Origin of the sequence: Vibrio sp. 10N.247.310.17, from assembly GCF_041466605.1 — a bacterium.
Taxonomy (GTDB): Bacteria; Pseudomonadota; Gammaproteobacteria; order Enterobacterales; family Vibrionaceae; genus Vibrio; species Vibrio tasmaniensis_A.
Genome location: NZ_JBFSTC010000039.1, coordinates 1 through 42387 on the forward strand (window position 1 = coordinate 1; position 42387 = coordinate 42387).

Genomic DNA, 42387 nt, shown 5'->3' on the forward strand with positions numbered 1-42387 from the left:
AGCTCGGAAGGATCCTTCAACCGATCACTTTGGCTTTAACTGATCGGCATTAGGCCTTGGGTCGCTTTATTTTTATCGGCAGCTTCTTGGCTCCCATCAGCTTACTTAGCGAAAGCGGTCAATTCGCTTCAAAATTCATTTTAGTTCATTCAAAACGTCACCTAACTGTCATTTCAGGGGCATACCTTGAGCCTTAACTGAATAAGGATTGTTAAGGAGATCGTATGCGTACTATCGAACCGATTGTCCGCTGGGATGTGGCATTTTCTGTTTTCTGTTTGAAGAACCGTTATAGCGGGCAACATGCAACACTGAGTAAAGCGGTGTCTCATACCGGGGATGGTCACTTATATGTGTTGATCGCTCTGATTGCGCTGTTAGCTGATGGCTATACAGGTCGTGAATTTTTAATGGTTGGTCTAGCCGCTTTTGCGATAGAGCTGCCGATTTATTGGTTAGCCAAGAACACTCTTAAGCGCCGTAGACCCGCTGAATTCTCTTCATTGCTTCACTCTCACATTGTGCCATCAGATAAATACAGCCTGCCTTCTGGGCATTCCGCTGCTGCATTTGTTATGGCGACTCTAATCGGACATTTTTATCCAAGTCTCTATCTCTTTAGCTTGATTTGGGCGACAGCGATTGCTGGCTCTCGAATCCTACTCGGTGTGCACTTTTTAACGGATGTCTTAATTGGTGCAGCGTTAGGTATAGCGTGCACAAGCCTAGCCATTTACTTCATTTTATAGCGCTTAGTCGTATGGTTGTTTGTTCTGTTGTTCATATTAAAAAGACACAGGCAAAGACAGCAGCGCTCGAATTGTTAATCTTCAAGGAACCTGAATGAAAATTTTATATGGCGTACAAGGTACAGGGAATGGTCACATCGCTCGTGCGAGAGCAATGGCCGTCGCTTTTCGTCAGAAAAATATCGATGTCGACTTTCTGTTCTCTGGGCGTGACGAGAGTAAATTCTTTTCGATGGAAGCATTTGGCAATTATCAGACCCGCAGCGGCTTAACTTTTTACAGCGAGCAGGGGAAGGTTAAATACGGCAAGACATTCATCGAGAACAACATCTGGCGATTTCTCCGCGAGGTTAACCAGCTCGATCTTACGCCTTATGATTTAGTGATTAATGATTTTGAACCTGTGACTGCATGGGCGGCTAAGAGACAAGGTGTGCCGTGTATTGGTATAAGCCACCAGAATGCGTTCCGCTATGATGTACCTAAAGAAGGGGGCAACTGGATTGAACATTCCGTTATTCAACATTTCGCCCCAACTGAGCACTCTATTGGTTTGCACTGGTATCACTTTGAACAGCCAATATTGCCACCTATCGTTCACACGCCTGCGTGTGATGAGCGAGCTAAAGCAACACAAGACTTCACCTTGGTTTATCTACCATTTGAGGATCTTGATGCTATCTCTGAGTTGTTGATGAAGTTTGTTTCTCATCACTTTGTCTGTTATCACCCGAATGTGATTGAGCATAGCCGAGTCGAAAATATAGAGTTCAAACCACTCAGTCATGCCGGCTTCCAATTCGATCTCAATCAGTGCTCTGGTGTGGTGGCCAACGGCGGTTTTGAATTGCCATCTGAAGCCTTAACTTTAGGTAAGAAGTTGCTTCTTAAGCCTCTTGAGGGACAGTTCGAACAACAAAGTAATGTGGCGACGCTTGAAGCGCTCGGGTTGGCTCAAACCATGAGCTTTTTAGACGCGGCTACCTTGCGTGGTTGGCTCGGTGAAAAGCAGGCAGAAGTGGTCACTTATCCCGACGTGGCAAGTGTGCTTGTTGAGTGGGTGTTAGCGGGCAATTGGTCCAACCAAGATGACTTAAGAAAGCAACTTTGGGACAAGGTAGATTTTCCTAGTTATGCATCGCTCACGTAACTCATAAGTGTTATTTCTGAATTGGCTGGTTGAACGATTCATGAGTTCAATAATTTGTAACAAATGTAACCAAAACGATAGAACAGCTAAATAAGTCGAAATGAAACTCATAAGTGACGCATTTTATGTTTTTTTATAACTCCATAAGCAACTGATTTTTAGGTGTTGTTTAATCATTAAGGTAAAATTAAATTATTCTTTATCAATCTTGTTGGTAGCTCGAGATTTATTGGTTAATAGTAATGGCAATCCGAAAAACATCGGTCTGATAAATATAAGAATTAGTGGTTATCTATTCCCACACCATTACCAATTTAACCCTGTCGAACCGACAAGAGGCAACTTGAATGTTAGAGAAAAAAGACGCAATGAGTGCAATTGCAAGCTACAGAATGGAAAGCACACTTCGTGGAGTCGACTTAAATCTTTTGACTGTATTTGATGCAGTTATGCAAGAGCAAAATATTACACGTGCAGCTCATAATCTAGGCATGTCTCAACCAGCTGTAAGTAATGCTGTTGCTCGTTTGAAAGTAATGTTCAACGACGAGCTATTCATGCGTCAAGGTCGTGGTATTCAACCGACTCAACGTGCTCGTCAGTTGTTTGGCCCAATCCGCCAAGCGCTGCAGTTAGTACGCAACGAATTACCAAGTTCTGTATTCTCTCCAGAGTCGTCTTCTCGTCTGTTCAAACTTGCAATTTGTAGCCCTTGCGACATGCGTTTTGCACCTAAGATTATGTCGACAATCAACGACCAAGCACCTAGCGTTAATCTGCACATGGATGCGGAATTTGACCGTCAACTTTCTGAGCGCATGCGTTACCAAGAAATTGACTTCGTTATTGATTACTCGCGTTTTGATGAGCAAGGTTTCTCAAGCACTGAAATCTTCCAAGATGAATTGGTTGTGGTCGCTTCTGCTTCTCACCCACGCATCAACGGTGAAGTTTCAGCGGCAGAGTTACTTAACGAAAAGCACGCTAAACTGTCTCGCATCCATGGTCAACGTAGCTTCTCTGAGCAAGCTTACCGTGACCTCGATTGCACACCTTTCTACGAAGGTACGAGCTTAAGCAACGTACTTTACGTTGTTGGTCAATCTGAACTTGTGACGATAGCTCCTCGTTGGATGGTAGAACATGCAGCAAACAAAGATCAGCTTCAGATTCTAGATTTCCCATTCGATAATGCGGCGATTTCTGGCTTCCTTAGCTGGCACGAATCAAGTGAAAAGGACAAAGGACACATCTGGTTACGAGATCAGTTAATGATGATCTGTGGCGAAGTAGTGGCGCTTAACTAGACACTAATTTCTATGATTTATAAGCCCTAAGCTAGGAGTCTAGCTTAGGGTTTTTTTGTACCTGCTATTTTTGTTGATAGAAAACTTAGCGTGAGACGTACTATTACTTATAACTTTGAGCTTCATCAGTTGCCTTTTCCATGATCAGAGGTACACTTGTGCGCTCAAAAAAGCTTACAGGTGTAAGCCAAAGGTAAAGAGATGGCCAATTTAGATTTTCATATCGTAAAAAGACTTCGTGACCAAATTGCCCAAGGTGGCAACCGTACAGCTTTGAAGCACAAAGTAGGCAATGTATGGCAAGGTATTAGCTGGGAACAATTTGGACAACAAATCGATACGCTTTCATTAGCGCTATTGGCTCAAGGATTGAGAGTTCAGGATAAGATCGGTATCTTCTCGAACAATATGCCTCAGTGGACTGTGGCTGACTTCGCATCCTTACAAGCGCGTCTTGTAACGGTACCAATCTACCCAACCAACACAGCGGCGCAGTCTTCTTACATTATCCAAAATGCAGATGTGAAGATCTTATTCGTTGGCGAGCAAGCTCAGTTCGATGCGGCGGTTAGCCTTTTTGAAGAGTGTGAACAGCTAGAAGTTGTTGTGGCGATGTCTGATGATATCGATCTGCAAGGACATCGCTTTGCCGTCTCTTGGAAAGAGTTCATGGCTCGTGGTGTTGAAGAGCAGCGAGCTGAGCTTGATGTTCGTCTTGCGGATGCCAGCATGGATGACTTACTGACGCTTATCTATACCTCTGGTACAACGGGCCAGCCTAAAGGTGTAATGCTTGATTACACTAATGTTGGCTATCAACTAAAAGGCCATGATGAGCGTCTCAGCTTAAGCAAAGACGACGTCTCATTGTGTTTCTTACCTCTATCACATGTATTTGAACGCGCTTGGACTTTCTATGTCCTTTATAAAGGCGCAACCAACTGCTATTTGCAAGACACCATGCAAGTTCGTGACGCACTGAGTGATGTTAAACCAACGGTTATGTCTGCTGTTCCTCGCTTCTACGAGAAGATTTTCTCAGCGATTCACGAGAAAGTATCTAAAGCACCGTTTATTCGTAAAGTACTCTTTACTTGGGCGGTGAACATGGGCGCGAAGCTTTCTGTTTGTCATCAAGAAGGTCGTACACCATCATTCATGCTGAAGAAGAGCCATGCGCTTGCTGACAAGCTTGTGTTATCTAAACTGCGAGCTCTGTTAGGTGGTAACATCAACTTCATGCCATGTGGTGGCGCGAAGCTTGATGAAACCATTGGTCGCTTCTTCCACGCGATTGGTATCAATGTAAAACTTGGCTACGGCATGACAGAAACCACGGCAACAGTATCGTGCTGGGATGACCGTTGTTTTAACCCTGATTCGATCGGTATGTCGATGCCGGGCGCTGAAGTGAAAATTGGCGCTAAGGATGAGATCCTTGTTCGTGGCCCAATGGTGATGCGTGGCTACTACAAGATGCCAGAAGAGACAGCTAAGACATTTGACGAGCATGGTTTCCTAAAAACGGGTGATGCGGGTCATTTTGATGAAAATGGTAATCTATTCATTACTGATCGCATCAAAGAATTAATGAAGACTTCTGGCGGTAAGTACATTGCACCGCAAGTGGTTGAAGGCGCAATTGGTAAAGATCACTTTATCGAGCAGATTGCTGTTATCGCTGATACGCGCAAATTCGTTTCTGCACTGATTGTTCCTTGTTATGACTCGCTAGAAGAGTATGCCAAAGAGCTTAATATCAAATATCATGACCGTGTGGAACTTGTTAAAAATCACCAAATAGTAGAAATGCTAGAGAAACGTGTGAATGACTTACAACAAGAGCTAGCGAAGTTTGAGCAAGTGAAGAAGTTCAAGTTGCTGCCAAAAGCATTTTCTATGGATGATGGTGAGCTAACACCGACCCAGAAACTGCGTCGTAAGGTTATTAACGATAAGTATCAAGACGAAATCGAAGAAATGTACAACGAAAAGCCTAAAGATAAGTAGTTTTCTGTTTAGATAAATTTTCAGTTGTTTAAAAATCCCTCTACGAATGTGATTGCATTTTTAGGGGGATTTTTTGTTCTAATGACACAACACAATGTGCGAAAGCGCACACCAACAAGCTCGCTGTTTATCGATAAATAGCGATCTGTTGAAATATTAAGTGCTTTTTTTTATCAAGTAGGCAGTGTTTAAACCTAGTGTGAAAGCCTGTATTGGGTTTTATTTGATGCTTTGAGCTAATAGTTGGTTTTTTGGCACAGTTGCCGAATAACAGGCGTTAGACCAGATGATAATAAAGCGTTAAAGTTGTTTCGTATTACTGTTTGTTGTTATCACAACAGACAGCCATAGCCGAAAAAGTGGAAGTATTTCGAATTAGGCTACGAATAAGCCCTAGACTATGAAAAACCAGCCCAACATGTTCACCAAATGTGATTGGAAACTGGTGAGGAGAGCAATATGACAACAAAACCTGAAACAGCCATGTCATCCGGCGCTGAAATGTTATCCGGCGCTGAGATGGTGGTGCAGTCTCTAATTGAAGAGGGTGTAGAACAAATCTTTGGTTATCCAGGTGGTTCTGTACTTGATATCTACGATGCGCTGCATGCTAAAACTGCTGAAATTAAACACGTATTAGTACGACACGAACAAGCCGCTACCCACATGGCAGATGGCTATACTCGTTCTACCGGTAAGCCGGGTGTAGTACTTGTGTGTTCTGGGCCAGGTGCGACCAATACCGTTACTGGTATTGCAACAGCCTACATGGACTCAATCCCAATGATTGTTATTTCTGGTAACGTACCAAATAACCTTATTGGTAACGACGCCTTCCAAGAGTGTGACATCGTTGGTGTATCACGCCCGATCGTTAAACACAGCTTCCTCGTTAAGAAAGCGGAAGATATCCCTGAAGTCGTTAAAAAAGCATTCTATATTTCAACGACAGGACGTCCAGGTCCTGTGGTTATTGACCTGCCAAAAGACATTTTAAACCCACAAATTAAGCTTCCTTATGAATACCCAGAAACGATCAAAATGCGTTCATATAACCCAACGGTTACGGGTCATAAAGGTCAGATCAAAAAGGCGCTAAAAGCCCTTCTTGAAGCGAAGAAACCGGTACTTTATGTCGGTGGTGGTGCGGTTATTTCTGAGGCAGATAAGCCGCTGTTAAAATTAGCAGAGGCACTGAATTTACCCGTGGTAAGTACCCTAATGGGGCTTGGCGCTTTCCCTGGTACTCATAAGAACTCTTTGGGTATGCTGGGCATGCATGGTTTGTATGAAGCCAATATGGCGATGCACAATGCGGACTTGATCTTTGGTATTGGCGTACGTTTCGATGATCGAACGACCAATAATCTAGATAAATACTGTCCTGATGCGAAGATCATGCACATTGATATCGATCCATCTTCTATCTCTAAGAACGTTAAAGTGGATCTTCCGATTGTAGGTTCAGCGGAAAAAGTACTAGAAAGCATGGTTAACCTGCTTATTGAGCAAGGTGGAACTAACGATGCAGAAGCGATGGAAAGCTGGTGGAGTGAAATTAAACAGTGGCAAGAACGTGACTGCTTAGCGTATGACAAAACGTCGGGTCGAATTAAGCCACAACAAGTTATTGAAACACTGCATAAAGTAACCAATGGCGATGCCTATGTTGCTTCTGATGTAGGTCAACACCAAATGTTTGCTGCTTTGTACTACCCGTTTGACAAGCCGCGCCGCTGGATTAACTCTGGTGGTCTAGGCACGATGGGCTTTGGCTTACCTGCTGGTATGGGCGTTAAGTTTGCGAAACCTGATGAAGAAGTTGTGATTGTTACTGGTGACGGCAGTATTCAAATGAATATCCAAGAGCTGTCGACTGCGCTGCAATACAATATTCCGGTTAAGATTATTAATCTTAACAACCGTTTCTTAGGCATGGTGAAACAGTGGCAAGACATTGTTTATCAAGGTCGTTACTCTAATTCATATATGGACTCTGTTCCTGATTTTGCTGCTATCGCTGAGGCTTATGGCCACGTTGGCATGCGTATTTCATCTCCGGATGAATTGGAATCAGGTTTGGAAAAAGCACTGGCGATGAAAGACCGTTTGGTATTTGTCGATATTAGTGTGGATGACACCGAGCACGTATACCCAATGCAGATCAAAGGCGAGGGTATGGATAACATGTGGCTAAGCAAAACGGAGAGAACATAATATGAGACACATCCTTTCACTATTAATGGAAAACCAACCAGGTGCACTATCTCGTGTGGTTGGCTTGTTTTCTCAGCGTGGCTACAACATCGAGTCTTTGAATGTATCCCCTACGGATGATCCAACGCTTTCTCGTCTGAATGTCACCACTAACTCGAGCGAAATGCAGCTTGAGCAGATCCAAAAACAGCTACACAAGTTAATCGACGTACTTAAGGTACAAGAAGTGTCTGAGCTTGAGCATATCGAGCGTGAACTTCTGATGGTAAAAGTACGCGCTAGCGGCTTTGCTCGCGCTGAAGTGAAACGCACAGCGGATATATTCCGTGGTCAGATTGTTGATGTGACGGCTTCTCAATATACGGTTCAAATGGCGGGTACGAGCGAGAAACTGGATGCTTTCATTCAGGCATTGTCTGAAGTAACGGAAGTACTTGAAGTGGCTCGAAGTGGGGTTGTTGGCATCGCACGTGGTGAACGAGCGTTGAAAGCCTAACGAAGAAAGATTTAAAGCTGCTTTTAAGCTAAAATTGATCATTTAATCGTTTGAAAAAGATAGCGATTTTACTGATACGAACGGCCCTTAATTTGGGCCGTTTTTGCTTTCTGGAAGTCGCTATCGTTTATCCACAAAGTTTATATGATTAGACTAAAGTCTAATGCTCTCGATGATTTGAACTAAACTGAACGATAACCATACAGTCTGATTGAAAGAGGCGTGGTATGTTTGTCGATTTTTTAGTGAGGTTAACCATAGGTACATTAGCCGTTCTTGGCTTTCAACTGAGTGCATTGTATTTTTTACCTATGGTTGTGCTACTCAATACTCATCACAAAGAATTTTTTGGGTGGTAGTTCAGCCGTAATGCTGGAAATAAAAAACGGAGCTATTAGGCTCCGTTTTTATGTGGTTAGAATCTATCTTGACATTATGCGGCTTCGATAACTTCTTCAATTCGCTTCATTGAACTTAACAGGTGTTGATCCAATAGTTCTGTCGCTTGATCGACATTTTTAGCAAGTACCAGCTTCATGATCATTTCATGCTCATCAATATTGAACAGATCATCAGATGCGCTTTTCGCTGACATCGCTAGGAAGCGGTAGCGTTTTACTTGATTGATAAGATCATCAAAGAACTTAAACATGTTCTCTGAGTCTGCGCCTTCAAGTAACGCTGCATGAAACTGCTGGTGACGTTCTTCCCACTCAACACAATCAAACTCTTCTGAGACATATTGTATGCGTGATAGCTTGTGGTAGGAGGTTAATACTTCCAGTTCCCAGCTTTCATCGCCTGCTGAAATTGCCTTTTTAAGCAGAACAGAAGAGACAACACGAAGGCTTTCATATAGGTCATTGAGTTCTTTCTTTGATACCGGTGATACCCAGCAGCCTTTTTGTGGCTCTAGCTTTACGTATTTACTCCAAGATAGCTGCACTAAGGCTTCGCGAATTGGAGATGCGCCGACGTTGTATCGTGCTTTGAGATCAGCGACAACGAGTTTTTTACCTGGGGTTAATTCACCATTGAGAATATCTTGGCGAATCATCTTTGATACTTTGTCAGTAAGCGTAGGACTAGACATTACAAACCTCACGTATATTTGATTTCTAGTCTGCTAATCCGTTTCTTAGGAAGAGTTTATTGGAGTTTAACAGTACGTAGTTCTAATGTGATTGATAATACAGCGTACTGAAAAGTTAGGCAAGATTTTGTTTCATAAAAAAAGAGGGCCGAAGCCCTCTTTTATATTTTATGCGAATCGGTTCATTCTTATAGAACGTGAACAGATGCTGTGTTTGTAGTACCAGAAGCGACTAGAGCACCAGAAACCATAACTACGATGTCGCCTTTGTTACCTAGGCCAGATTGTAGAGCGATTTCTTTACCGTTGATGTAGAACGCGTCTGTGTTCTCGATAGAGTCAACAAGAACTGGCTTAACACCTTTAGTAAGAACTAGCTGTGCAGCTGTCTTTTCGTTAGTTGTTAAAGCAAGGATGTTTGCAGTTGGGAAGTACTTACGTACTGAACGTGCAGACTTACCGCCTTCAGTTGCAACAACGATTAGAGGAGCAGCTAGCTTCTCTGCTGTGTCTACAGCGCCTTTACATACTGCTTCAGTGATGCGTAGACGTGGGCTGTCTAGACGAGAACCTAGCTCAGCTTTAAGAGCTGAATCAGTACGGTTCGCGATTTGAGCCATGATAGTAACAGCTTCAACTGGGTACTTACCTTTAGCAGTTTCACCAGAAAGCATTACTGCATCAGTACCATCCATGATTGCGTTCGCAACGTCACCCGCTTCTGCACGAGTTGGACGTGGGTTGCTGATCATAGAGTCAAGCATTTGAGTTGCAGTGATAACCATCTTACGTGCGCGGTTACACTTCTCGATCATCATCTTCTGAGCGAAGATTACTTCTTCAGCTGGGATTTCAACACCTAGGTCACCACGAGCAACCATGATGCCGTCAGAAGCTTCAAGGATTGAATCGAAGTTATCTACACCTTCTTGGTTTTCAATCTTAGAAATGATGTGGATGTTCTCGCCGCCGTTAGCGTTTAGAAGCTCACGGATTTCTTTAACGTCTTCTTCTTTACGAATGAAAGAAGCAGCTACGAAATCAACGCCTTGCTCGCAACCAAACTTAAGGTCAGCTTTGTCTTTCTCAGAAAGAGCTGGAAGTTGAACAGAAACGCCAGGAAGGTTAACACCTTTGTTTTCGCCTAGAGCACCGTTGTTAAGAACTTTACACTTAACTTCAGTTTCTGTTGTTGCGATAACTTCCATTTCGATTAGGCCATCATCAACAAGGATAGTGTTACCTGCTGTTAGGTCCTTAGCGAAACCTAGGTAAGTTACTGCTACTACATCTTTGTTACCAACAACTGTTGCGTCAGTTGTGAAAGTGAACTCTTGACCAGCTACTAGATCTACGTCGTTACCATCTTCAAGTTTGATAGTACGGATTTCTGGACCTTTAGTATCTAGAAGGATCGCAAGTTGCTCACCATTGTTTTCCATTACTTTACGGAAGTTCGCGATACGAGTGCCGTGCTCTGCGAAATCACCGTGAGAGAAGTTAAGACGCATAACGTTCATGCCAGCATCTACTAGTTCAGTTAGCTTCTCTACAGATTCAGTTTTAGGGCCAATCGTACATACGATTTTGGTCTTTTTCATGGAAGGTACTCTCCGGTAAGTATTGTTACAATTTGAAATTTATTTAAGTTCTGAAGATTGGTCCGCTACATCAACATTTTGTGCCTGTTGTGTAAAAGCGCGGGACTTCCAATATGTCCTTCAGAGTTGTAAGTCTTTCATCAATTTTAGTCATTTTATGACCAAAAGATTTTGATTCAATATCGGTTTTCTGTGACTTACCCCACTATATAGGCGGTAAGTTGCAAAAAAATAACAGTCAGTTTTGTAATTTTTTTTCTTTTCGGGTGCGGATTCTACCACCTAATGAGTTCAATATCACTGCTTAACAATTGTCTTAGGACAAGGTTTTATCGCTATTTATTAATTTTTTGGATCAAAATAAATGGACTAAATAGTTTCGTTGTAACTATAATATGTTTCACATCGAAACTTAATGGCCTTTTTTAAATGTCGAAACGAAACACCCAGCTCAGAAGACATGCAATTTCTAACCTAGTGAATGAAAAAGGGGAGGTTAGTGTTGATGAATTATCCGCTAAGTTCGAAACCTCAGAGGTCACGATTAGAAAGGACTTGGCGTCTTTAGAGAAAAACGGTCAGCTTTTGCGCCGTTATGGTGGTGCGATTTCATTACCGAAAGAGGTTGTGAACGAAGAGCTGGGTCCACAAGTTTCGACTCGAAAGATTTCATTAGCGAAAGCCGCGGCAGATTTAATTCGCGACCATAATCGCATTGTGATCGATAGCGGTAGCACGACAGGGGCGCTAATTCAGCAGCTCAATAGCAAGCGTGGTTTGGTTGTGATGACCAACTCGTTGCACGTTGCTAATGCACTTAATGAGTTGGAAAGCGAACCAACACTGCTAATGACCGGCGGCACTTGGGATACCCATTCGGATTCTTTCCAAGGCAAAGTCGCAGAGTCAGTACTTCGTGCTTACGATTTTGATCAACTATTTATTGGGGCTGATGGTATCGACCTTGATAGAGGCACGACCACGTTCAATGAATTGGTTGGTCTAAGTAAAGTAATGGCTGAAGTGTCACGAGAAGTGATCGTGATGGTTGAGTCGGAAAAGGTGGGACGAAAGATCCCGAACTTAGAGCTGGCATGGGAGCACATTGACATCTTAATTACCGATACAGACTTAGGCGAAGAATCCAAAGCAAGTATCGAATCACATGATGTTCGTGTGATCTTGACTGATCCAGCGTAAAAACAAATTTAAGTATTATGCATTTACCTTCCTATAATTGATCTTGATAAAGATCTGGCCTTTGCTTGCTGCCAATAGGAATAAAACGAAATTGATGGAGTGAAACTATGTGTGGAATTGTTGGTGCAGTAGCACAGCGTGATGTAGCCGAAATTTTAGTAGAAGGCCTTCGCCGCCTAGAATACCGAGGCTACGATTCAGCGGGTGTCGCTGTAGTTGATAGCGAATCTAACCTAACTCGTGTACGCCGCCTTGGTAAAGTACAAGAGCTAGCAGACGCAGTCGATCAACAACATGTTATTGGCGGTACTGGTATAGCTCATACACGTTGGGCGACACACGGTGAGCCTTCTGAAGCAAACGCACACCCACACATGTCTGGTGATATTGCTGTTGTACACAATGGTATTATCGAAAACCACGAAGCACTGCGTGCTCTTCTTCAAGAGCGTGGTTATGTGTTTACTTCACAAACGGATACTGAAGTTATCGCTCATCTTGTTGAGTGGGAACTTCGCACGTCAGCTTCTTTGGTTGAAGCTCTGCAAAAAACAGCAAAACAATTAGACGGTGCATACGGCACAGTGGCGGTTGATCGTAAAGATCCTAGCCGTATCGTTGTTGCTCGTTCTGGTAGCCCAATCGTTATCGGTTTTGGTGTGGGCGAGAACTTCCTTGCTTCTGACCAACTAGCGCTATTAAGCGTAACTCGTCGCTTCATGTACTTAGAAGAGGGTGATGTTGCTGAGGTGACTCGTCGTGATGTAACAGTATTTGATGTAGCGGGCGAGCGTGTAGAGCGTGAAATCGTTGAATCAAACGCAGAACACGATGCAGGTGATAAAGGTCAATACCGTCACTTCATGCAGAAAGAGATCTTTGAGCAGCCAACAGCGCTGATCAACACAATGGAAGGTCGTATCTCTGACACTTCTGTAATCACTAATGCAATCGGTGTTAAAGCGGAAGAGATCCTAAGCAAGGTAGAACACGTGCAGATCATCGCATGTGGTACGTCTTACAACTCAGGCATGGCAGCTCGTTACTGGTTTGAGTCTCTAGCAGGCGTAAGCTGTGACGTAGAGATTGCCTCTGAATTCCGTTACCGTGATTTCGTTGTTCGCCCGAACAGCCTATTGGTGACTCTGTCTCAGTCTGGTGAAACGGCGGATACGCTTGCTGCACTTCGTCTTGCAAAAGAAAAAGGTTACATGTCGGCAATGACTATCTGTAACGTTGCGGGTTCTTCGCTAGTTCGTGAATCTGATTTTGCCTTCATGACTCGCGCAGGAACTGAGATCGGCGTTGCTTCAACTAAAGCCTTCACGACACAGCTAGCGGCTATGCTGATGATGGTAACGTCAATTGGTCGTCTACAAGGTCGCATCAATGAAGAGAAAGAAGCTGAGATCGTTCAAGCACTGCATCAACTGCCTGCTGATATTGAAAAAGCATTAGCGTTTGATAAAGAGATCGAAGCGCTAGCACCTGATTTTGCAGATAAGCACCACACACTATTCTTGGGTCGTGGTGAGTTCTACCCAATCGCGATGGAAGCGTCTCTTAAACTGAAAGAGATCTCTTACATCCACGCAGAAGCATACGCGGCTGGTGAGCTTAAGCACGGTCCTTTGGCTCTTATCGATGCAGATATGCCAGTCGTCGTTATTGCACCAAGCAACGACTTGCTAGAGAAACTGAAATCAAACGTTGAAGAAGTACGTGCTCGTGGCGGTCTACTTTACGTATTCGCAGATGAAGATGCAGGCTTTGAAAGCGATGAGAACATGAAGATCATCAAGATGCCTCACGTAAGTGAAGTAACAGCACCTATCTACTACACAGTACCGATGCAGTTGTTGTCTTACCACGTAGCGCTAATCAAAGGTACTGACGTTGACCAACCGCGTAACTTAGCGAAAGCGGTTACGGTTGAGTAATCGCCATCCTATCTAAGAAAATTAGTGTCGCTGGACAATAAAGATTGAAACTAAACAATAAAGTTTGAAACTGAGACATTAAAGTTGAAAACATTTAAGGCCCGGTTAAACTGATTAAAAGTTAACCGGGTTTTTGTTATGGCAAAATCAAAGTACGTTTTAACTGAAAAGCAAATCATCAAGCGGGTTAAAGAAGGTCGAGGTGCAGGAAGGCTCTCTAGCTATAAACCGTGGTTGTATGTTCATGAGGTTCCTTCGGAAGGTCGATCTCAGCGAGTCTACTCTCATCTAACTAGCCGTATTCACCATGTACTATCAGACCTTGAATTCGCAGTATTTCTCATTCTTGACCATAACCCTGCCGTAACAGACATTCGTGAGCAATTTCCACTAAATAGGGATGACACTCTAAACTTATCCAAGGTAGGCCAGCTTTGGCACCCTTCGCAAGGCGGGGTAAACCTTGTCATGTCTTCAGACTTTTTGGTCAATACTTCTTCTAAAGTTCAGCCTAAATTTGTTATTCAAGCCAAGTACAAAAATGCCTTAAAAGACCCAAGAACCATTGAAAAGCTTGAAATTGAACGTCGTTATTGGCAGCTAAAAAATGTCCCGTGGTTCCTAGTCACGGAGAAGGAGATAAATAAAGTCGTTGTAGACAATATTGAGTGGCTATACGGAGTTAAAGGGTATTTCGATGAATTAATAACCGATGAGCTTTTGCTAACCTTTAAACACATGAAAGCGTATTTTTCTCGCACTCCTGACAGAAAAGTAGTTGAAATAGCGAAAGAATATGAGTTGTCCTACGGACAGAAGTTAGGGGACTCTATGTTCGATCTTCGATTGATGTGCGCGGCTAGGCTTATCACGTTTGATATTCGTTATCCCTTTCATAGTTTGAGAGCAAGAGAACTTGCATTTAGAGGTGTGGCTTCAGATGAGGGGCACAGCTATGTGGCGAGTTAATGAAACCCTATCATTTGATGGCAAGCCTTATCGCATACTCTATACAGAGACAGGTTATTTCTATTGGATTGCTATTGATGAGAATAAAGGTTTACCCGAAAGAGTCTATTTCGATGAATATAGTAACTGGGCTGATGAGGGGCGCGTAGAAACAATCCCTGACCCTTACTCATACCTCCAAGGTGAGTCTTGGGACCAAGAGTCTAGTGTTTACTTGGAAAGCCAACGCAACTATGAACTGCTCAAGCCTATTGTTGAAGGCGAAGGAGCGTTTGACAGGCGAGTTCGAGCAAGCAGGCTTAATCAGGCTATCGCAGAGTCGGGTAAGGGCAAACCGACAATCTATCGACTATTGAGGCGCTATTGGCAGCGAGGACAGATAAAAAATGCTCTTTTGCCTGATTACAAAAACTCTGGCGCAGGTGGAAAAAGAAGAAACTTCACGACTACTAAAGCTGGTAGGCGGAGGATATATGGTATTGGCAGTGGAGAACCAGTAACCGAAAGCGTTAGAAAGCAATTTCGAATCATTTGCGATAAGTACTTGATGAACGATAAGGGCTTTTCTGTTCGTTATGCACATATCAAGTTTACTAAGGCTTACAAGCTCAAACACCCTAATGCTGAAGAGCATGAAATTCCTACACTTCGCCAACTTCAATATTTTTACAAAACCGAGTATACCAAGGCTACTCAGCTCACGGTGCAGACACCTCAAGGTAATTACAATAAAGATGTAAGGCCACTTCATGGGACAGCAACCGAACAAGCCTTGGGTCCCGGCAGTCGATACGAAATTGATGCCACCATCGCAGATATTTATTTAGTCGATGATGACGATTCAGACAAGGTTATCGGTCGGCCGACGATTTATATGGTCATTGATGTTTTTAGTCGAATGGTTGCTGGTTTTTATATTGGTTTTGATAACCCATCGTTCCCAGTTGCAATGAAAGCACTAATATGCAGTTTTAGTAGCAAAGTAGAAATCTGCGCAAAATATGGTATCGATATTTCAGAAGAACAGTGGCCATGCATAGGTATTCCCGATGTGTTGCTGGCTGATCGCGGTGAATTGATGAGCCACCAAGCAAATTATTTAGTTGATGCTATTGGTGTTCGGCTTGAAAGTGCTCCACCTCGAAGAGGCGATGCTAAGGGGATTGTTGAGAGATCATTTGGTACGTTACAGGCTAAGTTCAAGCCCTATATGCCAGGTGTCGTAACTGGTAACAAGATTAAAAAGCACGGTGAAAGAGATTATAGAGTTGAAGCTGCCGTGTCGAGATCTGACTTTGTGGAGATACTGCTCTATTCAATACTTGCTCACAACTTAAATAAGCCTTTAGAAAAGTATGATCGTGCTCCTGATATGCCAGAAAGCCTTCCCTCGATCCCAATTGAGCTTTGGAAGTGGGGGCTTCAACATCGTACTGGGCGTTTACGAGCCATTGATACGGATATTGCAAAAATACTGCTGTTACCCCGTCAAAAAGTCACTGTATCCGAGTTAGGCGTAAAGTTATGGGGATTAACCTACACAGGAAAAGAAATTATCCAGACAGGTTGGATGCACCGTTCTTCGGAAGTCTCTAGACCTAAAAAACTATTTGCAGCTTATGAGCTTGGTTCTGCTAATCACATATATCTTTTTCCTGAAGAAGGAAAAAATACATTTTGGGTTTGTGATCTTTCTAGTCGAAGTAGAGAGTTCCGTGATCTAACTTGGTATCAAGTATGGGAACGTCAAGCGGCTCAAAAACAGTCTTTGGCTGAAGCTAACTATCAATTTGCACCAGTAGAACGAGATTTTGATGATCTTCTTGAAAAGAAACTGAAGAAAGCTAAAAAGAATCGTAAAACCAGTACATTGAGCAACGCGCAAAAGATAAATGGCATTAAAGACAATAAACGGAATGCGCGAGAGCAAGAGAGAAAGGAATTAGCAATACAGCCCGCTAGGGCTAAACGAGAAGAAGTCGCGCCGGTGATACCTATAAAGGGAGAGGGGGAAAGTTATCAACTGCCTGACTTCATACCGGAGCTATTTGATGATGAGGATGATAACTGATGAAGAAAAGCCAAGATCATCGTGTAGTTGCCGTCTATCAGAGTGCAACACTCTCAGCTTATCGAGATAACCCGCTGATAGAGGCACTACCACCAATAAATAACTTCTTAGACGACTCTAGTGCTCTAAAAGGCTCGTTAAGGTGTACCGTAGAAGATATCCATCGAAATGGCATTGAAAGAGCGCATAGTATCTGTCGTGTTATTGATGATTTTTTCCAGCCTCTTAGTCAGCATATACAGCTACATGAACGACTTTCATTGATGATACGGCGTGGCTATGTTGGAAGAAATCCCGAGACAGGGGATTGGGCAAGACATATACAAAATGGTTACGAGCGTGTTTTATCTGGTGATTTGAAGGCGATAAGGTTCACGGAGGTTAGTTCTACAGCCCAAAGTATGACATTGATTGGATGTAGCGGAAATGGCAAAACAACAGCAATCAAGCAGCTTTTATCTTTATATCCTCAAGTTATTTACCACCCTGATAGAAATCTTGAGCAGGTTGTTTATCTGAAAATTGATTGTTCCCATGATGGCTCACTTAAAGAGCTGTGCTTGAACTTTTTTCGTGCGATGGACAGAGCATTAGAAACATCCAACTACGAAAAACAATACTCGATGAGCAAAAGGCCCAGTATTGAAACACTTTTGGCGGCTATGGCTCAAGTAGCAAATGCTCATGCAGTAGGTGTTCTTATTATTGATGAAATACAGCACCTTAGTCGTTCTCGCTCTGGTGGTTCTGAGAAAATGCTCAATTTCTTTGTGACATTAGTAAATACCATTGGTCTTCCTGTGATTTTGGTCGGAACACCACGAGCTCGCGAGATATTTGAGGCTGATATGAGATCTGCAAGGCGAGGCTCTGGCCTTGGCGCGATTTTTTGGGATCCAATGGAAGAAGGAAGAGAGTGGAAAGCACTTACAGATAAGTTATGGACTCTCCAATGGCTACAAAAGCGTGATGAGGTATTGTCAGATGAAATTCGTTCTTTGTGGTATGACTTAAGCCAAGGTGTTCTAGATATTGTGGTTAAGCTATATGTCTTATGTCAGTTGAGAGCAATCGCGACAAAAGTGGAAAGGATCACGCCTAAATTAATGCAAAAGGTTTACGAGGATGAATTAAAACCCGTCCATCCAATGCTAGCAGCTTTAAGGTCAGGTGATCCTGAAGAAATTATAAAGTTTTCAGATCTTAAATTAAGTGATACCGATAAACGGTTATTAGAGCTCCAGCAGCAAGTTGCTGCGAATGCTCAACAGACACCAGAGGCATTTGCATATCAACAGCTCAGAACTGATGAAGAACGGCGTGTATATATGGCCCTAAAAGATGAGTTTGACTCAACGCTTTTAGCTCCTGTAATACAACAGCTATTTGATCAACATCCTGATTTGACGTGGATCAGCTTACTGCCACTGGTTCATGAGCAACTCGCTAACCCTGAACTATTACAAACTAAAAAAGAGGCTAAGCCAAGTAAAGGTATAAGAGCATCCGCAATCAAACAGACACAGTGGCATACACTTGATAATGAAGACTTGAGGTTTGTTCATTCTCAGTCTGATTCTGATAACGAAGTGTACACCGCAATGTCAAAGTCGGGTTTGATTTTAGACATTCAATCATTGCTAGAAAAGGCGGTTTAATATTGCGCTGCTTCCCTGTCCCATACCCAGATGAATTAATCTATAGCTTGGTAGCTAGAGCTGGAATTCGCAGTGCGATAACAAGCTCTAAACAGCTACTAGATGAAGTGTTTGGTGACAGAAAAGTGATTGCGACAATTGACCTGCCTAGTCATTTGTCTTCGATATCAGGGCTGCTAATTAGCACGGAACGATTTGACGTCCATCAGCTTATCTATGAGCATACAATGTTCCCAATTTATGCTCCTTTTGTTGATGAAAGTATCAGGGTTAGAGCGATGCAGCGAATGGAGCATTGCGCTAAGGGCTCTGTTCATCTAATGCTAGGAGCCCCAGCTTCTATTGTAAAAGCCACGGATAACTTTCGAGTTTGCCCAGCTTGTGTTGCGGAACAAAAGCAAAAATATGGGGAAAGTTATTGGTCTAGATTGTGGTTCTTGCCATCTTTACCTTACTGCAATAAGCACGGGCTTCTGAGCCAATCGACAACCTCTTACCATGATAGTAGGCACACGTACCATGCATGTGACCGAATACAATGTCAGCCCTTTTTATGTAACGACCAGAATAAAATAGCGCAGCAGTTTGCTTACTTAGCTAGCAAAGCTCAAGAGATAATGACCTTACCAGCCCAAGACTCTCCGACTCAGCATCAATGGAGTGTTTTTTACAATCATCTAGCGCACGACTTTGGGTGTGGAAAAGGCACTAAACAGATCGCACACGATAAGATTGCAGACTTAATTGTAAGTAAGATCGTTACCCCTGAGTTAACTATCAATTTTGATAGAGAGACTAACTGGCTTCGCACGATATTTCGCCGTCATCGTAAAGCTTTTAGCTATCTACAGCACTCAACGGTTTGGTCTGCTTTTATTCCTGAAATGTCGGCTAGTGAAATCATAAAAGAAGTAAAATCAAAAGAGAAAGTGACGGTATCGATTCCGAAGGACAATGTTCATCTTGTGCCAAATTCAAATGAAGAAAAACGTAAACAGTGGCGCTACTTAATAGGTAAGACACCGATTAAGAAAGCACGCAAACTTCCTGGTGGTGGTGCACTGTATACTTGGCTGTACCGAAATGATAGAGATTGGTTATTGGCTTTTAATCGAGGCCATCAATCGCCATCGGTTGTAAGACAGAAAAAAGTAGACTGGAGAGCAAGAGACCGAACACTAACCAAGCAGCTTGTTAGGATTGTTGAACGATTAGATGCTGTTATTGACGGCCCTCGAAGAAGCAAAAACTTCTTACTCAAGCAGTTAGATGACTACGGTTCGGTGAGTAAAAAACTGAACTTATTACCCTTGCTATCTTTTGCTTTGAACCGGTATCAAGAAAGTGTCTTTGAGTTTCAAGCTCGTCGGCTGACCATGGCTGTAATAGCAAAGTCACAAACAGGGGCAGGAATGAGTCGCTGGCAATTGATGCGTTCAGCAAGCCTTCCCAAAGAAAGAATAATGCCAGTTATCGCCGATTTACTTGGCTGGGTAACTACAGGGTCAGATTACAAATAAGGAAATTTTATGGGAGCTAGGTTTTACAAGTGTGATGATGATGTGCGTATAGTTCATACAGGTAAAATATTAGTACGAACAAGTGATTCATCTTACCGACCGTCAATTGAAGTTTGGTGCTACCCCCCTCAGAAGAAAAATAATTTTCATGCGACTGCATTTTCTAACGTACCTGCTTTGTACCGAGGAAAAATAATTAATCAAAGAGCGCTATCAGAAAGTTACGCTAAACGAGGGCGTCATACATTTAGACGTAATGAGTTCCTTCGTCACAGTACCTTAAATGAGTTCCCCGACTCAGTCTCAGTAGAGACTTTAAGAAAGAAAGAATCAGAGCAACATGCATTTGTACTAGACCGAGGCGCTGCACCCAAACTGGTTATTCCTCAGCTTGAGCTAGCAAGGGTTTTATTCTATGCCAGCTCTTACTTATCGCGAGCGTCATTAATGTCTTCTCGTTTGCTCACGGACTTTAAAGTCGAAGTTAACACCAAGAAGGATTATGCCAATATCGAAGTTTTGCAAACGTCAAATTTCCCTCCATCGGCATTCAATGATTCTGCAACAAGAGCAATGTTGAGCTGGTTACTCATTGATAGCAATGCAAAGCGTTCATTTGAGTCGATTTTTAGATATTTCAACGTTGAAAAGGACCGTGATGTATATGCGGGGTTTAAGCGTTGGCTATTTCACTTTGATCCTCCTCAAATGGTTGGGTGGTCTTTTGAATACCAAGGTAGGCTTGATGCAAGTGGCAGCCACTTTCTGGTTGAAAAGATCACTGATATTGAAATTAACGCTCAAATGCCATCTAGAGTCTACTTCCATAACCCTTCCTTTACGCATCCAGATGAAGGCCAAGAGCCAACTATTGGTGGAAAAGGCCCTGAACCGTATGAGCGCCCAGAAGATCATGTTATCGATGATGATCGCGAGGCTTCCGATGCCAACCAAGCATTCTTGCTGGGAGAAAATTCCTGCTCGGTAAGGTTTAAAAATCGTTTTTCAACGTCGAAAGCAACAACGCCCAAAAGGAGCCATCGGCCGGATAGAAGCAAAGATGCAGCTAAGAAAGCTGGTGATAAGGTCAGTACTAATGAGCCTGGCAGTAATGGTGAGATACCTTCGGCAGATATGGGCGGAGGTATGCTAGATTGTACTGATCGATCAGAGGAGTATGCCTCTCGTTTTACGGCCTTTAACATGATGGTGCAAATGCTAGAGGAAAAATACGCCTGCACAATCATTGACTCTTACACTCATGAACTGGATCAGGTTGGGCGTAGTAAATGCCACTTGATTGACTCTGGCGCAAAGAGAACGATTCGTTGTGTTGTCGTGGAGCTAAATGACCATGTGAATTACTTACTCGAAGTTGATGTAACAGGACTGAGTAAATGGATCTCCACAAAATGTATACGGCAGATTGATACTCGCAATTGGAAAGAACAGTTTTCTCGAATCAAAAAAGGCGTAGTAACAAAGTCTCTGGGATGGCCAACACAAGAGATGGATGTCATGTTTGGTTTCAAAAAGCATATTGGTATATCTCACCCTAAGTCAGTAGAGGGGCACCCGACAGGTATTGCAACTGAATCAATCTTAGATTGGGCCGGAAGAGTTGCTGAGAAGCTCTAAATTAGATTCATGCTCCTACTAAAGTAATCAAATTAGAAGGAATACGAGTTCCAATGCTAACTCAGGGGCTAACGGACTCTTTTGAAGGAAAACGCATCGTATCTTCGATACTATTCTGTACCTTAACAATCGAAAAAAACCGAAAAACAACATGATATGATGTTGAAAAAATTTATCTTAGGGCAATGGAACTATGAGTAATGATTATGTAGGAAGCCGCTGGTACAAGTTTGATTTTCATACTCATACGCCAGCATCGTCAGATTACAAGAAACCAGAAGAGACTGAAGCTGATTGGTTAAAAGCCTTAATGGCTGAAGAAGTTGACTGCGTGGCTATTACCGATCATGTATCGGGTGACTGGATAGACCGGCTAAAAGCAACATACGCTGAACTTGATAAGAATACGGAATGGTATCGACCGCTTCATTTATTTCCTGGGTGCGAAATCACAGTGAGTACAGGTCAATCCCGTGTACATATTTTAGCTATTTTTGACACTTCTTGTAACTCTGCAAAGATTGCAGCTGTTCTAGGTCAGTGCGGTATTACTGAGGGGCATGGTGACGCTGAAGAGACCTGTGCAACAGAGTCTGTGGATAAGGTTATCTCTATTGTAAAGCAAGCTGGTGGAGCAGCGATACCTGCGCATATTGATGGGACTAAAGGACTATTAAACGGAATAACAAATACCAACCAGGAGATTGAGTCATGGCTCAATCAGATTGAAGGCGCTGAGTTTGTCAATTTATCCTATCTCGATACGGTTAACCCAGAGCTGTTAAAGGCGGCATCGCACTTAGCAAAACTTCAGGGGTCAGATGCCCACGAATGTAGTCGATTAGGTAAGAGGTATTCGTGGATAAAAATGAGCCAGCTATCAATAGATGGACTGAAGTTGGCTCTGCATGATAGCGATTTTTGTGTCGACAACGGTGCTGATAATCCTAATGCAACTCCAGATTTATTCTTAAAAAGTTTGCATATCTCTCAGATGCGCCATTGTGGTCGTATTCCGGGTAACCCCGCGATATTTGAATTACACCCGCTTTTTAACGCCGTTATTGGTGGGCGAGGTTCTGGTAAATCTACATTCATTGAGTCTGTTCGGTTGGCATTAGGTCGTGAAAATGAAGTAGCAGAACTTGAGCAAATCCAGGAAGAAGTTCACTCTTTTAGAGAGGGGGTAACAAAAGCTGATACTGAAATATGCGTTGAGCTACAACGAAGAGATGAGGCATACCAATCGATTTGGAAACACAGTACAGCACCCTACATTAACAAATTACAAGCAGGTGATTGGACGCTTGATAATGGGAAGCCAGAAGAGCGTTTTCATGTAAGTTTGTACAGCCAAAAACAAATCAATGCTCTGGCAAGCAATACGAATAGCTTATTAGAAATTATTGATCGCTCAAACGAAGTTAATCTTTCGGCTTGGAAGTATCAGTTTGATGCTGAGAACAACAAGTTTTTAGGGTTTTGTCGAGAGGTACGTCAACTACAGGAGCGGCTTGACAATAAAGGCACCTTAGAATCACAAAAAGACGACCTGAATAGTGATATCGAGAGCTTCGAGAAAGGTGGCCACAAAGATATCTTTAATGGCTACCAAACTTTTACACTTGAGAAACAGAAAGTTGACAAGGCAGCCGGTATCTCTGGGTTAGTTGATTCTATAGACAGCATGTTATCTGAGGAGTTTGCGGAGCTTAGCCTCATAGAAGGAAGTGAAGACAAGCCTGATTACGTCGCAGAATTAGAAGAAATACAGGCTGCATTCAAAGGGAATTTAGTTTCTGTTCAGACAGAACTGGAAAAGCTAAAGGAGCTCATTACAAAAGCTGAACAGAATCGAGCAGATGCAATCAGCAAATCAACTTGGTACTTAAGAGGTGTAGAAGCTACACAGCAGTATGAACAGGTTGTTCAAGAGTATGCTGAAAAAGGGGAAGAACTGAACCCAGAGCAGTATGAGTCTTGGCTTAAGCAACGCAATGAGATCAACATTCAGTTGGAAGAACTAGAAACAGTCCAAACGAATCTAGACTTAAAAAAAGCCCAGTGCGATAAGTCACTTAGAAAGCTGTATGTGTTAAGAAGAAGGCTTCAGGTAAAACGCCAAAAATTTATTAAGAAAGTTATTGGTGGAAATCGTTATGTGAAAATGAAGCTTTTGCCCTTTGCGAACACAACTACTATCGAGAAAAAGTTTAGAGAGCATATTGGGATAGAGGCTAGTTTTGCCACTTCCATCTATCAGGATGACCAAACCAATAGCTTGTTATATGAGTTACTTTCCAAGGAGTTAAGCCTCAAGAGCATTGCAAAAGAGGTCAGCAAGTTAAAAGACGCAACTCTATCCTTAGCTTCTGGCGACAATGTACTGCCGTATCGAATCGATAGTCGCTTAAAGACGTCGCTCACGCAAAAACTTTCACAACAACCTGAAATGTTTGATCGATTAATAACCTGGTGGCCTGATGATCAACTTGTCGTTGAATATGCTAAGGACCTAGAAAAAGGCAAGTTTGAGAACATTGAAAAAGGTTCAGCTGGTCAGAAAGCGGCAGCCATTTTAGCCTTTTTGCTTAGTCATGGTGATAACCCAATCATTGTCGATCAGCCTGAAGATGACTTAGACAACGCCCTCATTTACCAGCTGATTGTGTCTCAGATACATGAGAATAAGAAGCGCAGGCAAATTATCATGGTGACGCATAACCCTAATATCGTTGTTAATGGTGATGCTGAGTTTGTAAATGTGCTGCATTTCCATGCTGGGCAAGTTCAGGTAATGGAGTCAGGCGGTTTATGTGAACAAACAGTGAGGGATCATGTTTGTAATATCATGGAAGGCGGAGCAACTGCTTTTGATAAGCGTTACAATAGATTAAGAGTAATATAGGGGATTATAAGGTATGTGCAGGCGGAACTTGAGTCATTTTTAGGTGAAATCTATTCTTACGTTGTTTCATGTCATTGAATGAATATGAATATGAATATGAAAAAGTAAACGAGCTGGTTAGTGCTACATTGACGTTGGCGAAAAAACATTTAAAACGAGGTAAACCTTGGAAATTAAACTGTGGGAAGGTGGGCTACAAGCTCAGGAAATTAGAGCTATTGATAAAATTAAGGCCGCTTTCGCTAAGCCTAAATTAACAAATAAAAAGCCAACGCGTGGTGGTTCTATGCAAGATCAATTGCGTAGTATTGGTGGTTCATCAATGTTCCCATGGAAAGGGTATGCCGGTTTTAGGTATGTAGATAGTTCAGGTAAAGAAGGTGAATTTGACCTTGTTATTGTTACGCATTGTAACGTTCTCATTATTGAGCTGAAAGATTGGAATAATGGAGATATCAAAGCCCATGGTGATAAATGGTTCAAAAATAATAAAGATATGGGACGTTCACCAGTAAGTGTTACTCAGAATAAAGTTTATTTATTGAAAAATAAACTTAATAAAATAAAGCACAACTTAACGAGTAAAAGATTACCTTGGATAGATTTCTTTGTTGTTATGTGCGGTGATTCGAAGTTCAAAGATATTTCTGAAAGAGATAAAAAGCACACGATTAGCTTACAAGACTTTCTGAAATTTGCTGATGAAGACAAATTTAACCAACATTTTAATCCATTTGAAAATACAAAAACATTGAATCAAGATTTTTCAGTACTGGATAAAATTTTTAGTGATGCTTCTACCGCTCCAAAGCAAATTAGTGTTAATGGCTATAAAGCTGAATCTCTGATTTTTGATGATCATCCAACTAAGTTATATAAAGAATTTTTGGCTAAGTCAGAGTCCTCTAAACAGGATGAAGCGTTGTTGCGTGTCTGGAATTTCAATAATTTTGATGGGATAAAAGGCGGTACACCCGAAGGCCGTTATAGCATAGTATCTCGTGAACGAGAGGTACTAAGCCACATTAAACATCAGAACCTAGACTTATATAAACATTGTTTACGCTCTTTAACTAACGTGCAACCTGACGATGTCACAACTGAATTTAATGAAGTATTTGAGCTTCCTCCAAACCATAGTCGTTTTAACGAGTTTATTGGGAGATTTGGTAAGAATTTCTCCGATATAGATCGTTCAAACTTAGTTAAGTTGCTCGTCGCAAAATTTGCAGATTTGCATAAGATGAAAGTTGCTCACCGTGACTTAGGAGATCATAGTTTATGGATTTCTCCGGGTAAAGAGATTGCCTTATCTAGTTTCATTTCAGCCTATCATCAGCCTATCGGCACTGTTGGTGATTACCGCTCTCAACTATCTATTTCGGGTAAAAATGCAGATGAGGGGCTCTCTCCTTTTCAAAGTGATGTAAAAACACTTGGCATTTTGTGTTGGCATATTTTAACTGATGAGCGTATTTCACCGGTTAGTCTAGAAAACTTAGGTGAAAAGCTGGCTTCTTGCTGCGAGTGGTATAGCGATGTCCTAAACAATGCGATCAATGAGGGGGCTTATCAAAATGCAGAGGCGCTATTTGGTGCATTAAAAGAAGCCGAGCCGAGTGATGCAAGTACGTTTGAGTTTGATGATAGCGAGCTTGAACCTTACAGGAAGAATATTAATCATTCTCGCCAATATCGTGAAGATGATGATTTTATTGTAGAGACTGATGAAAAAGAGGTTTATGTATCCGATAGCTTAATGGTGAAGGCATGGCTAAATGTGAATCCATCTATTGATGAACCGGCACTAAGTTATAAAACATTACATTTTTTACAGCGCATTGAAAAAATTAGATCAATAAACCCACCTTACCTACCATGTGTTAGAGAATTTGGTATTGCGACCAAATCATCTAGCTTGTTTCTGGTGACAGATAAAGTTGAAGGTTTTGTTTGGAATAAGTCGTTAATTGGCAGCAAGCAACGTTTAGAGGTGATTGATAAATTAATCGAATCTGTAGAGCATTTACATGGGTTAGGTCTTTATCATGGTGATTTGCATCCTGAAAATATTATCCTATCTAAAAGCACTGGTGGATTTAACCTAACACTAATCGATGTACCTGACTTTTGTGTTGATGGTGATGAGCCGAAAAATCATTTATATAGCCCTGAAAATATAGATAATTGCACCGCCTTCGAACGAGATAACTTTGCTGTTATGCGATTGGCTTATGAGCTACTAGGTGGTGAGTGGGGGGGGGATTCAAATGATTACCCTGAAATTTCAGATGCAATCAAGGTCGAATTGAATGACCCGAGTGCTGGCTTTAAAGACCTATTCCGATTTAAAACTGCTTTAAAGCCTGAAAAAGTGGTTGCTGTTCAGCCAATAACCATTACAAGTAATAAAGACTTTGAGAATATTACAATTTATCCTGATAACGGAAAGTTGTATGTTCATGTTGAGAAAAGTAATCAAAACAGCACTGATGTCATGGTTACATTTTATGGGCTTGGAGGGAATGCTCGAGTTATTTATACCTCTAATGAAAGAGGGTTTATTGTTTGCTTCCCACCTAGGGAGCGTGACTCTATTCACCCGAAAGATATTGAAAGGTGCCAATTAGTTTTAGACTTTCCTATTTTGATTAAGTCAGGCTCTGTTATGGAGTTAAGCCAATTAACTAAAAAGTTAATGGGTAATGAGTCATTTAACAGGACGGTTGAAACGGTTCTTAAACCAGTTGAACAAGAGCAAAAAGTTGATGGTCTTACTAGCCAACTGGATGAAGTATTTAAAAGTATTGAAGCTAAAGATACTTCAGCTGATCACCTTACTATATCAACGCAAAAACTATGGAAAGCGGTTCTGGAGACAGAAACACAAGCTTACCCATACGTAGAGGTTATTGGGGGGGCTAATGAAGTAAAAGATTCTGACGATCAACTTATCCTGCCATACGCTTCTGATATTGATGTACTAGGGCAGTTTAACAAAAATGATGTTATTGAAGCTTTAAAAATAGTTGGGGAAGAGGAGAGTCGCCTTGGTGAAGTTAATCTCAAACAAAGTGCATTAAATGAAATTAGGCTCCATCGAATAAATTTTCGAGCTAAAAATTTGGAAGATGGCGACCAAGTATTCTTCCGGACCAAACAAGATAAAGCTTCTTATGTAAAACGTAAGGCTGCATTAGAGCGTATTCTAGAGCATGAAAGTGTTGTCAGTGACTTGGCGCAATACTTTGACCCTGATTGCCGTTCAGAGGCCATACAATACGATAAACTAGTAACAGAGGACGATTTCGCCCGTTATGACCGTACCGATGAACATAACAATAAAATTAGTTTAAATCAGCAGCAACGAAGTGCATTCCAACAGTTACTGAATAACGGTCCCCTTTCATTGCTACAAGGTCCTCCAGGAACAGGTAAAACAGAGTTCATAGCTGCTTTTGTTCATCATTTGATTGAAAAGCAGAATGTTAAAAACATTTTGCTAGTTAGTCAGTCTCATGAGGCTGTAAATACGGCAGCTGAAAGAATTCGTAAACACTGCTCTCGACTTGATACTGAATTGGATGTTGTTCGATTTAGCAACAGGGAAGGAGCAGTTTCAACGGGCCTAAAAGATGTTTACTCAAACGCAATTGTTGCTGAAAAGCGAGAGTTATTTAGAGCTGAAGCGAAGTACCGAGTTGCTTCTTTATCTCAAGCGCTTGGCTTACAGGCGGAGTTTTTATCTGAATTAGTAGAAGCAGAGCTAACCTTGTTTAAACAAATTGACACTTTACATAATTCAATTGAATCGATGAAAGAAGGAGTTCTTGAAAGCGATGAACTACAAATCATTAAAAAAAGTGTTGTTGAACTAGATGTTACTATTCGAGAAGCATTAAGTAACAATTACAGTATTAGTTATGATGCAGGGTTGGATGTTCGTAATGCTAAAACTGACGTTATTCAATACTTATGTAGTCGATATTCTGTAAGGCCAGACGAAGCAGAGAAGGCGATTGCATTAGCTAACATTTCTGGTGATATGTTAAACGTGCTTGAAACTGAACGTGTTAATTATGATGAGTTTTTTGCTCGCTCACGGCAATTAGTGACTGGTACTTGTGTTGGTATAGGGCAACGACATTTAGGTATTGCTGATAATCAATATGATTGGGTAATTATTGATGAAGCAGCTCGTTCAATTGCGAGTGAACTTGCAATTGCAATGCAGTCGGGAAAAAGAGTGCTACTTGTAGGTGATCATCAACAATTACCACCTTTGTATTCAGAAGCCCATAAAAAAGCTCTAGCGCTTAAACTCGGTTTAGCTGATAAAGATATTGACCTTGATGCTGTTTTACAAAGTGACTTTGCGAGAGCATTTGAATCACCGTATGGGAAACAATCAGGTGCGTCTCTGTTAACTCAGTACCGTATGGCAAAACCAATAGGCAACATCGTTTCTGATACTTTCTATAAAGGTGAGTTAGAGAATGGCAAGCGAAAAATACCTGATATTTATGGGGATGCCCCTGAAATGCTACAAAGTGTTGTATCTTGGGTTGATACCTCGCATTTAGGTGACAAGTCACACCATCGTTCGGATCGTGGTGTCAGTATATATAACCGAACAGAAGCAGATATCATCATCAATTTATTGAAAGATATTGCTAGCAAGCCAGAATTTGTCACCGAATTAAAAGGCGTAGTGAAGAAAGGTGAAGCAGCTGTTGGCGTTATTTGTATGTATGGCGAGCAAAAAAGGATAATTCGCCAAAAATTCAAAGAAATAGAGTGGGAAGATGACTTTAAGGAACTTGTCAAGATAGACACTGTAGATAGTTATCAAGGTAAGGAGAATCGAATTATTATTCTTTCGGTTACTCGTTCAAGTAGAGATAAAAAGCCAAAATTCTTAAGAACTCCGAATCGTATTAATGTTGCAATTTCAAGAGCTATGGATCGGTTGATGATTGTGGGCTCGACTCATATGTGGCAAGGGTATAATAGTACACTACCGTTAGGTAAAGTCCTTAGTTACATAGAAGCTCAAGCTAAAAACTCAGAAGATTACAGTATCCATAAAATTAATAGCAACCTCAATGGGATTAAAAATGACTGAAGAAATTAAACTAAATTACCATGAGGTTGACTTTATAGTTCCTGCTCAGCGTTTTAACTTTCGCTTTTCATACGTGACTAAGCAGGGGCTACCATTCATTCGTGAATTTGTACTGAGGCTAGTACAGCTAGCACCAATGAAGCCAGCCCAGATAGCAACCTACTTGGGTCTCAATAAGCTTGAAGTTAATGAGGCTATCTCTGATTTAATGGATAAAGGTGACCTCTCTTTTAATGAGTTGGGCCTCGTTCAGTTGACCCCTCAATCTACGGGGTACTTTGAAGGGATAGGTAAGCCACCTAAAACAAACTCAATTCAGGAGACAGGTGCAGCGCTTTCGTTTGAGCTTTGTGGATTTAACTGCATTGGCAATAAGCGAAGTTCGGGCGGGTGGCACGCTGGCATTAAATTAAATATAGATAATGAACAATTATCACAAACGGAAGGAATAGCAAAGTCGATCTTTCAGAAGAACTTTTATCAGTTATTAGATAATAACTATCTAAAAGGTGTGCGTGCTGATGAAGGTGAGCGACCGAGTATTTATACCATTGATTCGGTAAGTAAACTAACACAAGATCCAATGCGCTTAACTAATCACTTTGCGATAGACCAAGATGGAAATGCGATTGAACGTGAAGATTTTGAGCAATTAGATGATTCTGAGAAAGTACATGAAGCCATTACGGTTTCACTAAATCAAGCGCAAAAGGGTGAAAATATAAAAGAGATTGGGTTGGCAATGAAGTCTTTTGGTGATACTTGGACAAAAGATATATTCAATAGTAACTCTATTGATATTGCTGCGTTTGGTCATCGTTTTGCAGAGGCTTTGGTCGATGATAAAAAGGCTATGCCATTTGTAGGTCCAATCTATGCTGACAATAACTGGAAGCACATTAAAGAGTTTTTGAAATTACTACCAACAACATACAAAAAATCAAAAGATAAGGCGGTAAAAACATTAACATGGATTGCACCTTCCGACGTCTTTTGGGGTAAGAGCAAAAAGCTTGAGTTTTGCTTAAATGAACTTGAACAAGCACAACTTACTCAAGAAAAAAGCCCCCAGCGTATATTTACTCCATCTATTTATTTACCGTTAGCAGATATAAAAGACAGACGTGCCATTGGATGTTGGAAAAGTGAGTTAAAGAAAGGCTCTAACAACCTATATGGTTTACTAGAAGGCTTTCTAGGAGGGAGTGTAGAGGTAATAGTACTTGAAGGGACTTTCGCTGTAGTGTGTTACCACGTCTCTAGACCTGAAACGCACCCTGTTAGCATTCCTGTAGGATTTGTAACCACAAACTTAAAACTTATAAATGCAATTTCCGATATCGCTTTTGATTATGTTGATGGCTCATCCTCATTCAATAAGAAGCATAATTTAGGACTCTTAGATAAACTATGACATACATCTAGGATGCTTTAGTAAGTAGGGGCGCAGCCCTTATTCACATTAGACAAATGCGTACTTTTAATTAGTTTCAATCTTTATTGTCAAGATTTTGTATTCATAGAGCTGTGATACTACATTTAGTTTCAAACTTTATTGTCTTAATCTTCTCTTGGCATAATCTATATATAAGTTATGCCAGAGAGTAAAGTTCTAAACTTAATTGTCTACCGACAATTAGATAATAAGAAGCCCATCCTGTGATGGGCTTTTTTGTGTCTGTTAGCTAACGATTAGCGTTAGATCTAGCTTTAACGGCATTAAGCATTAAGTGCTTGCTCTAGGTCAGCCAAGATATCGTCAATGTGTTCAATACCTACTGAGAGGCGAATCATCTCTGGTGACACTCCTGCTTGCTTTTGTTCCGCTTCGCTTAATTGACGGTGTGTTGTAGAAGCAGGGTGACAAGCGAGAGATTTTGCATCGCCAATGTTCACCAAGCGTTTGAATATTTGCAGTGCATCATAGAAACGAACACCGGCTTCATAACCATCTTTCAAGCCAAAAGATAAAATGGCAGACGGCTTACCTTGCATGTATTTCTCAGCCAGCGGATAGAACTCAGACGTTGGTAAACCAGCGTAGCTCACCCAACTCACTTTCTCATGTTGCTGAAGGTACTTAGCTACTTTCAGTGCATTCTCTGTGTGTCGCTCCATGCGTAGCGATAAAGTTTCTAGACCTTGCATTAGCATGAAGGCATTCATTGGTGACAATGCTGCACCTGTATTACGTAGTGGAACCGTTCGAGCGCGGCCAATAAACGCGGCTTCGCCAAAGGCTTCGGTATACACCACACCGTGGTAAGAAGGTTCTGGCTGATTAAATACTGGGAAGCGATCTTTGTGCTCTGCCCATGGGAATTTGCCTGAGTCGACAATCACGCCACCCAATGTTGTTCCGTGACCACCAACGTATTTGGTGAGTGAGTGCACCACAATATCAGCACCAAAATCGATAGGTTTACACAACACAGGTGTCGCCACCGTGTTATCGACAATCACAGGTACACCTTGTGCGTGAGCAAGCTCAGCAACACGTTCTAAGTCGATAATATTGCCTGCTGGGTTACCGATACTTTCGCAGTAAACCGCCTTGGTTTTTTCATCGATCAGTGCCGCTAAGCTTTCTGGTTTGTCGTCTTTGGCAAAGCGAACTTCGATCCCTTGGTTTGGTAGCATATGAGCAAATAGGGTGTAAGTACCGCCGTAAAGCTGAGGTGTTGAAACGATGTTGTCACCGATTTGTGCCAACGTTTGAATCGCGTAGTTGATCGCCGCGCTGCCTGCACTCACCACTAAGCCTGCAATACCACCTTCTAAGGCTGCCATGCGCTTTTCCAACACATCATTGGTTGGGTTCATTATACGAGTGTAGATATTACCTGGCACCGCAAGATTAAACAGGTCTGCACCGTGTTGTGCGTCATCGAATTCGTAAGCAACGGTTTGGTAAATAGGGGTCGCAACTGATTTGGTTGTTGGATCAGTTTCGTAGCCGAAGTGAATCGAGAGCGTTTCGTCTTTCATGTTTCTTCCCTGAACGATTGAATTATCTATGTACTCTCATATTGCCGATTTTTTTATAAAAGAAAAGTATATTTAGTCACAGAGAGGGAATTGGAATTGCGTGTGGGACAATTCGTTATTTGTAGGAAATACAGCGGTGAGTTGTACAGCTTCAGAAAAGCAAAAAGCCAGAGCAGTGTGAACTGTTCTGGCTTTTCTAATTTGGTGGCCCCTCCCAGATTTGAACTGGGGACCGAACGATTATGAGCCAAGCTTCAGCCCTGTAATCAACATAGTAACCCTGCCCCGAATCACTCCGAAATCCACCAGCAAAATCACATCACCTGATTATCCGCATGAATTCTCTGACGTCGACGACGGGGATTATGGGGTTGTTGGGGTTGGTAGAGTACGACAGGGTTGATGAGGATATGGGGGTAAAGTTAGGTGGAAAGACAGGAACCGGACAGGAAAAGACAGGAAGAGTTTTCTAGGCGTAATAAGTCTCGAAATGAATTTATATTATTGAATTAGAATGACTTTTACCGATTCGTAACGGTGGGGTTCTTCTTTCTAGTTCAATAAATAAAGGAAAGTTTCTATGAACCAATCTAAAGGCAGTACAGCGAATACAGAAGCTGATGCATCTAAAGCCACGTCAAAACACAATCCATTCTCTAACATCCTCAAATCAGGGGAAGCAGACAAACTAGGTTCAAAATCTCAAGGGAAAGTTCTCTACGAGATTGCTCAAAACAGTGAGGATAAACAGCTCTACTTCCGAATCTCCGGACAAAGTGGTGGTGCCGGATTACATTCAAAACAATGGGTTCCATGCTCTAAGTTATTCGAGGTTATCGAATCTCAGGGTGATAAACCATGGAAAAGTCAGGTCTACAAATCCCTCTATTCTTCCGGTTCCGCTAACAATCAGGGCTTCTGTGCCGCTATCGTTCGTGGCCTAGGTTTAGCCGTTAAAGCTGAGTCATCTATTTACCTTCATGTCGTTTCAGAGAAATATCAAGATAGGAAAAAGGAGCTTCTCGATCTCGTTAATCACATCAAACCTACCAAGAAAAAATAACAGAAGGATCTCATTATGAATTTAGTCTTCGATAAAGAGCGTCTAGTGCTACCAATTAGTACCGACCTTCAAGATGTAATTAACATGGTTATTGATCGCTCTAAGAAACTAACCCCGTCAACCCATGCTGTAACCATCAATTTTCGAGAACGTGCTTACTGTTCTGAAAATGGAGGGTATCACCCTGTCGAGATTCGTATCACTAGGCTTAACGACCAATGGGTTTTCAACTACATCACTGACTTTAGTTACTGTGGATTGATGCCTGAACTTGAGAAAGAAATCGACTTTGATTTTGGTCACGGTGTGGCTTACATCCGTTACATGGGTGAAGTTCCCATTATTGAATCCAGTGTCGCTGAGTTCTATTCGATGTGGGAAACCAATTTCCTAAGCTACGTCGGAATGGACTGCTTCGATGAGATAGAAGTTTCGATAGATTAGGGTGTCGTCGTCGACGTAATAACGACGCCGTCGATAAACCTACTCATGAACAAGTCGCTAGATAGGCTTCAATATCTCTAACCAAGGCTTGTTTTACCCATGACGGAGAAATTACATCGATATCAGGTAGCCAAGATTTGAGGACAGGCATTAATGCGTGAATATCTGATGTCTCAATGCTTATAAGTGTCGAGCCATAACCCAACTCTTTCAGCACTTGAATTGCCATAGGGTGTTCTGACCTCTGGTAATCATCAATTCGACTAGAACCTACCTGTGCGATGACCTCTACAACCCCCTGAGTATTCCAGTGTAATTCTTCTCTGATTAGTTTCTCGTTGAAGCTAGGGGAGGGAGTGTAAATATCATCGTGTTGAACTAACTCTGTAATCTCCGATACTCGAAACGAATATGACTGGTTCCTAAGTACTGAAACCAAATGCCAAATCCCATGTTCGTTAATGAGTTGGTAAGGCTCAACCTGATGATAACGACGACGCTGACACGTTAAGGTCAGAGTGTTTCGTTGATGAATAGCGTTCGCAATGACACGTAACGTTGCCTGAAAGCGACTGGAATCTTCGATAGGTAAATGACGGAACAGAATAGATTGTGTCTTATGGCTTAGTGCCTGAGTCATGACTGCTCTATCTGGAAACAACTTATCTACTCCCATACTCGATAGGGAGTTCAGAGCTAAATGAGCTTTAGGGTTACGATGATCTAATTGCTTTAAGAAGTAATATCCACCTTCTCTTTCGATAGGTAGAAATGCCAGTCGACTGAAATCTCGAAGTACAGTTCGTTCATGTACTCCAAATTCCTGCTGTAAGTCGATAAGGCTCAGTTTCTCTCCTGCATGTAATCGGGAAAGTATCTGACTCAATCGGTAGGCTAACTTCTCACTCTTATTCATATCACCAATGATGTACTGATTCGCTGACAGGTAGTGTCAGTCATCATTATTTCCCGATAGTCATGAGTAAGTGACCGATTTTGTTATAGGTTTCATAGCCCACGAAACCTAAGCCCTGCCGTTGTTCCTCAAATTAATTTTACCAACTGACACCACCTGTCAGTCCACACCTTCAAACTAATCAACAGATGTCTTCTTAGAAAGAGGGCATGCAATCTTCAAGGAAAAACAACAATGAAAACATCAATTATCCTGCTAGGTCTAACTTCACTATTCGCATCTTCGGTATTCGCAGGTGGTACGTTCGGCGGTAATCCGGGCGATATCTCGAAAATGAAAGAGCTGCTAGAGCCTCAATGGAATGGCAAGGCAGGTATTCAGAACACATCATCTTACGGTGTCATCGTGCAATGGAAAGCGGATGTCTGCGGAACAATGAATGGTCATGTCACTGATACGGCGAAATGCGGCCCAGATACCCAGAAAGGTAAAGCACAATAAATTTTGTTGCGGAGCTTGGCTCACGATGCCTCAGTTTCGAAATTGGAACTCTCTAGGCTGAGACATCAATGAGCTCCGCAACACCTAATAAACCAACAAGAAGGAGCCTTTACATGGCGATTAAATCCATAACAACACTCGTTACAACCTGTCCTGCATGTGGTGAGCGTGCTTATGATGATGGTAGCTGTCAGGTGTGCGGTCACTCTCACTAAAGCTGTATTGATAAACTCTAAAGGGTCATGTTCTTCATTGAGTATGGCCCTTTTTCGTATCTACATAAAGAGGTAGGGAAATATGCAAAGTAAAACATTCTCACAATCATCATCCCAATCAAAGAAGAACACTGGTATCCGTGGCGCTCAAGTCGGTGCTGCTATTGGTGCTAGGTATGGTCCATACCCATACTCCATATTAATCGGGGGTATCGCTGGTTTCGTCATTGGTGTCGTCGCCGACGAAGTTATAGATGATTGACGGATAAGTTAGGTGAGCAGGGGGATTACCTCTGCTTTTTTCTGCTTAATGTTAAATACATCAAATAGGATGGGCCGACAGAGCTATCTGTTGGGGATATGATCGCTTCTAAAGCATCTCGTGACATTATGAGTTATCTTGCTGACCTCCAACAACCCTGCCAACCCCACCAACTAGGGTTGTCGGAGTTGTATGGGTTAACATTCTTTTTTTTTGCAACCTTAGGGATAAATAGTGCCAATAAAGTTCAATTTGGGTATTCGCTCATCCGACCCTGATATAGTTCGTTACCAAAATGGTCTTACAACTAATAGGTTCGATTTAAAGACTCAGGGGCAGGAGCTTCCTGATAGTAAGGAAAGATCTCAATTTAATATATTGTGCTTTTTTAATTCCGAAGGGTACAAGGAATACATTGTATATATTGTGAAAACGGCTAAGTCACTTGTGAGTCATTGGAGCGATGAAAATTTAGCAAAAATGATGGGGTTCTTAGGGACAGTCAGGAAACAGATTGATGGTGGTGCACTTCTTAATGTAGAGGAAGCAACGAAGTACTACATGACATTGATTAGTGAGTCTGAGGTTGATTTTCTGAACCTAGATAGCAGTGACCATATTCTCGCAGTTTTGCCCAATAAAAAAGAAACGAAAGACTTTAAAGAGTCTTGGTACTCTCTTATTAATTGTCTCGTTGGAGAGCATGACCTTAATGAGATGCTCGGTGTTCGGCAGATAAAAGAAGCGAATAAAATCGGCAAGAATGAGATTCGCCAAAAGCATCTTTATGCTGTGTTATCTATGCATATTTTAAAGCTAGGCAAAAAATTTAAAGAAAGTGACTCTATCATTTCTGATTTTTACATTGGAGTGGCAAAAGATAACCGTGTGGATATGGTTGGACGTTTAATGGTGGCTCATCATTTTCTCGCATTAGCTGTTGGCAGTGACAACGTCCAGACTCCTGATGACTTTCTATGGCTTAGGAACTCGAAAGGTAAAAACATCACTGAATTAAAAACAGTCACCAGAGATCTTTATCTCAAAAATTGGGTTTACCTGTACAACCAAGAAAACCCCGGTGCAATCTCTAGCCAGAAGCAGTTAATCCGAATATTAGAAGAACACTTTATGGATCTTAAACTGTCGGATAGTGTAATGAAGAGGCTGGTTAAGAAGTTCAGAACCGAGAATTACTACCACCAAATGTTAGAAGATAAGCGAGATAATGAAGCTTACCTTCTAGATACGGAGTTGATACGTTTAACGATGGTAAGAACTCGTATACTTTGAATAACTTGATATGTAAGGGCTTGGAGTGTGACTTTTTTCTCTAGCCCTTAAGCCCCTCCGCCCCCTCAATTATTTCTCTTTCCTAAAAGTTCACTGAATCGGCAGTAGTTTACTGATGAAACACAAAGAGACCTCGTGACCCTTTCAAGCTGGTGACCCTGAAAAATAAGTGTTTAAGATAGGCATCCTCTAAAGGGAAATGACTACGCGGTTGTAGTTATGGCAACGATGCTCCCTTTTCACTAAGAGGACCATACCATGATAGATCTAAACAAAGCCAAACTAAGCCTATCAATCCAACAAGCTACTGCTAATGACGCTAGTGTTCCTGTGCGTCGTATTCCAAAAAATGAAATCGTCCAGCTAGGTTTAGAAAGACTAGACCTACCAGTTATAACAGAAAAAACAAAACTGCCGGGTCAGATGTATGCCACTGAAAGCCACTACTTAGTTATGGGTGAGAGTGTTCAGAAAGAGCTATTTAATGATCTAAAAATGAAAACATTTGTTCCTGCTGTGAATCAGTATGGCGAACAATTTATTGCCATTCTAAGCGCTCCTTGCCCAAATGGATTTACTTGCGGCCATTACGAGACTACTCAACACTCGATCCCGGAATTGCAGAAGGGATACGGCCAATTGGTTAATGATCAAGAGAACAAATGTTACCGATTGGAAATGGCTGATCTTCCACCATTTACGGGAGAATTTCCATCGCTAGAAGAAGCGTTAAACGAACAATATAAAAACGCGACTATTCAGCATGGCAATGAAGAAGTACTAGTGCGTTTAGGCAAAACATTCACACTGGCCTCTAAAGCTCCTGAGGAAACCCCGCCAACCCCGACAACTCTGTCAACCCTAGATGATGAGGTTGGCGATGATGAAATCGATATCGACTTAGACGTTGATTTAGATTCTATCGACCCTCTCGATGCACTCTTGGGTTAAGTGACCCAATCAGATTCCCGTATGGCTGTTATAAGTCAGCAGCCATACCCTATCGATCATAGTGAGAAGAGGGTGACTTATGAATACAGAGTTAAGCATCTACCAACATCAAGTGGAGGCTAGATTCCGCTGTAATGGTCTGCCGCTAGAGCTCCTGAGTTATGAGCAGAAACAGCTGAGATACCTGAGTTGTCTTGAACCGGAACCTTGGGTTGGATTGGGATTAAGACGTCTTCATGAAAGCTACTGCGACAACTCTAATATGGATGTTCGCCAAGACATAGCAGCGCTATACCACAAAATTAGTCGTCAAGGATTACTGCTAAACCATGAGTCATTGGCGAACTTGATTCTGGAATATAAAGAGCGATTACAGGGATCTACACTTTCCCTAAAAGAATACAAAGCATTGGATTGGTTAACTCGTTTACGAAGTGATGTTGACGGCAAGTTAAGAACCCCGATCAGACCATATCACAGCGTTACGGGGCGAGCAGGCTTACTGAGGACGACACCCATCAATGGCTATAAGGTTTTCAGAGACAAGTTACTGGCGGCCCCGAGTGGAGGTTCCGTTGTCTCTATGGATTATTCGGGATGTGAGGTGGGGATCTTAGCCGCTCTTTCAGGAGATCAGCAATTATGTAGCGATTACGCTGGTGAAGATGACCTGTATCTAGGTCTCGTCGATTGCATGTGTACCTCTAGTGGACTTCTGCTAGAGAGGGTACAGATCAAACGTCTAATACTGATGTCAATCTATGGCGCATATCCGCGAGCTGTAGCATCAACCTTAGGTGTTTCCGAAGCTGAAGCGGCTGCTCTTCAAAAGAGTGTTATGGAGCACTATCCGGAGGCATTTAAATGGTTAGAAGAACAAACTGTTGAAGCTTACCGGGCGAAGATAATCCAGTCCCGTAGTTGGCAGGTTCATGTTTCCCGACAAGCCAAACCTACTCAAGTAAGAAATTGGCCTATTCAAATGGCGGGAATGGAGATCATCAATGAAGCCTGCCTATTAGCGGATAAGCAAGGCTTAAAGATAGTCGGCGTTGTACATGACTGTATTTACATCGAAAGCGAATCTCGCCGCTTTGAACAAGACATAAAAACACTAGAAAAATCGATGCTCGTAGCCTCTGAGACTGTACTGGGTGGATTCCAACTTAAAACAAGCATCGACTTCATCACGAAAAACTAAACAAAAATCAAGGTGATTACTATGGCAATGAAAACGGGCTCTTTTATTGAAAGAACAAAGCTTGAGAAAGCAAACTTTGGCGACAGCGTAGTTGGAAAAACGCTTCAGCATGTGGTTAATGAATTCGATATTGGTCGCAACGGATACGGCGTTGCAATTTTATCAAGAACAGAAGAAGGAAAGAATCGCCTAACCTATCAGTCCAGAAGTCCACGATTCGCTCAAATCTTACGAGAAGAGATGATGCTGAGTGAAGGCATTGCACTCGACAGAGCACAGATAGATGAGATAGCAGAGAAGCTAAACGGTATTGCTGGTATCGCTAAACAAGCATCGGTGACTCATTTAAGAGTTGCACTGACCGATTGTGGTAATGGACGTGTCTTTGATGTTGGTGACGAGGAGGGCACTCAGTACCAACTCAAAGATGGAAAAGTATCGGTCATAACAGAAGGCTCTGAGCAGCTGTTTATCAGTTCTAATGATGCGGAAGCTTTACCCTCGTTGACGGAGAGAGGCGATTGGAAAAAGATTTTGCCTTATCTGAATATGGAGAAAAAGCACCAATTTCTGTTCATCGCTTGGTTACTTCATACGATGACTCTAGTCCGAGAGCCTGATGCAGCATATCCGATCTTAGTCATCTATGGTGGTCAAGGCACAGGTAAGTCTACATTCTGTAAGCGAATTATCAGACCATTACTCGACCCAAGAGCGGCAAAAATAAAGAGCTTCCCTAAGAAGCAGGAAGATTTAGCCATCTCTCTGCAAAATGAGTTTGCTTCTATTTACGATAACTTAAGATCGTTATCGAAAAGTTGGTCTGATTATCTGTGTATTGCTTCTACATATGGTGTTGAAGAAAAGCGTAAGCTTTACAGCGATGGTGATAGCGTTAAGTTTGAGCTTCACGGCAGCGTGGTACTTAATGGAATCCATGACTTTATTGAAGAACCGGACTTAGCATCACGTTCTATCTATATTTCCATGAAGCAGTTAACGGGTGAGCAGCGCGTCAATGGTAAGACTATGCTCCAAAATTTAGAGGCAGACTTACCTGAGATTTACACAGGATTACTAGAGTTACTGGCTCAGATTCTTGAAGTGCTACCAACGGTATCACTGAAAAAAGCAGGTCGCTTAAATGAGTTCTCAACGTTTTTAGCTGCTTTTGAGAGCGTTACTAAGACGCCGCAAGATTATCTTCAAAACTTGTACCTAAAGAATCAGCAGGATAGTGCATTGGAGTCATTGTACTTGAACAAGCTCGCTAAGCCCCTGATTCAACTTGCTCAGAAAGCAGGTGTGCAGGGCCGAAAGTATGCGCCTACAGAGTTATACAATGAGTTAGTTAAGGTAACGCCTTACCATGAACAAAAAGGTGAGTTCCCTGAAAACCCGATACAATTCGGCCTTAGAATCGATGGCTTGATTAGTTCAATGGGTATGGCTGGCATCAAGATTGAACGAGTAGCCCCGAAAAACTCCATATTTCTAGGTCTAATCGCGGAGCAACAGGAAGCTGCATAAGGCCAAGAAATAGCAATAAAAATTTCAGCTCACTAGATAAACGGGGATTTTCGCATCCGTTCTAACCCTAACCCCTTCAACCCCGACGACTAGGGTTGGAAGGGATGTGGAATAGCTAGTTAGGTTGGTTGTTTTGAGTTATTGGCTGGTACTGCTTTAGGGTTTAGCAAGTTGCCTGAAGTTTCATCAACTTGCTGCCAGTCCCCGATTTGTACATCGAATCCCGCATTAGCGATATCTTGTGCAATGGTTTTTAAGTATTCTTCATCAGTTTCAAAGTCGGCCAATTTGAATACCTCTCGCCCAAGTTGGCTAGAGAGTAGGACATGAAATTCAATTTTTTTCTTGGGATCTGAATGTATAGCGACTAAACCACTTTTTTTGCTTGTGAAAGCCCTCAAGAATCTTGATGGGTCTAATGAGGTAAACGTAGTAGTTAGTCCCATCGAGTCTACGCCAGATATGATTCCAATTTCTTGAAGGAAAAGTAGGTTGGTGAAGTGTAACCCCTTATCGGCCATCATTTTGTCAATGGTATCGGATTCATTTCCAAGCCCTCTAGGGTCGACAACACCTTTTAGAATTCGACCATCAATTATGAACTCACCTAGTTTACTGATCAGCTCTGCCTCACTCTTTGACAGGCTTTTGAGTAAGTCTAGTGTGCGTAGAGAGAAAGTTCCCGGAGTGGTGACCTCCCCCGCAAGAACCTTAGCCCACAATGTTTGTAAGTAGTCATTACTTACTTTTTCAGCGTTTCCTGCCCAGCTAGTGAACCAGTCAGGATCTACAGGGTCATCATTCGCATCATACTTACCTGATTCAAGTTCTTGTTCTGCAAGCAAGACTGTCTTGGTGAGATTCACTTCTTCCTGCATCGCCTGAATCTGTTTACGAGTTTTGCTTTGTCTATCCAAATTTTCCAAATTCAGGTATGGCTCAACTTTACTGCCATTCTGAACTTCAACTAACTGTTCTATAACTGTTTCGGAGTTTACTGTAATCAGTCTACGATCTTCTGTATATTGCAATTTGCCTGCTTTGATATCAGCGATCTGTTGCTCTGTCTGTGCGAGCATGAGTAGTTCATCACGTTTGGCGTCGACCTCAGCTTTACCTACTCTCTTGATTTGTTTAGGGGCAAAAATACCCCCAACACCATCGGATACTAAATCACCCAATTTTATTAATGCTTTTTCACCAGGCCAACTCATGCACGCACCTCATTTACAATATAAGACTATGATTAGATATAACTTTAACATGGTTTCGTGAAAGGGGAAGTGAACAAGGTTTGATTGTGCTGATGTTGATAATTACCCCCATATCCTCATCAACCCTGTCGTACTCTACCAACCCCAACAACCCCAT

General features: G+C 42.0%; 29 protein-coding genes. 24 read left to right on the forward strand and 5 right to left on the reverse strand.

Annotation, left to right across the window (positions count from 1 at the left end):
- The first annotated feature begins 224 nt into the window (after positions 1 to 224).
- From AB6D80_RS12470 to ilvN, 6 genes are all read left to right on the forward strand, one after another.
- The gene (locus tag AB6D80_RS12470; RefSeq protein WP_012603172.1) at positions 225 to 749 is read left to right on the forward strand and encodes a phosphatase PAP2 family protein; all 525 of its coding nucleotides are present in this window, start codon (positions 225 to 227) and stop codon (positions 747 to 749) included.
- A 94-nt stretch (positions 750 to 843) separates the two neighbouring features.
- Positions 844 to 1899 carry an MJ1255/VC2487 family glycosyltransferase gene (locus AB6D80_RS12475; RefSeq protein WP_372188650.1) on the forward strand — a complete coding sequence of 352 codons (1056 nt, stop codon included), beginning with the start codon at positions 844 to 846 and terminating at the stop codon, positions 1897 to 1899.
- 347 nt (positions 1900 to 2246) lie between these two features.
- Positions 2247 to 3206, forward strand: a complete 960-nt coding sequence (leuO, locus tag AB6D80_RS12480) for a transcriptional regulator LeuO (protein ID WP_017100430.1) — start codon at positions 2247 to 2249, stop codon at positions 3204 to 3206.
- Between the two features lie 201 nt (positions 3207 to 3407).
- Complete coding sequence (locus AB6D80_RS12485) at positions 3408 to 5216, forward strand: long-chain fatty acid--CoA ligase (protein WP_135382999.1); 1809 nt, start codon at positions 3408 to 3410, stop codon at positions 5214 to 5216.
- 459 nt (positions 5217 to 5675) lie between these two features.
- The gene (locus AB6D80_RS12490) at positions 5676 to 7433 is read left to right on the forward strand and encodes an acetolactate synthase 3 large subunit (protein WP_009847808.1); all 1758 of its coding nucleotides are present in this window, start codon (positions 5676 to 5678) and stop codon (positions 7431 to 7433) included.
- A 1-nt stretch (position 7434) separates the two neighbouring features.
- Entirely contained in the window at positions 7435 to 7929 is a 495-nt protein-coding gene (ilvN, locus tag AB6D80_RS12495) for an acetolactate synthase small subunit (RefSeq protein WP_004735875.1), read from the forward strand.
- A gap of 433 nt (positions 7930 to 8362) precedes the next feature.
- Here the strand turns inward: ilvN and AB6D80_RS12500 are convergent, their stop codons facing one another.
- Entirely contained in the window at positions 8363 to 9022 is a 660-nt protein-coding gene (locus AB6D80_RS12500) for a GntR family transcriptional regulator (RefSeq protein WP_009847805.1), read from the reverse strand.
- 188 nt (positions 9023 to 9210) lie between these two features.
- Positions 9211 to 10623 carry a pyruvate kinase PykF gene (gene pykF / locus AB6D80_RS12505; RefSeq protein ID WP_012603178.1) on the reverse strand — a complete coding sequence of 471 codons (1413 nt, stop codon included), beginning with the start codon at positions 10621 to 10623 and terminating at the stop codon, positions 9211 to 9213.
- Between the two features lie 429 nt (positions 10624 to 11052).
- On the opposite strand from pykF, the gene AB6D80_RS12510 reads away from it, so the two are divergent.
- From AB6D80_RS12510 to AB6D80_RS12555, 10 genes are all read left to right on the forward strand, one after another.
- Positions 11053 to 11823: a DeoR/GlpR family DNA-binding transcription regulator gene (locus AB6D80_RS12510; RefSeq protein WP_004736011.1), complete on the forward strand. Its 771-nt coding sequence runs from the start codon at positions 11053 to 11055 to the stop codon at positions 11821 to 11823.
- Positions 11824 to 11930: 107 nt separating this feature from the next.
- Positions 11931 to 13763 (forward strand): glutamine--fructose-6-phosphate transaminase (isomerizing), encoded by a 1833-nt coding sequence (gene glmS, locus AB6D80_RS12515; RefSeq protein ID WP_017098929.1) that lies wholly within the window; start codon positions 11931 to 11933, stop codon positions 13761 to 13763.
- 138 nt (positions 13764 to 13901) lie between these two features.
- Positions 13902 to 14732: a TnsA endonuclease N-terminal domain-containing protein gene (locus AB6D80_RS12520; RefSeq protein WP_371996907.1), complete on the forward strand. Its 831-nt coding sequence runs from the start codon at positions 13902 to 13904 to the stop codon at positions 14730 to 14732.
- The gene (locus AB6D80_RS12525; protein WP_371996909.1) at positions 14719 to 16803 is read left to right on the forward strand and encodes a transposase; all 2085 of its coding nucleotides are present in this window, start codon (positions 14719 to 14721) and stop codon (positions 16801 to 16803) included. Before AB6D80_RS12520 ends, AB6D80_RS12525 begins: the two co-directional genes overlap by 14 nt.
- Entirely contained in the window at positions 16803 to 18461 is a 1659-nt protein-coding gene (locus AB6D80_RS12530) for an AAA family ATPase (RefSeq protein ID WP_371996911.1), read from the forward strand. Before AB6D80_RS12525 ends, AB6D80_RS12530 begins: the two co-directional genes overlap by 1 nt.
- Before the next feature lie 2 nt (positions 18462 to 18463).
- Positions 18464 to 19981 (forward strand): TnsD family Tn7-like transposition protein, encoded by a 1518-nt coding sequence (locus tag AB6D80_RS12535; protein WP_372188653.1) that lies wholly within the window; start codon positions 18464 to 18466, stop codon positions 19979 to 19981.
- Positions 19982 to 19990: 9 nt separating this feature from the next.
- Positions 19991 to 21619: a Tn7-like element transposition protein TnsE gene (locus tag AB6D80_RS12540; protein WP_372188655.1), complete on the forward strand. Its 1629-nt coding sequence runs from the start codon at positions 19991 to 19993 to the stop codon at positions 21617 to 21619.
- A 193-nt stretch (positions 21620 to 21812) separates the two neighbouring features.
- Positions 21813 to 24527 carry a TrlF family AAA-like ATPase gene (locus tag AB6D80_RS12545; protein ID WP_371996916.1) on the forward strand — a complete coding sequence of 905 codons (2715 nt, stop codon included), beginning with the start codon at positions 21813 to 21815 and terminating at the stop codon, positions 24525 to 24527.
- A gap of 166 nt (positions 24528 to 24693) precedes the next feature.
- Positions 24694 to 29652 (forward strand): AAA domain-containing protein, encoded by a 4959-nt coding sequence (locus AB6D80_RS12550; RefSeq protein WP_371996918.1) that lies wholly within the window; start codon positions 24694 to 24696, stop codon positions 29650 to 29652.
- Positions 29645 to 31066 (forward strand): hypothetical protein, encoded by a 1422-nt coding sequence (locus AB6D80_RS12555; RefSeq protein ID WP_371996920.1) that lies wholly within the window; start codon positions 29645 to 29647, stop codon positions 31064 to 31066. Before AB6D80_RS12550 ends, AB6D80_RS12555 begins: the two co-directional genes overlap by 8 nt.
- A 305-nt stretch (positions 31067 to 31371) precedes the next feature.
- Here AB6D80_RS12555 and AB6D80_RS12560 read toward each other — a convergent pair whose 3' ends face one another.
- Positions 31372 to 32640, reverse strand: coding sequence for an O-acetylhomoserine aminocarboxypropyltransferase/cysteine synthase family protein (locus tag AB6D80_RS12560; protein WP_372188657.1), 1269 nt, complete (start codon positions 32638 to 32640; stop codon positions 31372 to 31374).
- Positions 32641 to 33220: 580 nt separating this feature from the next.
- Here AB6D80_RS12560 and AB6D80_RS12565 point away from each other — a divergent pair.
- A complete protein-coding gene (locus AB6D80_RS12565; protein WP_065681803.1) occupies positions 33221 to 33703 on the forward strand; it encodes a hypothetical protein in 483 nt (160 codons plus the stop codon).
- Positions 33704 to 33718: 15 nt separating this feature from the next.
- Positions 33719 to 34147 (forward strand): DUF2787 family protein, encoded by a 429-nt coding sequence (locus tag AB6D80_RS12570; RefSeq protein WP_065681802.1) that lies wholly within the window; start codon positions 33719 to 33721, stop codon positions 34145 to 34147.
- A gap of 43 nt (positions 34148 to 34190) precedes the next feature.
- Here the strand turns inward: AB6D80_RS12570 and AB6D80_RS12575 are convergent, their stop codons facing one another.
- Positions 34191 to 35063, reverse strand: a complete 873-nt coding sequence (locus AB6D80_RS12575) for a helix-turn-helix transcriptional regulator (RefSeq protein WP_372188659.1) — start codon at positions 35061 to 35063, stop codon at positions 34191 to 34193.
- Between the two features lie 234 nt (positions 35064 to 35297).
- Between AB6D80_RS12575 and AB6D80_RS12580 the strand changes: the two genes are divergently transcribed.
- The 6 genes from AB6D80_RS12580 to AB6D80_RS12605 all read left to right on the forward strand — a co-directional run bounded on the left by AB6D80_RS12580 (position 35298) and on the right by AB6D80_RS12605 (position 41016).
- Positions 35298 to 35564, forward strand: a complete 267-nt coding sequence (locus AB6D80_RS12580) for a hypothetical protein (RefSeq protein WP_372188661.1) — start codon at positions 35298 to 35300, stop codon at positions 35562 to 35564.
- Positions 35565 to 35861: 297 nt separating this feature from the next.
- Entirely contained in the window at positions 35862 to 36041 is a 180-nt protein-coding gene (locus AB6D80_RS12585; RefSeq protein ID WP_017080217.1) for a hypothetical protein, read from the forward strand.
- 234 nt (positions 36042 to 36275) lie between these two features.
- Positions 36276 to 37334, forward strand: coding sequence for a hypothetical protein (locus tag AB6D80_RS12590; protein WP_372188663.1), 1059 nt, complete (start codon positions 36276 to 36278; stop codon positions 37332 to 37334).
- Positions 37335 to 37592: 258 nt separating this feature from the next.
- Positions 37593 to 38285 carry a hypothetical protein gene (locus AB6D80_RS12595; protein ID WP_372188665.1) on the forward strand — a complete coding sequence of 231 codons (693 nt, stop codon included), beginning with the start codon at positions 37593 to 37595 and terminating at the stop codon, positions 38283 to 38285.
- Positions 38286 to 38364: 79 nt separating this feature from the next.
- On the forward strand, positions 38365 to 39486 hold the full coding sequence (locus AB6D80_RS12600; RefSeq protein ID WP_372188667.1) for a DNA polymerase: 1122 nt from the start codon (positions 38365 to 38367) through the stop codon (positions 39484 to 39486).
- Between the two features lie 21 nt (positions 39487 to 39507).
- Entirely contained in the window at positions 39508 to 41016 is a 1509-nt protein-coding gene (locus AB6D80_RS12605) for a hypothetical protein (protein ID WP_017080221.1), read from the forward strand.
- A gap of 119 nt (positions 41017 to 41135) precedes the next feature.
- Here the strand turns inward: AB6D80_RS12605 and AB6D80_RS12610 are convergent, their stop codons facing one another.
- Positions 41136 to 42230 (reverse strand): DUF2806 domain-containing protein, encoded by a 1095-nt coding sequence (locus AB6D80_RS12610; protein ID WP_372188669.1) that lies wholly within the window; start codon positions 42228 to 42230, stop codon positions 41136 to 41138.
- Between the last annotated feature and the right edge of the window lie 157 nt (positions 42231 to 42387).

Bases quoted from the DNA above. Each gene is read 5' to 3' on its own strand.
- leuO (WP_017100430.1), top strand. From the start codon at position 2,247: ATGTTAGAGAAAAAAGACGCAATGAGTGCAATTGCAAGCTACAGAATG.
- AB6D80_RS12510 (WP_004736011.1), top strand. From the start codon at position 11,053: ATGTCGAAACGAAACACCCAGCTCAGAAGACATGCAATTTCTAACCTA.
- AB6D80_RS12485 (WP_135382999.1), top strand. From the start codon at position 3,408: ATGGCCAATTTAGATTTTCATATCGTAAAAAGACTTCGTGACCAAATT.
- glmS (WP_017098929.1), top strand. From the start codon at position 11,931: ATGTGTGGAATTGTTGGTGCAGTAGCACAGCGTGATGTAGCCGAAATT.
- AB6D80_RS12530 (WP_371996911.1), top strand. From the start codon at position 16,803: ATGAAGAAAAGCCAAGATCATCGTGTAGTTGCCGTCTATCAGAGTGCA.
- AB6D80_RS12500 (WP_009847805.1), bottom strand. From the start codon at position 9,022: ATGTCTAGTCCTACGCTTACTGACAAAGTATCAAAGATGATTCGCCAA.
- AB6D80_RS12525 (WP_371996909.1), top strand. From the start codon at position 14,719: ATGTGGCGAGTTAATGAAACCCTATCATTTGATGGCAAGCCTTATCGC.
- AB6D80_RS12555 (WP_371996920.1), top strand. From the start codon at position 29,645: ATGACTGAAGAAATTAAACTAAATTACCATGAGGTTGACTTTATAGTT.
- AB6D80_RS12475 (WP_372188650.1), top strand. From the start codon at position 844: ATGAAAATTTTATATGGCGTACAAGGTACAGGGAATGGTCACATCGCT.
- AB6D80_RS12490 (WP_009847808.1), top strand. From the start codon at position 5,676: ATGACAACAAAACCTGAAACAGCCATGTCATCCGGCGCTGAAATGTTA.
- AB6D80_RS12610 (WP_372188669.1), bottom strand. From the start codon at position 42,230: ATGAGTTGGCCTGGTGAAAAAGCATTAATAAAATTGGGTGATTTAGTA.
- AB6D80_RS12470 (WP_012603172.1), top strand. From the start codon at position 225: ATGCGTACTATCGAACCGATTGTCCGCTGGGATGTGGCATTTTCTGTT.
- AB6D80_RS12605 (WP_017080221.1), top strand. From the start codon at position 39,508: ATGGCAATGAAAACGGGCTCTTTTATTGAAAGAACAAAGCTTGAGAAA.
- AB6D80_RS12575 (WP_372188659.1), bottom strand. From the start codon at position 35,063: ATGAATAAGAGTGAGAAGTTAGCCTACCGATTGAGTCAGATACTTTCC.
- AB6D80_RS12565 (WP_065681803.1), top strand. From the start codon at position 33,221: ATGAACCAATCTAAAGGCAGTACAGCGAATACAGAAGCTGATGCATCT.
- AB6D80_RS12595 (WP_372188665.1), top strand. From the start codon at position 37,593: ATGATAGATCTAAACAAAGCCAAACTAAGCCTATCAATCCAACAAGCT.
- AB6D80_RS12520 (WP_371996907.1), top strand. From the start codon at position 13,902: ATGGCAAAATCAAAGTACGTTTTAACTGAAAAGCAAATCATCAAGCGG.
- AB6D80_RS12545 (WP_371996916.1), top strand. From the start codon at position 21,813: ATGAGTAATGATTATGTAGGAAGCCGCTGGTACAAGTTTGATTTTCAT.
- AB6D80_RS12580 (WP_372188661.1), top strand. From the start codon at position 35,298: ATGAAAACATCAATTATCCTGCTAGGTCTAACTTCACTATTCGCATCT.
- AB6D80_RS12570 (WP_065681802.1), top strand. From the start codon at position 33,719: ATGAATTTAGTCTTCGATAAAGAGCGTCTAGTGCTACCAATTAGTACC.
- AB6D80_RS12540 (WP_372188655.1), top strand. From the start codon at position 19,991: ATGGGAGCTAGGTTTTACAAGTGTGATGATGATGTGCGTATAGTTCAT.
- AB6D80_RS12560 (WP_372188657.1), bottom strand. From the start codon at position 32,640: ATGAAAGACGAAACGCTCTCGATTCACTTCGGCTACGAAACTGATCCA.
- AB6D80_RS12585 (WP_017080217.1), top strand. From the start codon at position 35,862: ATGCAAAGTAAAACATTCTCACAATCATCATCCCAATCAAAGAAGAAC.
- pykF (WP_012603178.1), bottom strand. From the start codon at position 10,623: ATGAAAAAGACCAAAATCGTATGTACGATTGGCCCTAAAACTGAATCT.
- AB6D80_RS12600 (WP_372188667.1), top strand. From the start codon at position 38,365: ATGAATACAGAGTTAAGCATCTACCAACATCAAGTGGAGGCTAGATTC.
- ilvN (WP_004735875.1), top strand. From the start codon at position 7,435: ATGAGACACATCCTTTCACTATTAATGGAAAACCAACCAGGTGCACTA.